The organism is uncultured Clostridium sp. (genome assembly GCF_963515715.1).
Classification (GTDB): domain Bacteria; phylum Bacillota; class Clostridia; order Clostridiales; family Clostridiaceae; genus Clostridium_AW.
In genome coordinates this window covers 1-46,144 of record NZ_CAUPZS010000033.1, presented here as the reverse complement: position 1 = coordinate 46,144, position 46,144 = coordinate 1, and the positions used below count along the sequence as shown (strand labels likewise).

General features: G+C 29.8%; 45 protein-coding genes and 1 pseudogene. 12 read left to right on the top strand and 34 right to left on the bottom strand.

Features of this window, described 5'->3' with window-relative positions; translation table 11 throughout:
- The 16 genes from RYO54_RS17655 to RYO54_RS17580 form a co-directional block, all read right to left on the bottom strand.
- A partial coding sequence (locus RYO54_RS17655) for a Na+/H+ antiporter NhaC family protein (protein ID WP_315121747.1) occupies positions 1-1,063 on the bottom strand: 1,063 nt, incomplete at its 3' end.
- Positions 1,064-1,485: 422 nt separating this feature from the next.
- A complete protein-coding gene (locus tag RYO54_RS17650) occupies positions 1,486-1,812 on the bottom strand; it encodes a DUF3870 domain-containing protein (protein ID WP_315121745.1) in 327 nt (108 codons plus the stop codon).
- Positions 1,813-1,849: 37 nt separating this feature from the next.
- Positions 1,850-3,259, bottom strand: a complete 1,410-nt coding sequence (locus RYO54_RS17645) for an SH3 domain-containing protein (RefSeq protein WP_315121744.1) — start codon at positions 3,257-3,259, stop codon at positions 1,850-1,852.
- 29 nt (positions 3,260-3,288) lie between these two features.
- On the bottom strand, positions 3,289-4,449 hold the full coding sequence (locus RYO54_RS17640; RefSeq protein WP_315121743.1) for a DUF819 family protein: 1,161 nt from the start codon (positions 4,447-4,449) through the stop codon (positions 3,289-3,291).
- 345 nt (positions 4,450-4,794) lie between these two features.
- Positions 4,795-4,989 carry a hypothetical protein gene (locus tag RYO54_RS17635; RefSeq protein ID WP_315121741.1) on the bottom strand — a complete coding sequence of 65 codons (195 nt, stop codon included), beginning with the start codon at positions 4,987-4,989 and terminating at the stop codon, positions 4,795-4,797.
- A gap of 365 nt (positions 4,990-5,354) precedes the next feature.
- The gene (locus tag RYO54_RS17630; RefSeq protein WP_315121739.1) at positions 5,355-6,152 is read right to left on the bottom strand and encodes an ABC transporter permease subunit; all 798 of its coding nucleotides are present in this window, start codon (positions 6,150-6,152) and stop codon (positions 5,355-5,357) included.
- A 43-nt stretch (positions 6,153-6,195) separates the two neighbouring features.
- Positions 6,196-6,993, bottom strand: coding sequence for an ABC transporter permease subunit (locus tag RYO54_RS17625; protein WP_315121737.1), 798 nt, complete (start codon positions 6,991-6,993; stop codon positions 6,196-6,198).
- A 5-nt stretch (positions 6,994-6,998) separates the two neighbouring features.
- Positions 6,999-7,886: an ABC transporter ATP-binding protein gene (locus RYO54_RS17620; protein WP_315121735.1), complete on the bottom strand. Its 888-nt coding sequence runs from the start codon at positions 7,884-7,886 to the stop codon at positions 6,999-7,001.
- 17 nt (positions 7,887-7,903) lie between these two features.
- Positions 7,904-8,524 (bottom strand): TetR/AcrR family transcriptional regulator, encoded by a 621-nt coding sequence (locus tag RYO54_RS17615; RefSeq protein ID WP_315121733.1) that lies wholly within the window; start codon positions 8,522-8,524, stop codon positions 7,904-7,906.
- Positions 8,525-8,630: 106 nt separating this feature from the next.
- Complete coding sequence (locus RYO54_RS17610) at positions 8,631-9,104, bottom strand: methylated-DNA--[protein]-cysteine S-methyltransferase (RefSeq protein WP_315121731.1); 474 nt, start codon at positions 9,102-9,104, stop codon at positions 8,631-8,633.
- A 99-nt stretch (positions 9,105-9,203) separates the two neighbouring features.
- Entirely contained in the window at positions 9,204-9,857 is a 654-nt protein-coding gene (locus RYO54_RS17605) for a (Fe-S)-binding protein (protein ID WP_315121729.1), read from the bottom strand.
- 25 nt (positions 9,858-9,882) lie between these two features.
- Positions 9,883-10,458: an Ada metal-binding domain-containing protein gene (locus tag RYO54_RS17600; protein WP_315121727.1), complete on the bottom strand. Its 576-nt coding sequence runs from the start codon at positions 10,456-10,458 to the stop codon at positions 9,883-9,885.
- Between the two features lie 144 nt (positions 10,459-10,602).
- On the bottom strand, positions 10,603-11,757 hold the full coding sequence (locus RYO54_RS17595; protein WP_315121725.1) for a hypothetical protein: 1,155 nt from the start codon (positions 11,755-11,757) through the stop codon (positions 10,603-10,605).
- A 248-nt stretch (positions 11,758-12,005) separates the two neighbouring features.
- Positions 12,006-16,805, bottom strand: a complete 4,800-nt coding sequence (locus RYO54_RS17590; RefSeq protein WP_315121723.1) for a SpaA isopeptide-forming pilin-related protein — start codon at positions 16,803-16,805, stop codon at positions 12,006-12,008.
- 327 nt (positions 16,806-17,132) lie between these two features.
- Positions 17,133-18,251 carry a response regulator gene (locus RYO54_RS17585; protein WP_315121722.1) on the bottom strand — a complete coding sequence of 373 codons (1,119 nt, stop codon included), beginning with the start codon at positions 18,249-18,251 and terminating at the stop codon, positions 17,133-17,135.
- A gap of 30 nt (positions 18,252-18,281) precedes the next feature.
- Positions 18,282-21,332: an ATP-binding protein gene (locus tag RYO54_RS17580; RefSeq protein ID WP_315121720.1), complete on the bottom strand. Its 3,051-nt coding sequence runs from the start codon at positions 21,330-21,332 to the stop codon at positions 18,282-18,284.
- Between the two features lie 328 nt (positions 21,333-21,660).
- Here RYO54_RS17580 and RYO54_RS17575 point away from each other — a divergent pair, with 328 nt between their 5' ends.
- Positions 21,661-22,293 carry a class D sortase gene (locus RYO54_RS17575; RefSeq protein WP_315121718.1) on the top strand — a complete coding sequence of 211 codons (633 nt, stop codon included), beginning with the start codon at positions 21,661-21,663 and terminating at the stop codon, positions 22,291-22,293.
- A 113-nt stretch (positions 22,294-22,406) separates the two neighbouring features.
- Here the strand turns inward: RYO54_RS17575 and hsp18 are convergent, their stop codons facing one another.
- Together hsp18 and htpG are read right to left on the bottom strand one after the other, a co-directional pair.
- A complete protein-coding gene (gene hsp18, locus RYO54_RS17570) occupies positions 22,407-22,847 on the bottom strand; it encodes a heat shock protein Hsp18 (RefSeq protein ID WP_315121716.1) in 441 nt (146 codons plus the stop codon).
- Between the two features lie 165 nt (positions 22,848-23,012).
- Positions 23,013-24,893, bottom strand: a complete 1,881-nt coding sequence (gene htpG / locus RYO54_RS17565; protein WP_315121714.1) for a molecular chaperone HtpG — start codon at positions 24,891-24,893, stop codon at positions 23,013-23,015.
- Positions 24,894-25,366: 473 nt separating this feature from the next.
- On the opposite strand from htpG, the gene RYO54_RS17560 reads away from it, so the two are divergent.
- From RYO54_RS17560 to RYO54_RS17515, 10 genes are all read left to right on the top strand, one after another.
- On the top strand, positions 25,367-25,510 hold the full coding sequence (locus RYO54_RS17560) for a hypothetical protein (RefSeq protein ID WP_315121712.1): 144 nt from the start codon (positions 25,367-25,369) through the stop codon (positions 25,508-25,510).
- Between the two features lie 347 nt (positions 25,511-25,857).
- Entirely contained in the window at positions 25,858-26,655 is a 798-nt protein-coding gene (locus RYO54_RS17555) for a TraX family protein (RefSeq protein WP_315121710.1), read from the top strand.
- Positions 26,656-26,712: 57 nt separating this feature from the next.
- On the top strand, positions 26,713-27,441 hold the full coding sequence (locus RYO54_RS17550) for a hypothetical protein (RefSeq protein WP_315121708.1): 729 nt from the start codon (positions 26,713-26,715) through the stop codon (positions 27,439-27,441).
- Between the two features lie 238 nt (positions 27,442-27,679).
- Positions 27,680-28,048, top strand: a complete 369-nt coding sequence (locus RYO54_RS17545) for a GntR family transcriptional regulator (RefSeq protein ID WP_315121706.1) — start codon at positions 27,680-27,682, stop codon at positions 28,046-28,048.
- 2 nt (positions 28,049-28,050) lie between these two features.
- Positions 28,051-28,635 (top strand): hypothetical protein, encoded by a 585-nt coding sequence (locus RYO54_RS17540; protein WP_315121704.1) that lies wholly within the window; start codon positions 28,051-28,053, stop codon positions 28,633-28,635.
- 17 nt (positions 28,636-28,652) lie between these two features.
- Positions 28,653-29,522, top strand: a complete 870-nt coding sequence (locus RYO54_RS17535; RefSeq protein WP_315121702.1) for an ABC transporter ATP-binding protein — start codon at positions 28,653-28,655, stop codon at positions 29,520-29,522.
- Between the two features lie 11 nt (positions 29,523-29,533).
- Positions 29,534-30,226 carry a hypothetical protein gene (locus tag RYO54_RS17530; protein ID WP_315121700.1) on the top strand — a complete coding sequence of 231 codons (693 nt, stop codon included), beginning with the start codon at positions 29,534-29,536 and terminating at the stop codon, positions 30,224-30,226.
- Between the two features lie 148 nt (positions 30,227-30,374).
- The gene (locus RYO54_RS17525; protein ID WP_315121698.1) at positions 30,375-30,746 is read left to right on the top strand and encodes a BlaI/MecI/CopY family transcriptional regulator; all 372 of its coding nucleotides are present in this window, start codon (positions 30,375-30,377) and stop codon (positions 30,744-30,746) included.
- A gap of 1 nt (position 30,747) precedes the next feature.
- Positions 30,748-32,232, top strand: a complete 1,485-nt coding sequence (locus RYO54_RS17520) for a M56 family metallopeptidase (protein ID WP_315121696.1) — start codon at positions 30,748-30,750, stop codon at positions 32,230-32,232.
- A 112-nt stretch (positions 32,233-32,344) separates the two neighbouring features.
- Complete coding sequence (locus tag RYO54_RS17515) at positions 32,345-33,622, top strand: S8/S53 family peptidase (RefSeq protein ID WP_315121694.1); 1,278 nt, start codon at positions 32,345-32,347, stop codon at positions 33,620-33,622.
- Between the two features lie 44 nt (positions 33,623-33,666).
- Here RYO54_RS17515 and RYO54_RS17510 read toward each other — a convergent pair whose 3' ends face one another.
- The 8 genes and pseudogenes from RYO54_RS17510 to RYO54_RS17475 form a co-directional block, all read right to left on the bottom strand.
- The gene (locus RYO54_RS17510) at positions 33,667-33,831 is read right to left on the bottom strand and encodes a hypothetical protein (RefSeq protein ID WP_315121692.1); all 165 of its coding nucleotides are present in this window, start codon (positions 33,829-33,831) and stop codon (positions 33,667-33,669) included.
- Positions 33,825-34,595 carry a GNAT family N-acetyltransferase gene (locus RYO54_RS17505; RefSeq protein WP_315121691.1) on the bottom strand — a complete coding sequence of 257 codons (771 nt, stop codon included), beginning with the start codon at positions 34,593-34,595 and terminating at the stop codon, positions 33,825-33,827. Before RYO54_RS17505 ends, RYO54_RS17510 begins: the two co-directional genes overlap by 7 nt.
- Positions 34,596-34,926: 331 nt before the next feature.
- On the bottom strand, positions 34,927-35,739 hold the full coding sequence (locus RYO54_RS17500) for an alpha/beta hydrolase (protein WP_315121689.1): 813 nt from the start codon (positions 35,737-35,739) through the stop codon (positions 34,927-34,929).
- Positions 35,740-35,796: 57 nt separating this feature from the next.
- A pseudogene (locus RYO54_RS20225) lies at positions 35,797-35,970 on the bottom strand (NAD(P)/FAD-dependent oxidoreductase); the annotation flags it as partial.
- Positions 35,971-36,511: 541 nt separating this feature from the next.
- A complete protein-coding gene (locus tag RYO54_RS17490) occupies positions 36,512-36,940 on the bottom strand; it encodes a hypothetical protein (RefSeq protein WP_315121688.1) in 429 nt (142 codons plus the stop codon).
- A gap of 113 nt (positions 36,941-37,053) precedes the next feature.
- Positions 37,054-37,989 carry a thioredoxin-disulfide reductase gene (gene trxB, locus RYO54_RS17485; RefSeq protein WP_315121686.1) on the bottom strand — a complete coding sequence of 312 codons (936 nt, stop codon included), beginning with the start codon at positions 37,987-37,989 and terminating at the stop codon, positions 37,054-37,056.
- A gap of 63 nt (positions 37,990-38,052) precedes the next feature.
- Positions 38,053-38,283, bottom strand: coding sequence for a glutaredoxin domain-containing protein (locus tag RYO54_RS17480; protein WP_315121684.1), 231 nt, complete (start codon positions 38,281-38,283; stop codon positions 38,053-38,055).
- 202 nt (positions 38,284-38,485) lie between these two features.
- Positions 38,486-38,914 (bottom strand): flavodoxin, encoded by a 429-nt coding sequence (locus tag RYO54_RS17475; protein ID WP_315121683.1) that lies wholly within the window; start codon positions 38,912-38,914, stop codon positions 38,486-38,488.
- A 282-nt stretch (positions 38,915-39,196) separates the two neighbouring features.
- Here RYO54_RS17475 and RYO54_RS17470 point away from each other — a divergent pair, with 282 nt between their 5' ends.
- The gene (locus RYO54_RS17470) at positions 39,197-39,568 is read left to right on the top strand and encodes a VOC family protein (protein ID WP_315121681.1); all 372 of its coding nucleotides are present in this window, start codon (positions 39,197-39,199) and stop codon (positions 39,566-39,568) included.
- Positions 39,569-39,689: 121 nt separating this feature from the next.
- Here RYO54_RS17470 and anmK read toward each other — a convergent pair whose 3' ends face one another.
- From anmK to RYO54_RS17430, 8 genes are all read right to left on the bottom strand, one after another.
- The gene (gene anmK, locus RYO54_RS17465; protein ID WP_315121679.1) at positions 39,690-40,853 is read right to left on the bottom strand and encodes an anhydro-N-acetylmuramic acid kinase AnmK; all 1,164 of its coding nucleotides are present in this window, start codon (positions 40,851-40,853) and stop codon (positions 39,690-39,692) included.
- Positions 40,854-41,609: a chitin disaccharide deacetylase gene (chbG, locus tag RYO54_RS17460; protein ID WP_315121677.1), complete on the bottom strand. Its 756-nt coding sequence runs from the start codon at positions 41,607-41,609 to the stop codon at positions 40,854-40,856.
- A 12-nt stretch (positions 41,610-41,621) separates the two neighbouring features.
- The gene (locus RYO54_RS17455) at positions 41,622-42,959 is read right to left on the bottom strand and encodes a 6-phospho-beta-glucosidase (protein WP_315121674.1); all 1,338 of its coding nucleotides are present in this window, start codon (positions 42,957-42,959) and stop codon (positions 41,622-41,624) included.
- Between the two features lie 2 nt (positions 42,960-42,961).
- Positions 42,962-43,291 (bottom strand): PTS lactose/cellobiose transporter subunit IIA, encoded by a 330-nt coding sequence (locus RYO54_RS17450; protein WP_315121672.1) that lies wholly within the window; start codon positions 43,289-43,291, stop codon positions 42,962-42,964.
- Positions 43,292-43,359: 68 nt separating this feature from the next.
- Entirely contained in the window at positions 43,360-44,643 is a 1,284-nt protein-coding gene (locus RYO54_RS17445; RefSeq protein WP_315121671.1) for a PTS sugar transporter subunit IIC, read from the bottom strand.
- Between the two features lie 14 nt (positions 44,644-44,657).
- Complete coding sequence (locus tag RYO54_RS17440) at positions 44,658-44,969, bottom strand: PTS sugar transporter subunit IIB (RefSeq protein ID WP_315121670.1); 312 nt, start codon at positions 44,967-44,969, stop codon at positions 44,658-44,660.
- A 1-nt stretch (position 44,970) separates the two neighbouring features.
- A complete protein-coding gene (gene murQ, locus RYO54_RS17435; protein ID WP_315121668.1) occupies positions 44,971-45,885 on the bottom strand; it encodes an N-acetylmuramic acid 6-phosphate etherase in 915 nt (304 codons plus the stop codon).
- 15 nt (positions 45,886-45,900) lie between these two features.
- Positions 45,901-46,144: MurR/RpiR family transcriptional regulator (locus tag RYO54_RS17430; protein WP_399549695.1), on the bottom strand; the 244-nt coding region annotated here is incomplete at its 5' end.

The window sequence follows — 46,144 nt, the reverse complement described above, 5'->3', positions numbered from 1 at the left end:
CTACAGATTGAGCTACTGCTGCTCCACCTATTCCAAATATTCCTGTTAATGTTGAGACTAAAGAAAATACTATTTTATTTCCTGAGGCCAATAAGGGTTCTAATAAATCAACTAAAGCTTTAAATGCCCCTGACTCTTCAATAAATGTTATAAATGGATTAAATAAAACAAACATTATAAACAACCACATCATACGCGATGCACCTTGAATTAATGTATCAAATATATCATTCAAACTTAATTTAGCTACAACTCCTGTAACGATGGCTGCTGTAAACATAACAACTACAGCATAAGAGGCTCCGCTCTTTACATAAATACCATAAATAATTAAAAGTACTAAAGTAATTAAAAATGCATAAGTAGCCCTTTTAGCTTCAACACTTGCTTCCTGATTAACATCAATATTTTCAACATTTTCATAGGCATAAATACCTTTTGTATCCTTTTGAATCTTATTAGCCATGATATAAGTTACTATTAAACAAACAGCTGTTACCGGTAATCCAGCAGATATTAAATATTGCCCATAGCTTAATCCTGTTAATCCCATAATGGTTACTACTTGCGGTGAAAAAGGTCCTATAAACAACCCAGTTAGACCCGCTCCCATAAAAACTGCTGCTAGTGAAGATGGCGTAATTCCTATAGCTGCTACTAATGGAATTATTATAGGAGCTATAATAGCATTTGCTCCAGCAAGAGTTCCAAGTAATGCTGTTAAAACCATGGAAGTCACCATTGAAGATAAAACAGCTTTCTTCTCCGTATTAATTCCTATTTTCTTCATAACTGTTCTAACTATATTTTCCGCAACTCCAGTTTTTTTAAGAATTGCACCTAATGCTGAGCCAATCATTATAATAAATCCTATTAATGATAAAAAGGATCCTAAAGAGTCTGCTATGACCGAACCCATGCCTAATAGAGGCTTGTTTGTTAAAATAGCCGTAATAATGACACACAAAAGTACATTTAGAATTGGATTAATATCCTTAAACGCAAGAACTATATATAGTATTAATGACAATAAAGCAAATAATGGTGAAATACCAAATAACATTTAAAATCCCTCCTTTTAATATTTTTATTTGATATATAAAAGTTATTTTGTATCACGCATTTAAGAAAAAATAAAGTTAATATACTTTATTTTAAATTTAAATATTTTATTCCATTAATTTTTCTAACTCCAAGTCCTGAATTATCATTTAAGGAGTTTTAAATTGAGCTGAAATTTACCATATTACAAAACAAAAAAACCAATAAAAGCATACTATTACTTGCTTTTACTGGTTTTTATTTATTCCGATATAAACAGATTTCTAAACTTCAGAGAGAGTTTTTACTCCATCTGAAGTTTAGAAATCGTTATCCAGGGACGTAACCGCTCTTTACTCCTACTTTTAAGAAGATGGGAGTATTAGAGCGGGTAGTCATCGGATAAATTTTTCATTTTATATCTCATTAAACAAAACAGTAAATCTAAAAATATTTTAATTTTATTTCATTATATTTTTTTACCGCATCTTTATACGCTACAATGATTGCTCGTTGAGAGGAACCATGGTACCTTCTTTTAATTTCTTCTTGACAATTCGAGTCAAATTCAATAAGTTTTTTTCCCATAAATAAACTTCTAACGAATTCATCCGTTGTTCTTATGGTTGCTGAACAACTTAAATCTATTATAGTATCATTTTCCACTTCCACTACAAAACCTATAAAAAATGAATTGAATATATTTGTAATTGCATTATCTGTATTAGTTTTAGAATTGCCCACCACATATACCGTATTCCCCTGATACATTAATACCACCTCATGGAATATTATACGGTAATGTAATTTATTTGTCTAATATGAACTCTTTACCTAAATATAAGTCTTCTAAATATGTCTTGCCATTATCCTCTGAACCTATGGTTACAGGAGTTACCATGACTTGACGGGCTTTATAGTATTTATAACTTCCATCCTTCTCCTTGTTATAGAAGCCTGAAAAATCATGTATCATATAATGCTCTCCATTGTATTCGCCAATGTATAACATAGCGTGTCCTGGCATATATAGTGCTGCTCCGGGATTTATACCGTCAAATAGTTTTTGCCTTTGTTCAAAAGTCATCTCTTTTGGCATATCGTAGGATTTCCCTGGATCTTTTCTTCCTTGTTCCCCTGTATTTCTAGGAAGATTTATCCCAATACTCCTATATATATCCATAACAAAAGAAGAACAATCTCTTCCATTAAACATTCCACCCCAACCATATCTTTCTCCTAAAAATTTAAAAGCTTGATTTAATACAGTTTCTCTAGTATAAGGAAGATAGCCAACATTTACATCCTCTGTTCTAGGTATTAAAGCATATTTTAAAACCATTTTTCCACTATCATCTCTTGTAGGAAGTTTAACTACATAATTTCCTGTAGTATTTTGTCCATAAACTTCATCGCCGATTTCTTTTTGGCTAGCAAGAGGTATTCTTACTCCCATATCAAATTTAATTTCAGAAAGATTGCTATCCAGTGGATTATAAGCTGTAAATGCTCTTTTACCTGTAGTTACTAGGAAATCCTTAGTATCTATATATTTAAACAACTCATCCTTTGACGCTATAGCAATATCCTCTGCAGGTATCCAAGCTAAATAGTTATACATTTGAGCAAAATACCACTTTTTATCTTTGCTTGTACTTAATATTACAATAGGTTCTAAAGGATATACAGCTGTTTCCATTAATCTATCAAACTCATAAGTATCTCCTTCTTTAAACAATAATTCATAAGTAGGATAGGTTTTCATCAATGTTCTTCTAACAGTAATGCCATATTTAACTCCATTTTCCTCTTTCAGACCCTCTAAGTTTAAGTTTTCATTTAATTTATTGTAGTAAAATTCCGTTATTAATTTACCATCTTTATCATATCTAGGACTGGATGAAGGTGAGCTCAAATCTTTTATAAGTTTTGTCAATTCTTCTTTCGTAAATACTTCTTTATAATTTTTAAGATCTACCACTTCAGGTGTCTTTTTTTCTAATTCTTTATTATATTTTTCTATAGAAGCTTTATCCATAATAATATTATCTTTATCTTTAATATTCTTTATCCAAAAGTCCGCCTTCATCATGTCTTCAGTTACTTTAGGTACATTGCTTTTAAACTGAACGTGATTTTCACCTGCTGCATAAACGTTTGTAGAAATAATAGTAGTAAAAAAAATAGCTAAAATACTTTTCAATTTAATTTTTTTCATATACCCTAACCCCCTACGAATTTATGAATTTATAATATAGAAAGTATTTTTCCTACTAACATTCCTCCACCTGTACCAACTATATATCCCATAAGAGCCATTAAAACTCCAATAGGCACTAAAGCTTCACTATAAGCACCAGCAAGTATAGGCGCAGAAGCTACTCCTCCTATGTTTGCTAAACTAGCAACTCCACATGTAAATAGATCCAGCTTAAATATTTTTGCAGATAGAACCATAAGCAGCGCGTGTATTCCAAGTATCACAAATCCTGAAATAATATATATAGGTGCTTTTGTTAATTCTGCAAAGTTTGCTCTGGATGCAATTAAAGCAACTATTGTATATAGCATTAAGTTTGAAAGCTGAGATGACCCTGGAATCTTCGCCACTGGTGTCATTGCAAATATTATTCCCAAACCAGTAGCTATAAGAACTGTCCATGTTGTTCCCTGAAAGAATTCAGATTTTGGCATTAATCCTCCAAGGTATATAGATATAGCAGAAACAAACAAACTTAAACCTAATAATATTATTAAATCTGAGAATTCTATCTCCTTTCTCATAGACGCCTTATCTGCAGTTAATTTTTCTCCTATTTCATCTATTAGTTTCGTATTAGACTTTGTCCATTTATTAAACTTTGGAGCAAAGGATACTAACCATAATAATAACATTACCCAAATTGAATAATTAATAGAGTCCATAAGAAGTGTGTATCCTAGTTTTGCGTCGGGTACATTCAATGCTCCTTGCACGGCAACCATATTACCAGTACCACCTATCCAACTTCCACAAAGAGCTGCAAAGGCCTTCCAAGTATCTGGTTCATAAAAGCCTTTAAATAAAACATAAGTAACTACAAATCCTATCATAATACTTATAGTTGCTGAGAAGAATCCAATTAACATCTTAGGTCCTAATTTTGCGATCTTTCTAATATCACATCTTAAAAGCATTAAAAATATCATAGCAGGTAGTAAATTATCCTTTAGTCCTTTATAAATTGCTGTTATTTCTTTGTTGTTTTCCCAAACTCCAAAGGTAGAAAGTAACATAGCCCCAAAGTATAAAAGAACAATTGCAGGAATATAGGTAAATATTTTTGATTTGGATTTTTTCTCCGCCAGCACCAACATGCTAGCAAAGAAGATTAGAAATGCAACATAGGTAAAACCCTTTGTAATCATAAAATTTCCCCCTTTATATTTATTTTATAGCCCTCCTTTATTGATCTTTAATTAAGTAAGGGCATATATTCAAAATTTGAACATTTTTAATTAAAGAATTTATCTATATATATTTATCAATGATTATTATTTAAAATACCAAAATTGATCAACTTAAATTTAAAAATAAAAAACCCAATAAATGATTATTATCACCTACTGGGCTTTGTTTACGTTAAAATGCTTTAGGCATCTAAATAAACAGAACAGTAAAACTAAATATTCTTAATTTTCTTTCTATTATCATTATATTATATATGGTAATAAAATTCAATATAAAGTTAATTATTCCCAATTTAAACTTTATTATCTTTCTGTATTATATTTAATACTTCCACATAAAATATAAAAAATAACTTTAGGGGTTGATATATTGCTATTTAATTTTATTATTGGATTTTTTATCCCTTGGCTATCAGGGATTGTACTATATTTTAAAGAAAAAAAATTGCTGCTTACCATAGCTCCATTTTCTAGCTCAATAGCATATACAATTAACATATGGAGTTTTCAGAATAACTATTGTTTTTTATATCCTTTTAATCTTGCTGGTGCATCAATTCCCTTTAATCTAGGATTCTATCCTATTATGGCTACTAGTCTTATTCATTTAATTAAGAAACTCAATATAAATCCTTACACATTAATATTGTTCTTTTCTATTTTAACTACTTTAATTGAAGGTTTAGGTATACTTGTAGACAAAGTGACTTATTATAATGGTTGGACTATCTTTCATACATTTTTATTATATTTATTTTCTTACCTACTGGTATACATTTATTATTTAAAACTTCGAAAAATAAGACTACTTGCTTAAAAATATAAAAATGTACTCTTGTTTAAGAACTCATAGAAGATCTATACTATACATTCAAATCTCTATTTTTATAAAATATATAGGTGACACTTAATAACATTCCAATAATCACTATTGATAATGCTACAAAAACATATTCAAACCCGCCGCCATACATTAGTTTTTTAGCCTCATAATATTTGAATGGGGTTATATATTTTAAGTTTTCAAATTTGCTATTTATGTCACTTAATATAGATAATATAAAAGTAGATAAAAGTATTCCTGTGGATATTGAAGTAGCGGTCTTTGGATTCTTACTTATAGCTGCTATAGCAGTACCTATAACCAAAAACATCAACTGTAAAATAAACATACCAATCATTAATATTATAATATCCTGATTTACAGCTTCCTCTTTTGCATAATATCCCACAGTTAAAATTGATGTAATTAAAGTAATAATATTAAAAATAGCTATATTAGAAAGTGCTGCTAATAGCTTTGATGTAATAACTTTATTTCTTGATATGGGCTTTACCATCAAGAATTCTGCTGTCTTATCTCCTTCTTCTTTTGAAATAATATTTGATCCTAGCATGGCAGCGTGAATAGTAGCCATTATAGCTAAGTATAGAAAAAGCACTCCATAATATCCACTAGCTTTTGATAGATCTAAAGTTCCTACACCAATTACAGCCTGTAAGGATTTAGGCATTTTTAATACTATATCATTTATAGATTGGCCTGATGCTCCCAGTGCAGAATATTTACTCATTCCAGCTACCACCATTAATATTGAGGCAATACACCATATTATAAGTGATTTTCTATAGGCTTTCATTTCTCTCATAAAAATATTCATAAATAAATCTCCTTTTACATAGAAATTTTAAAACTCATAATTATTAAATCCCATGGATGTCTTTTTTCGAATATATTAGGTAACTGGCAAAAATTGAAACAAAAATAAAAATTACTTCTATAATAATAAAAGAAGTCTCATAGGAAGAATTTTTAATGATATATGAGGCATCATAATATTTAAATGGAGCTATATATCGTAATGCCTCATCATTCATGGTAGAACTAAACATGTTTATTATAAAAAACCCAAATACCGTCCCCAGTGAAATTGGAAGTACAGATTTAATCTTAGTAGCTAATACAGAAACGAGGATACCTAATGACAGAAAGATAAGCTGAACAAAAAACATTGTAATTGAAATCATAAAAAATATTTTATAATCAAAGTCTTGATTTTTCACAGCTGATGCCATTAAACTTGCCGAAACTAAATAAACTATATTAGTTATTATCAAAGAGGTTAATGCTGCTAAAAGCTTGGAGGTAACAATTTGTGCACGTGTTACAGGTTTTGTTAAAAGAAAATCTGCTGTTTTTTCACGAACTTCTTTTGATAAAATTGAAGTTCCTAAGTTCATAGCTTGAATTGAACCACAGAGTAATATATACAAAAACACATAAGAATAAAATCCTAAAAACGTAGAAATGTTATCCAAAGAAATCCCAATAGCTTTTCTCACCACTTCCGGAAATCCTTCAAGTATGTTTTTAAATTCTGTAACATCCTTCGTAAAAGCTGGAAACACTGATAAAAATAAAATAATCAACGCGACTAAAGAACATGACCAAATGATTGTTGACTTTCTATAAGCTTTTAATTCATGTAAAAATACATTCATAAACTTTAGTCCTCCTCCTTTTCATAATAATGCATAAAAATTTCTTCAAGATTCGGTTCTTCTATCCAAAGATTAGATATCTCTATTGATGATATTTTTTTCATAATTAAATTTATATTTCCTCTAAATAAAAAACTCACACTATTATCTTCTATTTCTAAATTATTTACACCTTTAACATTAAAATAATCTTTCTTAACAATATCTTTAGTTTCAATCTTAAATTTCTTATAATTATCTTCTTTTAATGTAGTAATTTTTTCAACTTTAATTATTTTGCCCTCTTTAATAATGGCAACTTTATCGCATAATTTCTGAACTTCACTTAGAATATGGGAGGAAAATAGAATTGTAGCACCTTTTTTATTCTCCTCTTTTAATAAATCGAAGAATTTTTGTTGCATTAGGGGATCTAATCCACTGGTAGGTTCATCAAGTATGATTAATTTTGGTTCATGGAGTAATCCTTGAACTATTCCTACCTTCTTTTTATTACCAAAGGACAGGTCATTAATTTTTTTATTAAGATCAAGATCCATTATTTCAGCTAACTCTTTCATTCTTTTGCTGCAATCTTTTTTATAAAAACTAGCTGAATATTTTAAAAGATCAATAACCTTCATGTTATCATAATAAAATACTTCTGATGGTAAATAACCTATTTCTTTTTTAATCTCTGGGGCAAACTTTACAGAGTCTTTTCCAAAAATTTTAGCGCTTCCACTAGTGGGATATATCAGTGACAATAATGTTCTAATTGTTGTTGACTTTCCTGCACCGTTTGGTCCAATAAATCCAAAAATCTCCCCCTCTTCAACATTAAAACTTACATCCTCAATCCCTCTTGCTTTTCCATAATTTTTAGTTAAATTTTTAATCTCAATAACATTCATTCCATGACCTCCCCATATTATTTATAAAAATTATTTTTAAATATTTCTATATATTCATCTGCTTCTGCAAAAGCTTTGTCATAGTCAATTTCCTTTAAAGTTAACTTTGCCCTTTCCATTTCCTGCTCACTAAACTTCTGCAAGGACCAAACTATAATATTTATGGCCTTTTTTATATCAATATTATCTTTGAACTTAGAAACATCAATTCCTTCAAATATATTATTAAGTGCACTCTTAGTAAATTTACTATTTATATTATCCAATTCACTTTTAACATTAATTGAATCTTCCATGTATGCTATTTCAAGAAATTTAAACATCTCAGGATGTTTATTCATCAATTCAAATTTAATAGATAAAATTTGGCGTAATCTAACAAATAAATCTTTTTCATCCAAGCTAATTTTTCCATAAAATTCATTTATATTAAGTTCAATACAATAGTCATATAAAAATAAAAATAAATGTTTCTTATCTTTAAAGTAATGAAATAATATTCCCTTTGATATATCTGCTTCTTTAACAATCTCATTGGTAGATGCATTTTCAAACCCCTTCTGTGCAAACTCCTTCATTGCTGCATTTAAAATACGATCCTGTTTCTCCTTATTTAGATTTAAAAATTTTGAAAACATATTCCTATCCCTCTCTCTAGTAACTAATAACATAATAAAATTGACCACTACAGTCAATTCTATTATATCACATTTTTGACTGTAGTGGTCAATTAATTTTATATCTCTATTTTACATTTTCAAAGCTTTTTTCATGTACTAAAAGCCATTGCTTTATCCCTAATCCACCAGCATACCCTGTTAAGTTTCCATTAGTTCCAATCACTCTATGACAAGGCACTATAATCCATATTATATTTCTACCATTAGCATTTCCTACTGCTCTTACAGCTTTTTCATTTCCTATTTTTATAGCTAATTCCTTATAAGATAAAGTTTTGCCATAAGGAATTTTCAGCAGTTCATTCCACACCTGCTTTTGAAAATTAGTTCCTTCTAATGAAACTTTAAGATCGAATTCCTTTCTATTTCCATTAAAATATTCATCTAATTGAATGATAGTATTTTCTAAAATTAAATTAGTTTCACTTGTTGGCTTTTCTTTATCTATGACCATAACTGAAAGCAGTGCTTCTTCAGAACAAATTATTTCCAATATACCTATTGGTGAATGATAATATCCATAATATCTTTTAATCATATAATCACTTCCAAATATAATTTAAATCCTACATTTCATAATATTGCGATAATTTATTAGGCAAAATATCATCACATTATTAATCTCTTTATCTTATTTTTAATGCTCGCTTATAAATTTGTCAACTTGTGCATGCCACTGGTCCGGTTCAAGTGTCCCTGGAACAGTATCCTCTCCGAATAAAAGATCAACTATATATCGTGGTTTTTTCCCTCCTATATACATTGACTTGGAACAAGATACACAATAAACAACTACATCTTCAGCGGGCATTTCAGAAGCACGCTTTTTCATCTGTTCCTTAACTTGCTCCACAGGTAGAACTCCATAGTAGTTATCTCCACAACATTTCCCTTTTGTTCTTGTCCTTTCAGGCTCTATTACATTTATATTCATCTTTTTTAATAAATCCCTTATTGCATTATGTACTCTTTCTTCATTACGAGTAGGACAAGCATCGCTAATAGTCATTTCTTTTCCCTTGTAATCTGGGAAGGGGAATGTATTACTATTAGCTAATACCTCCCAAAGTGAAATAGTAGAAACTGAATCATACAACTCCCTATAACGCCTGTCGCAACCAGGACAGGTATTAATTACTTGTGTTCCATCTTCTAAATTAGGTTCATGTCTGCAGCAAGTTAGATGCTCATCTATATTTCCTAAATCCTCATTTAAATATTCGAGAATTTTCTTTCCAAGCTCCGGCTTGTAGATCATTAATGCGCATCCTGGTGCAAATGCTTTTTTCATTATAACATCCCCCTTACTAATTAATTTAATTTACACTATTGCTTTTTCTGTATTCCTTTGGCGTATAACCAGCCTGTTCTTTAAAGCATTTATAGAAATTAGACAAACTTTTAAATCCAGCTTCATAAGCAACTGCAACAATGTCTAAAGTAGTTTGTGATAATAATTCCTTAGATTTTTTTACTCGCAATTGCATTATATATTCACTTGGCGTTAATCCATAATAATGCCTAAACAATCTGGTTAAATGACTATCACTCATTCCAACTTCTTGTGAAATAGCTTTAAAGTTAATTTCTTTTCTGTAATCATGATTTAAAATTTCTCTTACCTTTCGAATTAGTATCTTATTAGGCTCATAAATATGTTCATTGATATCAGGTCTGCACATTTTGCATGGTCTAAAACCTGCATTCATAGCATCCTGTGAGTTATTGAAAAATAACGTATTTCTTTTTAGTGGTGGCTTAGCTCTACAGGATGGCCTACAGAAAATACCTGTTGTTTTAACAGCGTAATAAAATAAACCATCATAATGTTTATTACAATTTATAATAGCGCTCCATCTATCTTCATTAGAGATTTCATTGTTTTCTTTCATACTTAAGCCTCCACTGAACAATATCTTAATATCCTAATAACTATAATACATTTATAATTTTAAAATTTCTTCCTGGATTTTACTAACCTTTTTTGTATTATATTTAGTTTCCCCTTATTTCTAATGCTAACTTTAATGTTCATCCTATTCTACATATTCGGTTAATTCCTCAAAAATAAGCCTTACGCCCTTACCCCAGTTCTTGTCTTCAGCATATTTTCTTCCTATCCATAAAAAAGGATCTTTATCCTCTGGTCTATTTTCAGATAAATTAATCACAGTTCTAGAAGCTATCCTAGTTGCATCATCTATATCTGTATTATACTCTATCCAGCTATAAAATACATTAAATGGATTATTCGCTATTTTATAAGCATCTTTATCATTTTTAGGTACAAAATTTTGTTCCTGTCCTGTTATAGAAAAAAGTACAATAGGGTTTAAATTGAACTCTTCTGCTACAGAAAATATAGTGGAGAAATATGGTTCTTTAGCTAAAAGAGACTCTCGTTTATTTAAAAAATCTTTTAACTTTTCTTTATCTACATCTTCATACCTCATATATTTAGGAAGATGTAAGTTTGGATAATTAGTTGAAATATTTTCTTTTTTATCTGATTCAACAACATAATTTTCTATTTTCTCTTGTTCATTGGTCTTATTAAAATGAACACCTCTGCTTGCATTATACAAAGGTATAATAAAAATAGCCATAAGGGCTATACATCCAATTCTTTTTAATTTTTTTAAGTTAGATAAATAATTAGATAAAATTTTTCTTGGTTTCATATCCTTTGAACTGCTTAATTCTTCAATGCTGCCATTAATATCTCCAATGCTGTCATTGATATCTTCTTCACTTTCAAAATATAACTCTTCTTCTACAGGGACATCTTCACTTATATCTTTAAATCCTATTGACTCTAAATACTTATTTATATCTTTCGTTGTAATTTCGATTTTTGCATTTAAGTCAAACCAATTTATTAGTTCATCAGTAAAGTCTCCTATTATAGTTTCCTCTGCTATACAAGTTTCAAAAATATCACGTAAGGTAATGGCTATCTTATCCTTACATAAAGTATTTTTTACTACATTGTTTTTAACAGATAACTTTAAATGCTCTGGCAATCCTTCTAATTTATTATATATAATTTTATTAACAGTATCTGACAGTATTATTGCATTTTCTTTTTCAGCATTTTTAGGATATTTCTTGCATATATAACTCTTAATATTTACAATATCACTTTTATCTAAAACTTTTATTTTATCTAATTCACTTAAAACATTATTCATAAATTTCAATACCTACATTTTTTTATAATATTGATTATTTATCGTTTATACTAGAAAAATCTTTATAAAACCATAATTCCATAAATCTAATCTATTACACTCTATAACTGATACTTATTATAATTCTCTAAACTCTCAATCTTTTCCTTTAAAAATAGTATTTAAGTAATATTTTCATAGCAAAAAAGCCAGCATCGCTGACTTTTTTACATTATTCTTATTTAGTTTAATTGTTTTTAATTATTGTTTCATATTTCTTCTTTTTTAAATACTAATCCAATTCCTGCAAGGATTGCCATTAATCCTAATGCTATTAAAACTTTAGCATCTATGATACTTCCGGTTTTAGGAAGAATTTTATTGTTTTTATTAGAACTATTTTCAGTTGGATTTTTTTCATTCTGTGCAGTGGAACTTTTTCCTGGTTTATTGTCTTTGCTAGTGTCTTTTCCTTGCTTTTTATCTTCAATTGGTGCTTTTTCCAATTCATTTTGAACCGTGAATTTTTGTGTTTCTGAGGAACCTATAGAAACAATTATAACCTCGTTACTTAGCACATATCCTTTAGGTGCTTTTGTTTCTTTAATTGTGTAATTTCCATAGCCCAAGCCTTCAAATAGAACTATTCCATCTGATCTTGATATAGCAGTTTTAACTATTCTTCCATCTTCATGGCATAGTGTAAATTCTGCTCCACTAAGAGGTTTCTTATTTTTATCCACTTTATTAATCTCAATGGCCCCTCTAATTTTGGTATTTTTAATAGTTCCAATATCATAGGTCTTTCCATTTTGATTTACTTCAACAGAAATAGCCTCACTGGAAATAGTATATCCTTCAAGTGCCTTTGTTTCTTTAACAGTATATTTGCCATTTGACACATTCTTGAATTGCGCAAGTCCATTTTCATCTGTTACAGCAAGCTGAATTAAATTTTCCTTTTCATCAATTAATGCAAATTCTACACCTTTAAGAGGATTACCCTTTTCATCCACTTTCTTAATATTTACTATTCCTTTAATGGAACTTCCTGAGCCTCCAGATCCTCCTGGCCCTCCAGATCCTCCACTGATCTTTGTATTAACAAATTTATATGGATTTGCATGCACATTAACTCCATCTTCACTAATACTTGCAGTTAAAGTCTTATAAGAAAGATAGTATCCACTAAGAGCTTTTGTCTCCTTTATAATGTAGTCTCCATACTCCACATCTTTAAATTGCACAATTCCCTTTTCGTCACTGATTGCAGTATCTAAAGGATTTTGATAAGATTTATCCTCACTCTTATAAAGTTTAAATTCCACACCTTTAAGAGGATTTTCATTTTCTCCTACTTTGATAAATTCTATAACTCCCTTTATCTTTTTATTAGTAATCATATATGGATCAGCATTTACAGTTACTCCATTTTCATTAATAGTTGCAGTTAATATCTGTAATGATGGAGTATATCCAATAGGCGCTTTGGTTTCCTTTATAATATAGCTTCCATACTCCACATCTTTAAATTGTACAAGCCCTTTTTCATCGCTAATCGCAGTATTTATAGGGTTTTGATGCTCGGTATCAAAACTTTTATAAAGGGTGAATTCTGCTCCTTGAAGTCCATTTTCCTCTATATCTTCTTCTATTTTCTTGAACTCTATTGTTCCAGTGATTTTATCATTCACATACTCATATTTGATATCTTTTTGATCATTACTACTTTTTAACTGGAAAGTATAAACTTCATCACTTAGCTTATAACCTTCTGGTGCTGTTAATTCTTTAATAGAATAATCTATATCAAATTTTAACTTATCAAATAGAGCAGATCCCTCATCTCCTGTAGGTTGAGAAACTTTTATAATATTCTTATATCTATCTAAAAGTTGAAATACAGCCCCTTTAAGTTTTTTTAGAGAGTCATTCTTATCAACCTTTACAACATTAATGCTTCCAGTCTGCCCTGTTCCGCCACCGCCACCACTGGAATACCAAACTCCCACTGGAGTTGAAGTAGAATCCTCAATAACCCCAGTTCCACTAAAAAATACTGAATTTGTAAAGGTAGCTTTTTTAGTTGCATCTGTTCTAAAGGTTAGTTTAAAAGCTCCATCTATTGAATCTGGAAAACTAAATGTAAACTCTCTAGTTTCAATATCATATTTTACACTATCCTCATTGAGTGTCACTTCTTCTCCTTGTGTAAGGCTACCATCAGGATTTACAGTCATTTTATATAACTTTACAGTACCTGTATCTAGTACTAGTCCCTCCTGAAGCTGATCAGTTATAGTTGCTTCATCCAGTGGAACGCTGAAGTTACTGTTAATAATTACCTCCCAATCAATATAAGAATCTCCGCTTTTATATTTAGCTATCTTGCTCAACACTGAATTCTTAATAGTCTGAGTTCCCGTGCTTTTTACATCCGGCGGTATTTCATCTCCAATTAAAGAGGCGGTATTACTCACGGCTTTATCACCATTGGTATTAAAAATTGATAAATCTGTAATTTTTGTTTTGAAGGTAATTGTCTGTTCCGTGTTGATTTTATCTGGGAACTTATACCTAAAAATTCTTTTTTCAGAATCAAAACTGTAATTCTTTGAGTCGGCTTTTTTTCCTCCAATCATCACAGAGCCTTCTACAAATTCCTGGCCTTCATGAATAACATCCTCAACAACAGCATTAGTTATAGGCATTTGATTTCTATTCACTTTAATTTCCCAGGTAATTTCTCTTGTTACATAATCATAATTTATACCCCTCTTTTGAATTACCTGGCTGTTTACCTTCTGACTTCCCGTATATGAAGAAGTAGGTATATCTGGTTGGGTAAGTGTAGCCGTATTATAATAATCTTTACTTACATTCGCAGCATACACATTAGGATCCGTTACTTCTGTCTCAAAGGTTATAGTATGTGCTTTTTTATCAATTGAATCATTAAACCTATAGATTAACGTTCCTGTTTTTTCTTTATCTCCCTTTGCAGCTTCTGTATAAGTGAATCCATCTTGGCTTGCACCATTATCTATTTTTGCAGATCCAGCTACATATTTTTGCCCTATAGGAATATGGTCTGTAACCACCGCACCTTTATCAATAAATATTTTATTAGCGTTTACAGTAATCCTCCAAGTAATCCTATGGGTAGAAGCATTATATACATTTCCATTTTTGCTGATAATACTAGTTGGAACACCAACAGTTCCAGTACCCTTAGCATTTCCAGGTACACCTTCACCTATTAAGATAGCTTCATTTTTATAATATTTCGGATCATTTGAATTATAGGCATCTGGGTCAGTTACATCTGTTGAAAAAGTGATAGTATGTGATTCATTTATAGTTCCTTTAAAAATGTATTCAAATATATTGTCATTATAGCTATAGTCTGATTCTGACATAGATTTTCCATCTACTTTTACACTGCTTTTATCTAGAGTCAGACCCTGTGGAATATTATCTATAACCTTTGCATCTTTTATTGACTGTGCATTGTTGTTTATATTAATAATCCAGTCAATTTGCTTTCTTTCCCTGTTGTACTCTCCTCTTTTATTAATATAATCTATCACTACTCTAACAGATGCATCATTTGACTCTGTACTTGTGCCATCATGAGTTAAAATTGCTTTATTATGCTCATAAGTTATTTTTCCATGTGATTCAAAGGCTTTTGGATTTGTAACCTTAGTTTTAAATGCTATAGTATGTGTGGTTTTATTGATTACATCATCAAAAGTATAGGTCAATGTTCCTGTTTTATCAGAATCTCCATGTGCAGCCGTTGTATAGGTGAATCCATCTGAAGTTGGATTACCATCAAACTCTGTGGAGCCTTCTACATATTCTTGACCTACATGAATATGGTCTACAATCACAGCATCCTTGACTTCCACTTTTTCTTTATTTATTTCTATTATCCATTTAATTTCATTTGTATATGGATTATAGCTTCCGGATTTTATTATAGAAGTATTTACAGGTGCAGGTTGTTCAAAATCTACATCAATAGTAACAGGCTTTGCGTCCCCCTGAAGATTAAATGTAATTTTAACAGGATTTTCATTTCCTATTTCACTTTCCTTGAAATGACAACTGGCATAAAAGTATCCCTCTACATTTGAATGCTCACTTGCATATTTTGTAAATGTGATTTTTACACTTCTATCTGTGCCAATATGCATATCTGCTATTTTATTTCCATCATCATCATTAATTGGCTGGTTAATATCTTGTACGATATGAATCTGAGGTGGCAGCTGCATCCTATAAAAATCCCCTTCTTTTACATTCTCATCATTTGGAATGGACCAGTCATAATAAACATGAATCTCTGATTTCTTATCCACATTGTTTCCTAGTGGATTTCCATCTCCATCTGTCAATTTAACGCCTGTGATGAACTGAAATTTCTCTGTAATATCTGTAGGTTCATCTATAGGCTCATTTGTAAGCTCATTTGTAGATGGATCATGAGCTTCAGGTCCCTCCCCAGAAGTATCTACAGGTGCAGGTTCTCCAAAATCCACATTAATAGTAACAGGCTTTGCGCTTCCTTGAAGATTAAAGGTAAGAGATACAGAATTTTCATTTTCTATGTCACTTTCCCTAAAATTACAATTCGCATAAAAAGAGCCTGTTACATCAGATTCTTGACTTTCATATTCTGAAAATGTAATTTTCACATTCCCATCTGTACCTACGTGCACATCTGCTATTTTATTTCCACCATCAGTAATTTCTTCATTGATATCTTGTGTGATATGGATTTGACTCGGTAGCTGCATTGTGTAAAAGTCCCCTTCTTTTACATTTTCATCACTTTGCATAGACCAATCATAATAAACACGAATCCCTGATTTCTTATCCACATTATTTCCTAATGGATTTCCATCCCCATCTGTTAGTTTAACATCTGTGATAAACTGAAATTTATCTGTGATATCTGTAAGTTCATTTGCTTTTACACTAGTAAAAGGTATAATTACCGAGAAAATTTCCAGCAGAAACATAATTGCCGTGGTAATTGCTAAAAATCTTTTTTTCCTCATTTTCCCCCTCCTTTTCAAAATACTATATTTAATTTTGCGATAAATTTTATTTTATCAATTTTATACTAATCTACCCTCCTAACAAGCCTCTAACAAACTTCTCACAAACTTCTCACAAATTGAGATAAATGTAAATTCTTTCATATTAATTACAAAGCCCCATGCTTGAAAAAGCATGGGGCTTTATATTTAAAATTTATTTTATAGCATTAAAATCCAAATTATTTTCTATTTTACTTAAAAATTAAAAATCCTTTCTTTGAGTAAAAAGAAGAGCTTGGTACAAAATATCTTTGTCACCAAGCTGAGAGAAATTTAATTTTTCACTTATAATTTCACCAATAGATTTTCATAAAGCTTTTTAGTCGATTCTTTTGGAGGTATATGAAGTTCATCTTTAAACAATTTATTTAACTTTTTATAATGGCTAACTAATCCTACTCTATCTCCTATATTAAAGTACACCTTCATTATTAGCTCATGAGCTTCTTCGTCAAAAGGATTTTTTTTAATCACTTTTGCTAAATATTCTTCCGCTTTATTATAAAGATTTTTCTCCATATAATATTTAGCTATATTTTTTGCACTAGTTAAATAGTATCTATTTATTTTTTCATTTAATTCTATAGTCCAAATATAATCCTCATTTCCAAACAGTACTCCTTTATAGGAATTAATAATTTTCTCATAGTTCATTATGTTTTTTTCATTCACTACAGGATTATTTTCAATAAAAGCTTGAAAGTCCCATATATCGCAACGAAAATCTTTTAAATCTACTCTATATTTTCCACTTCTGTAATGCACTATATTATCTATTGCTGCATTTTTAAAGACAGATTTTAATCTATATATTGTACTGTGTAAATTATGCTCTGCTTTTTTAGGAGGTGAATCCGGCCAAAGTATATCACAAAGTTTCCATTTATCTATTTCTTCTCCGTTTTTATAAACAAAATATGCAAATAACTCCTGAACCTTTGCAGTAGACCATTTAATAATTTCATTACCTAATCTTCCATAAACTCTAAAACATCCTAAACAAAATATTTTATTTTGTTTATCTTCTAAGTTAATTTCCTTTATATTTTTATTTTTTAATAGTCTGTTTACAGTTACATTTAGATCTTCTTCTGTAATTGGCTTTAAAATATAATTTGCTGCATTAACTTTAAAAGCTTCTAAGGCATATTTCTCATGAGCAGTTACGAAAACTATCTGTATATTCTCATTAAAACTCATCACTTTTTTAGCAAATTCTATTCCACTCATATGCGACATCTCTACATCTATAAAAATAACCTCTGGTAAAAGTTTTGATACATTTTCTAGAGCTTCTTTAGGGTTCGTGAATTCTTCTATTATTTCTAAATGCTTATTTCTATTAATAAGCATTTTCATTAGTTCTAAAATTGGTTTTTCATCTTCTACGATTATAGTCCTCATTGACTTCCCCCTCCCCAACAACATATTAGACTATAAATTTTTAATAGATATAGTCACAGTTGTTCCTTCCCCTTCAATACTACAAATATTTATCTCTGCTTTATTCAATCTTCTAATTCTTTTGCTTATGTTTGAGAACCCTATTCCCTCATTTTTAATATCAATGTTTTCTAACTCCTCAATTTTTTCCATTGACATTCCAACTCCAGTGTCTCTAACTGTAATATAGATTGTACCTCTTTTCTTTTTAGCTGAAACATATACAGTTCCACCTTCACTTTTTTCACAAAGTCCATGTTTTATTGCATTTTCTACTAAAGGTTGTATGGATAGCGATGGAATTTCTTCACTCATAAGCTCTTGCTCAATATCATATTCAATTTTAATTTTTTCTCCAAATCGAGCTTTTTCTATTTCTACATAAGCATCTACCATCTCTAATTCTCGCCTTAGTGGTACAATCATTAGTTTATTATCTATATCAAAAGCTAATCTTAAATACTTACTAAAATTCATAAGAAGATTAGCCGCTTTTTGGCTATCAGTATAACAAAAGGAAATAATAGTGCTTAGTGCGTTATATAAAAAATGTGGTTTTATTTGAGCTTGCAAAAAAGCTAATTCACTTTTTAGGGCATGTTCCATAGATTTCTTCAATTCAATTAGCGTCCTTACTCTACCAATTATTTCCTTTTCTTCAAAGGGCTTAGTTATAAAATCATTTGCTCCCGCTTCGAAGCCTAAAAACAAATCGCAATTTGTATTTCTTAGAGTTGATATCAATATTGGCAATTCAATAATTGAGTATTTTTCTCTAATTTTTTTACATATATCTATTCCTGAAATTCCTGGCATCATTACATCTAAGAGTATTAAATCAACTTTATTATCTTTTATTTTATTTAAAGCCTCTTCTCCTGAGAAAGCAGTTAAAACATTATAGCCCTCTCTATGGAATATGTTTAAAGCTGTCTGAATATTCAATAGTTCATAATCTACTATTAAAATTGTGTTTTCACCTTTCTTTCTATCCTTTGTTTTAGGATAATCTATTGAAGATAATTTTTGGAAATACTTCATATCTTCTATATTTGATACTTCACATAAATTACTTGCTTCTTCTGAATAAAGCAGTGAAAATACAAAACAACTTCCTTTATTTATTTCTGACCACTCTAAATATATTTTTCCTTCCATTAATTCAACTAATTGACGGGTTATATATAACCCCAAACCAATTCCTTCCGAATTCAAAGATTCATAAGGTTCGAAAATTTTTTCTTGCTTGTCTATTGGAATTCCAATACCTGTATCTTCTACAGATACATAAACCATATCATTGATTTTATTACTGCTTATTTTTATTGTACCTTTCTCCATATTTTTAACAGCATTATTAATAAGATTAAACAGGATCTGTCTTACTCTATCTTTGTCCCCCTTAACCATCAATGATTCCTTTATATTATTAATAATATTTATATTTTTGTTTTGTATTATATATTTATAACTTTCAATCACTAAGTTAGTACAAATCTTAATATCTATTGTAGATATATTAATCTTTAATTGATTATTCTTTAATAAAGTTACATCTAATGTGTCATTTATAATATTGCATAATCTCAGAGCTATATTTTTCGTGATTATTATATCCTTAATATTTTTATCCTTTAAAGAATCGCTATTTTCTTTTATTATAGTTTCGGCTATGTTAATTATCCCGTACAGTGGGGCTTTTAATTCATAGGAAGTTTTAGTAATAAATTCATCCTTAACTTTATACATTTCTATAAGTTCACTTGACATCTTCTCCATATCTTTATAAGTTAGTGAAAATTTATAAGACATTATAATAGCCATCAATATCATAAAGCCACAAAGTGCAACTGAGCCTATTAGTTTTGTATGAACTAATTTAAATGAATACAGAAAGTTATTAGTTACACAAATAAATATACAAATTGTAGATTTTAAAAAAATAATATTTCCTTTTCTCCCTAAAGTTCCATAGGAGTTTTTTAAAGTCATAATTATTAATCTTAAAATTACTGTGATTAATAATATTGGAATAAAGATACTCATAATTAAATTTAAATACACATGTATTGAATATTTAGCTATCAAAACTATTAATATATATATAGTACTTACTATATTAGTTATTTTAATTGTAGGTTTTGGTAATATTCTTTTATCTACTTCTTTTATGATTCTTAATAAAGATATTACCATTAGAATAATTGCAATTTCTTGAACTTTACAAAACAACTCAAAGGATATTCCTGGAAATAATTGCAATAATGATTTTTGTCCATTTAAAGTTAAGGATATCATGGTTGCTAAAAGATTTATTCCTGAATATAGATAGACTTTTTCTCCATTGCTCATAGAATAAATATTTAAACAGTAAATTCCAAATAGAAATGCTAATATAGCTCCTGCCAGCTCAATAGAGAAATTTGTCATAGTCATAAAACTAATATCCTTTTGGAACCCAAAATATATTTTATATAGAGTTCCTCTAAATGGATAATCAAAATTTGCCATCTGCATAATTATTTCAACCTTATCCCCTTGAATGTTAAAATATGTGTCATAAGGTATATTTTTAGGATAATACCCCTTATTTTTTTCATCAGGATTACCACTTGAGCCTTTTAAACTTCCATTAACATATACCTTATTGCTCATTTTAATATTTTCTACTTTTAGCCCAAATACTTCATCTGAAGGATTTATTTTCATAACTAATCTATAGCTTCTAACCCCTTTAGGTTCTATAATATTATCATTTTTATCATCTGTTCTAGTTGATGTTAGTTTAGTGTAACCCGTTAATTTAGGTTTATTTAGACCCTCTTTATGAAAATCATCTGGAGTAAGTAATTGATTATCATAAAGTTCCCATTCCCCATCGAGCTTTACAGCTCTATTTTCATAAAAATCCCATTGGGAAAGATCCATTTTTCCTTTTTCCGCAAGTAAAGGATTTTTGTTGGGTATTAAATCATAAAAAGATATAAAAAATGAAACTAATAACATGCCTAAAACTATAATTGATCTTAATATATTTTTCATTAAATCTTATTAATCCCCCATAATCTTTAATATATATTTATTTTTAGATTTATATAGCTTTATTCAAACCTTGTGTCATAATTATTTTGTCACAAGCTTCTCACAAAGTCCTCACAAATGTCTCATAAATTTTACTTATATTTCTTGTTATATCCATAGTTTACTATATTATATAAATTATAACTATACAAAAACTAAAAATAATTCCTACTGGTAAATGGTATAATATAGAAAACGAAGAGCTTGACTAATCTAATATTAATCACTAAAATAGACATGCATAGTAGAATAATGGCGTTAAGTATTACTATACAAGGGGGAAGCCTCGTTGAAAAAAGTTAAATTTATGGGTATAGCCCTTATTTTTATAGGTATTATAATAATTTCATATACTTTTGGGACTAAGTATTGGGCAATGCGGAAACAAAATAACATAACTAAAAATTACGAAGAAAAAATTAAAAATCATCGACAAATGGCTGAATCCACATTTAAAAATTTAGATAAAAGTTTAACTGAAGATTTAAGAGATGAGAATAATTCTAATAAACAGTCTTTCTCTGAGGATTCAGAGGCAATAGGAATTCTTATTATTCCTAAGATAGATTTAAAAGTCTCGGTAAGTGAAGGTACGGATATGGAGACACTTAAATATGCAGTAGGACATTTTGAAGGTACAGCTATGCCTGGTGAGAAAGGAAATCTATGCATTGCAGGACATAGGAGCTATACTTCTGGAGAGTATTTTAATAGGTTAGACGAATTAGAAAAAGGTGATGAAATCCTCTTAGAAACAATTGATAGAAGTTATAAATATATAGTATATGATATTAAAGTTGTTCTTCCGGATCAGATTGAAGTATTAAATGCAACAGAGGATGCAACTATGACACTTGTCACATGTACACCTATAAGAATAGCTACACATAGACTTATAATTAATGCAAAACTAGAAAATTAAATTTATTATAAAAACTTCTATATACTACTCTAGACATCAAGTGATTCTAAGCTTCATATGTAGGTTGCAACTTTGAAATAAAAGGTGCAACCTAAAAAGTTGCACCTATAATGCTAATGAATTTCAATTTTTCTTCTGTTATTTTTACCCTTAGTTAACTTTGGAAGAGTAATCTTTAAAATACCATCATTATAGGAAGCACTTATCTTATCTTCATCTACATTATCTATGTGAAAGCTTCTCCTAAACTCTCCATAATGTCTTTCACGTCTAACATAATCTTCTTTTTTATCTTCTGAAGATTCATCTCTTTTTGCACTAACTACTAGATAATTGTTGTTAAAATCTATGTCTATATCTTCTCTCTTAGTTCCTGGTATATCCGCTTCCACTAAATAATTTTCATCTGTTTCTTTTAAATCCACCTTAAAACTTTCATTCATATAATTCATAGATGAAAAAAAATCATCATCTATAATCTTTCCAAAAAAAGGCGCGAAATAACCCTCTCCTTTGGTTAGATTATTTCTTCTAAAGGGAATCATCTTTAACATATTAAATCACCTCCTGAGAACTTATATACTATTTATATAAATTAGTTTTAGCAGGAGTTTTTCAAAATATACTAGCATATAGTAGCAATTAGAATGATCCATGCAATTTTACAGTAAAATTTTACAGCCACTTTCTAGAAATACATTTCTGAAAGTGGCTGTTTTTTAAATCATTAATTTACAAATATCATTAGTAAAATCTACTGGATCATTAATTGCTAGTCCTTCAATAAGAAGCGCTTGATTATAAAGCAAATTAGTATATAATGTTAGCTTTTCTTCATCTTTTTCATAAGCTTCTTTTAAAGCTTTAAATATATTATGATTTACATTTATCTCTAAAACTTTATCTGCCTTAATGTTTTCATTATTTGGCATTGAGTTAAGAATTTTCTCCATTTCGATTGAAATCTCGCCATCGTTAGTTAAGCACACTGGATGAGATTTTAATCTCTTTGAAGTTTTTACATCCCTAACCTTGTCTGATAATATGGTTTTCATTTTTTCAAATAGTTCTTTATTATCTGCATCTTCATTTTCTATGTTGCTTTCACTTTCTTTGTCTTCAATTCCTAAATCGCCACTAGATACAGATTTAAATTCCTTTTCTTTATATGACATTATCATTTTAATTGCAAATTCATCAATATCTTCAGTTAAATAAAGAATTTCATAACCTTTTTCTACTACCATTTCTGTTTGTGGTAACTTTGATATTCTTTCAACAGAATCACCTGTAGCATAATAAATATATTTTTGATCCTCAGTCATTCTTGAAATATATTCATCTAATGTAACAAGTTTTTTCTCTTTAGAGGAATAGAACATTAATAAGTCTTGTAGTATATCTTTGTTGCTTCCAAACTCGCTATATACTCCATATTTTAGTTGTCTACCAAAAGACTTATAAAACTCTTCATACTTATCTCTTTCACTTTTTAATAATGACACCAATTCACTTTTTATTTTGTTTTTGATATTTTTTGCAATTAATTTAAGTTGTCTATCATGTTGTAGAATCTCTCTAGATATATTAAGGGACAGATCCTCTGAATCCACTATACCTTTTACAAAACTAAAATAATCTGGAAGTAGGTCAGAACATTTATTCATAATAAGTACGCCATTTGAATATAATTCTAAACCTTTTTCATATTCTTTTGTATAATAATCAAAAGGTATTCTTTCTGGTATAAACAAGATTGCGTTATACATTACAGCACCGTCCGTGCTTATATGAATATGTTTTACAGGCTTATCAAAACCATAATGCTTTTCGGAGTAAAAATTATCATAGTCTTCTTTAGTTAATTCATTTTTATTTTTTCTCCAAATTGGTACCATACTGTTAATAGTCTGCTCTTCTACATGATCTTCATATTCATTCTCGCTACCTTCTTTGAGTTTTTTTTCTGTAATATCCATTTTTATTGGATATCTTATGAAGTCAGAATATTTTTTTATTAAATTCTCTAATCTATAGTCTTCTAAATACTCATCATAATTTTCATCTTCAGTATTTTCCTTTATCTTTAATATAAGCTCTGTTCCAACAGTATCCTTTTCACATGCATCTATTGTATATCCATCAACACCTTGTGATTCCCATTTATAAGCTTCATTACTTCCAAGTGATTTAGTGATAACAGTAACATTATCAGCTACCATGAAAGCAGAATAAAAGCCCACTCCAAACTGGCCGATTATATCATATCCATCTTTTATTTCATTTTCTTTTTTAAATGATAAGGATCCACTCTTTGCGATAGTTCCTAAATTATCCTCTAATTCTTCTTTTGTCATGCCTATACCAGTATCAATAATTCTTAATTCTCTATTTTCTTTATCTGGAACTATCCTAATATAATAATTATCCTTATCAAATTTTAAATTTTCGTCAGTCAATGTTTTATAATATATTTTATCAATAGCATCGCTGGCGTTAGATATAAGCTCCCTTAAAAATATTTCCTTGTGCGTATAGATTGAATTAACCATTAAGTCTAAAAGCCTCTTAGACTCTGCTTTAAATTCTTTCTTTTCCAAATGTATCTCTCCTTTCACATATAAAAACTATGTAATTAAATTTAATTTTATTTTTTTGTTTTTTTGGTTGTTAGCACTCTATGTCGTTGAGTGCTAACCCATAACTTTTATATACCACATTTTACTTTTCATGTCAACATGCTCTATAATTTTATTCTCCCTAATATACCATCAACTGTAAGCTTTTGTGCCTTTATAATTTTCTTTTTCATATAATAATTCCTCTACCCCTTTTTTACACAATGTCAATTAATAAAAGAAATGATAAAGCTGTAACACTTTAAAATATTTTATATATTATATTATTATATATATTAAAATTCAAATAACAATTGGTACTATATATACTTTTGATTATCATACTTTTCTATAAAACATGGATTACAATAGTATTGTTGATAGACTATCACCCATACAAATAAGATAAATTTAAATGTGAAACGTACTTAACTTTGTAAAGTGAGGTGAGCATGATGAATGAAATTAGAAAAGATATTATATCTGTAGATAGCTTTGAAGAAGATGACAAACGAGATAAAGATGAAAGATCCAGAAGATGTGCAGAAGTAAGAGTTAATGCTAATAATGTTACTATTAATATAAATTGTAGATCATAGTTATAAATATAGGAGAGATAGTCTTTAAAAAGGCTATCTCTCTCTTATATTTACTGAAATCATAACATACCTTTGCCCCTATCTAAGTGATTTTAATCTCTACTTGCTACTATATACTTTCCCTTATCCTATTCATTACTTATATACTCTTTTAAAAATCTAAGTGGCTATTTTTCTAAAATGTACAGGGTTACATTATTGACAAATATATGCATTAGTGATATAGTTAGTTGCATAAGTAACCAACCAATTAAGCAAGCAAAGAATTTTTACGAATTTATTACAAAAGTTAAAAATGAAGGGATTTAAATATATGCTGCTTATATTATTTCAAGGGAGTGATAATAGTGAATACGTCTATAAGTGAAAAAAAAGAATTATCAAGAAAAAGAGGATTATCAGGTAGCACATTAAAAATTATGGCAGTTATTTCTATGCTGATTGATCACATTGCAGCAGTATTAATTTTAATGGGAATATATTATAAATTTATACCCTATGCTGAGAATACAGCAATAGCTCATAGCTCCAATTTAAATACTATCTATCTGCTAATGAGGGCCATAGGTCGTATATCTTTTCCAATATTTTGTTTTCTACTTGTTGAAGGATATATTCATACAAGCAATAAAAAGAAATACGCATTGCGACTTTTTATCTTTGCACTAATTTCTGAAATACCTTTTAACTTGGCTTTTGGTAACAAAATGTTTATACCAGCTTCTCGATTAAACAATGTATTTTTTACATTATTTTTAGGAATATGTGTAATGTATATAATTGAATTTATTAAGAGCAAAGAAATAAATAAAGTAGTTACTGCAATTGGCATTATAGCAACTATAGTAGTATTTGGAGTAATAGCTAAGTTTATAAAATGTGATTTCAATTATTATGGTATACTCTGCATATCCCTTTTCTATATATTTAGAGAGAATAGGATATTGCAAATATTATCAGGAATTATTGTATTTTTATATCAGGCACCAGGAAGCTTTGGCATTGTGTATCTTTCACTACTTGCAATTTATTTTTATAATGGTGAAAGAGGATTAAATACAAAATACTTTTTCTACGTTTTCTATCCAGCACATTTATTAATTTTATATTTTATAAGGTTATACTTAGCAACAATGGGTGTCTAATGTTTTCTAAGTTTTAAAAGGGTCTAATCAAATAATTTATATAAGGAGGAAAGTTTTATGCATAAAGAAATTTGGAACAAGTATATAAAAGGATTCAAATTTTTACTGCCATTTATTTTAATACAGGTACTCTTCGAAAGTGTCAGTCTTAATTTAGGGTTTAGCGAATATGGTTTCTTTGATTTCTTTGGAGAAAATTTCTCAACCTTTAAGCAATCAGTAGTAAATAATTTAGCTCCAATTTTATTTTCTTTATTTATAGGTTCATTATTTCATGCATTTTTAATGGTAGTTATAAAAGCATTAATAAATGAAAAGGATATAAATTATAGGGAAAATCTTAAAGAAAGCCTAGGTATTTATTTAAGATATTTAGGATTAAATATAATTACTTCTGCTATCTTACTAGGGGTAATGCTGCTAGGATTCTCGAGTATATTGCTGCCATTCTCAATTATTTTCCTAATATATTTTAATGTGTTATTAACTCCATGTGAGTCATATTTAATATATTACGATACAAACCCAGCTGAAGCTTTGAAAAAAGGAATGTCACTTGGTAAAGAGTATTCTGGAGAAATATTGTTATTAGGTATTATGGCAGGTATTATGATAGCAATTATAGCAGGTATAATGTCAGTAATAGGCATTGGGCCAAAAACTAATCTAATAGGCTATGCATTTGTAAATTTTGTAAGAATAAGTATATGGGTTTATGTATGTATGTTTGCTATGACTATTTGTAAAAAAGGAGAACAAACAGAAAAGGCAATACTAAAATATTAATTGATTAAAACTATGGGATGGATAATGAGAATTTGTAATTTTTATTATGAATTTTCATTGCCCATCCCATTAAATGTATATCTATCAAATTATTTATATCGGTAGCTTGTTATTATATAATATAATAATAATGTTATTAGATGATTGCAGAAGCAATTATTCCCTAAGGTGTAAAATTTGATCAATTAAATATGATTTAAGATATCAGTCTAAGGATATACAAAGAGGTGAAAAGAATTTGAAATTAATATTGGATGACTCTAAGCCTATATATCTACAAATAGCTCAAGGTATTGAGGATGATATATTAAATGGGCTTTTAAAGGAAGAGGAACAGGTTATGTCTACTAACCAATTTTCAGAGGTTTATGGTATTAATCCTGCTACCTCAAGAAAAGGGATAAATATTTTAGCAGATGAAGATATACTGTATAAAAAAAGAGGAATAGGTATGTTTGTTAAATCAGGGGCTAAAGAATACATAAAGGAAAAGAGAAGGAAGAGTTTTTTTAAAGAATTTGTTTTAAAAACTATTAAAGAAGGAGAAAAAGTTGATATAAATAAAGAGGAAATTATAGATATGATTAAAAGCTATGGGGGGGAATGACAGTGAATAAAAACATTTTAAAAATGTATTTGAGGAGAGATAGATTTTTTCTATTGTACTTAGTGATTATATCAGTTATTTTATCAATGCTAAACGAATATAGTACTAAATTAATTATGTTCTTTTTTACTATAAAAACACTTGATAGATTTGGAAGTAAAAATTTTAAAATGTTCATTTCTCTTGGTTGTACAAGAAAAAAATATTATATAAATACAATAAAAACTTCTCTTATTAATTCGCTGTTTCTTTCCATAATATGCACTATACTGAATTTTTTGGGTGGGGAAATTAATAATAGTAAACATATTTTTATAATATTTTTGTTCTATTTCACTTTTTATATTTTATTTAGCAGTATACAAATATTCATTGAAGTTTTATCTATAAGTCAATATGTAGCTGTAGAACTTGGTGTGTTATTTTTGTATTTGGTACTATATCAACTTATTTTATTTGGGCCTATTCTTTTTGGGGATACAAAGTGGATTTTAAGGAATCTAGTTCCATATTTTGGGGGAAGCTTAGCTTCGATTTCCTTTAATATGTTTATGGCCACTGTTGCTTTAAAAACTACAGAAATATAATTATTGGAGGAAAATTTATGGATTTAGCAGTAAGTATTAAAGAGTTAAATAAAATATTTAATAATAAAAAGGTTTTAAATGATTTATCTTTGGATATAGAAGATAATAAAATTTATGGCTTAGCTGGAAGAAATGGAGCTGGAAAAACAACTTTACTAAAGATAATAGCTTGTCATTATATAAAGAATTCAGGAACTGTAGAAGTTTTTGGAGAAGATCCTTTTGAAAACGAAAAAATTCTTTCTAAAATTTGTTTTGTTAGCGATGGAAGTAATTTTATGCCTAATATGAATTCTAAGGAGATTTTTGATATAGCAAAAATTTTTTATCCTAATTGGGATGAAGATTTTAAAGAAGAACTGATAGAAAAATTTAATTTAGATGTGAATAAAAGCTACGGAGATCTTTCTAATGGAATGAAGTCCATGGTGAGTATAATAATGGGACTAGCTAGTCGTGCACCTTTAACAATGTTTGATGAACCATATTCAGGACTTGACCCCGTAGGAAGAGAGATATTTTACAGAGCACTTTTAGAAGATTATGATATATATCCTAGATGTATAATATTTTCTACCCATTATTTAGAGGAAGTAAGTAGGCTTTTTGAAAGTATAATTATTGTCCATAAAGGTAAATTACTTCTATGTGATGATGTGGATAGTTTGAAGGAAAAAGCTTTTTATATAAGAGGGAAAAAAGAAAGGTTAGAAGAGATATCAGAAAAATTCAATATTTTAAACAAGGAATTTCATGGAGAAATAGGAACTCTTGAAATATTCCAGCCCTTATCTGATGAGGATAAAGAAAATCTAGAGGAAATGGGTTTCCAAGTAGAAACTATGCCTCTTCAGAAATTTTTTGTAAGTTTAACTATAAAGAATTAGGTGGGATATAGATGAAATTAATAAATAAAAAAAGATTTAATGTTCAGTTTAATAGATATTCTTTAGAAGGTCCTTTAATATTGTTTTTTTTATTTAGTATTATATTTGGAATGACTGGGGTTTTTTTGTTATCTTATGATGTTAACAAACCATATAAAGGTATTAATGTTAGTGGCTTTATATGGTTTTTATGCATTATGGTTCCTAGATCCTATGATACAGAAAAATTAAAAAAAGACTTAAGTTATTTTATAAGTTTAAATTATAGTAGAAAGGAATATTTTAAAAATAAGATAATATTAATTAACTTAGCTATAAGTGCTTCCGTTCTATTCTCTAAAATTTTAGTATTTATGCTGTTTACTTCTACAGAGCGTTATAGTGTATTTGGATATTTAGGATTTGTTATGGAGAAAAATTTTATTTCTTTTTTAAAATTAAGCTTTATAAATATTGTTATTTATAATTTATTTTATAGCTTTATTATTATAGTACAAATTTTATTTATTAAGATTATACCTAAAAAGGCAGGAAATTTAATATCTAAAGTTGTATGGGCTATAGCATTCTTAATATTCTGGCGTGGGTTAAGTGATATTTATATACATATAACAGCACCTAGTATTACTTTGGTATCTTCCATATTATTTATCTTTATAGCATATTATATTTACTATAAATTTATTATGACTTTGGATGTTTAATGATTTGCAAAATTTAAACTAAAATCAGATAATCAGATAAGTAAGTGTGAAAAATTTTACTTATCTGATTTTTAATAATATTGACAAATGAATTTTAAAAGTATATTATTGATTTATAAATTACAATTGTAATCTAAGGAGTGTTACTATGACTACATTACCTAAAATATCTGAAGCAGAATGGGAAGTTATGAAAATAATATGGGATAACAATCCTTGTAGTGCTAATTATGTTATAGAAAATTTAGAAAGTAAAATGGATTGGAAGCCTAAAACCATAAAAACATTGATAAGCAGATTAGTAAAAAAAGAAGTATTAGCATTTAAAATAAACGGAAGATCTTACTATTATTATCCTTTAGTAAAAAAAGAGGATTGTATAAAAGAAGAAAGTCATTCTTTTTTGCACAGAGTATTTAATGGAGTAGCTAAAGATATGGTATTAAATTTTATAGAAGATCATAACCTTACAGATGAAGATATAGAGGATTTAAAAAAAGTTTTAGAGAAGAGAAAATGATATGGATAAGCTAGTATTTTATACATTTTTAGTTTTTAAACTAATTATAGAACTATCGATTTTCTCCATTATACCTATAATACTTATAATTACAATAAACAAACTTTTAAATAAGAAAATTCCTGTAAAATTTCAATATCTACTTTATATTTTCATATTAATAAGATTAATTTTGCCTGTAATGCCTAAAAGTTCTTTAAGCTTATACAACAGAGCAGAAATATTAGCTACATCAAATCATAAAAATAATATAGTAGATATGATAAAAAATGAAGATAAATCTAAAAGTTATGATAGTAGCTTAAATTATTATAAAGAAATAGATGGAAGCTTTAAACAACCTCAGTATATAAGCTTCTCTTATGCTATGAAAAAATCCTCCTTTTACACAAAATATTTATTTATATTATGGTATTTAGGAGTGTGCGCCTTAATCATATATAGTATAGTAAACCATATAAGGTTTTGTAAAAAAATAAAGTATATTAAAGAAGTAGATGACGAAAAAATAATACATACATTATTAGAATGTAGCAAGTTTCTTAAAATTAAATCAAACTTTAAATTACTAGAATTAAATTTTATAAGCAGCCCTGCTATATTTGGATTAAAAAACCCTATAATATTGATTCCAAAAGGATTGTTAGCAGAAATTAAAAAACAGGATTTAAAAAATATATTTCTACATGAATTATGTCACTATAAAAGAAAAGATATTTTTATTTTATATTTAGCTAAAATTATTTGTATATTCTACTGGTTTAACCCTCTAATTTGGTATACTGTTAATAAATTAAAGAAGACCTTAGAATTAAGTTGTGATGAAATGGTACTTTCCTATATGAATATAGAAGAAAAATTAAGTTATGGACATACTATAATAAATCTTCTTGCTTATTCAAAAAATAATTCGAAAGTATATATGCCTTTAAATATGATAGGAAATAAAAAAGAGGTCACTAAAAGAATATTATTTATACGTGATTTTAAAAAGAAGGGATTATACGCTACAGCCCTATCTTTAATTATAGTGATTTTAACTGGTGCCATTATGTTAACGGAACGCAATGGAACAGTTTCTGCAGCTATAGATAAAGATATATCTTCTAATTATGTAATAGATGAAGAAGGAAGAATTAGAAAAATAGATAATATAAATATTCCATTCATTAAAGATGACAATATCTTAGGGAAATGGATATCTGTAGATTTTATAGAAAACATTAAAGATTTTACCCCACATAAGAGAAGTTGCAAAGCCGACTTATATCTTAAGGGTTTAGAGTTTTTCCCAAATGGAAAAACAAGCATAAATTGCTGGAACTGGTCAAAAAATCTAATTATATGTCCTTGTGATAAGACAGTTAGTAAGTATTACATAAAAAATATAGATAATGAGGAATATATATTTTTGCAATGGAAAAGCGGAGATTATACATTTAGAAATATGCAACCATTTTATTATGTATTAAAAAAAGTTAAGTAATATTTTTCTTATTAGAGATATCACCTTTGGTAGCTCTAATAAGAAATTTTATACCCCCCCGAAGATTACACTTGTAATCTTGTTATGAAGTTAAATTTTAAGGAGGATTATTATGTGGAACCGTATTAAAAAATTTAGTGCTAAAAAGAAAGTGTGTGTTTCAATTATTATTATTTTAGCTTTATTTGTAGTATTTGCTTTTACTTTTCCAATAGGTAAATATCAGGATTGTAAAGTAAATGGTAATAGTGGAATAGCTAGAGTACCTAAAGCTATAGATTACAAAAGAGGAAAACTTAAAGAACTTCCAAAGTATGAAGAAAACTCTAATAAAATGTGGCAAGTTGATTTAAGAAGTTATGATTTATCTGAACTAGATATTAAAAATAATTTAAAAGATTTAATTTATGCAGACTTTGATAGTAAAACAAAGTGGCCCTCTACCCTTCCAAATGGATTTGATAAAAACACTATTATGGAATATGGAAAAAATCCAGGCTTGAATTTAAGAAAACTTCATGAAAAAGGCATTACAGGAAAAGGAGTTAGCATGGCTATTATCGATCAAACTCTTTTAATTGACCATGAAGAATATAAGGATAGATTAAAATTTTATGAAGAAATACATAACTTTGAGGATGGTGGCGGTGCCTCTATGCATGGAGCAGCTGTTAGTTCTATTGCAGTAGGAAAAACTGTAGGCGTTGCTCCAGAAGCAGATTTATACTACATTGCAGAAACTCATGGTAAATTTACTTTGAGTAGCTTTGTAACAGGATTCCCTTTTGATTTTACTTATTTAGCAAAATCTATAGATAGAATTATAGAAATAAATAAAACTTTACCTAAAGAAAAAAAGATAAGAGCTATTTCTATGTCTATAGGATGGGATGAAAGACAAAATGGCTTTAAAGAAGTAGACGCGGCAGTAAAAAGAGCTATGGATGAAGGCATATTAGTAGTCTCTACAAGCTTTGATAGATATTATGGAGTTAACTTTTGGGGCCTTGGAAGAGATAGTATGAAAGACCCAGAGGATTTTAAAAGCTACGAGCCAGGCATATTTTGGAGAGATGCATTTTTTAAAGATAATGAAAGATTTAGTTCAGGAAAGAACATTATGGTACCAATGGATAGCAGATGTACTGCCTCTCCTACAGGAGCGTCAGATTATGTGTTCTATAGACAAGGTGGATTAAGTTGGGCTGTTCCTTATATAGCAGCTTTATATACTCTATGCTGCCAAGTAAACCCTGATATAACTCCAGAGGAATTTTTACAAGCTGCAGTAGATACAGGCGACGTAATTCAAATAGAAAAAGATAATAAAAAATATAATTTAGGCAAAATAGTAAACTCAGAAAAGCTTATAGAAAAAGTACATAAATAGGGAGTGTTATGTGAGCACCCCCTATTTATCTATTCTATATCAAACTATGCTCTTCTTCTCAGAATAATTCTTTTACTGCTAAAATAAGTTGCTAGAAAATAAGAGCCATAAACAATGGTAATGAGAATTGCTGTTATGATTATATTACCTATGGCGTTAATATTCCCTGCATCTCTTATCACATCATTTGCCACTTTTATTCCTACCATTGAAATAAAATCGTTGTTTTTTCACCAACCTCACAGAAACCACATTTTCTATACATATCTTTAGCTGTATCTTCACTATCAGTTATAACATATGCTTTATCTACTCCTAGTTTCTCTGATATCATTAATAAATGCTTTAGAAACGCTGTACCAAACCCTTTACGTTGATATTTTTCTAAAATATCAAAATCCTCTATTTTTGCAATGTTATTGTTTATAAACAACTCACAATTGCCTACTGGAATACCTTTATCATAACAGACATAAAATTTAAAATTACTTATGGAGTTGTAAGCTTGTACCTTTCTATAGATTCTCTTCTTTGAAAATTCTTCTCCCATTGCAGGTGAATTAGCTTGAATATCAACTCTAATACCGTCTTCCAACACCTTTTGGGACACTGCCTCTTCTATGGTACATTCCTCTTTTTCTTTTAAAGAATTATATTTACATGTTGGAATAGACATATAATAATACTTTGTAATTTCGGGGAATATATTTAAATTTTTAAGTGCATTGGAGCTTAAGGAAAAATTAGCTTCTAACTGCAAAAAGCTTTTATTCTCTTTAACACTTCGTTCTAGTTCTTTTAATATAATGTGATTTATCTCATCATCAGATAAACCATTTTTCAGTAAAATAAAATTATGGGCATACATATCAGGGATACTATCATCTCTGAATCGAATTTTCTTTTCTTCTTCTATACATTGTGAAAAACACTTTACATATTCAATTTCAGTATTATGTAATAAGTTAAACATAACTTTCTCATCCTTCCTAATTCAAAATGTAGATTTCTCTTAAGTCATTTATCAAGTCATAATTCTAATGATAATGTTTGCCGACATACCATACCCCCTGTGCATAATTTTCCAATGTAAAGTATATACATATTATGAATTAATTATAGCATATTATTCCAGTCTCAAAATCAATAAAAAACTCTTTGGCGTTTTTCTTCTATTCTTAACCAAAGAGTTTCTCTTGAATTACGACGTGAAAATACCGTAAAATTCACTTTTGAATAATACGGTATTAAAATACATTATTGATTTCTAACATTCTATTGGTAAGTTCTATGTTGCAAAAACTTTATCCCTCAATAAACTTCATCAATTCTTCATTAAATTTGTCTTTCTGATCATAGAAGGATGCGTGACCGCTATATTTAAATGGTACAAGCTTGGAATTTTTAATGCCTCGTTTTTGTACTTCACCTAGTTCGAATGGAACAACTTTATCATGAATACCATGAATAATTAATGTTGGAACCTTTATTGTTCCTAAATCATAAAATAGTTCTTCACGTAACCAAGTATTTGCAATGGCAGCGGTTGACCACCCCGCCGCTTGTAATCCCAATTGTAAGAACCAATAGGAAAATGGCTCAGTTATATGCTGAAAGAAAAATATATCACCGAAATCACTTAACATTTTAGGACGATCACTGTATGTTCCTTCAATAATTTTGATTACAATTTCCCTATCTAAACCATAAGGAAAATTAGGGCGTTTGATAAGACTAGGAGCTGCTGCTGCAAAAAGAGCAAGTTTGGACACACCATATCCATTATGTCTAGCCATATATCTAATAGCAATTGCTCCACCTGTTGAGTGACCTGCCAGTATAAAATGTTTTAATTTGAGTGCTTCAACTACACATTTAACATCATCAGCTAATCGATTGTAGTCATATCCTTCCCATGGCTTATCCGATTCACCAAATCCTCTTTGATCTATTCCAATACATCTGTATCCTTTCTTAGGAAGCTCATTAAACTGATATTCAAATAGTTTGTGGCTTCCAGGCCAACCATGCAAAAACACAATTGTCTTATCACCTTGTGGATTAAGATCTTCTACGTAAATTTTTACATCGGGCTCTACTTTAACATAGTATCCCATGAAAATACCTCCAATATTAAATGGCTATATTCACATGTTATTCACTTAACCACGGGTTTATGAATGAAGAATATATTTTTCAGCCGCCAACGCTGCTATGGTCCCATCTGAAACCGCTGTTGTTATCTGCCTAAATTTCTTATCCCTTATATCCCCCGCTGCATATACTCCCTCTATGTTAGTCTGCATATTTTCATCTCTAATAATATATCCATTAGTTGTAAGACTTAAACACTATTTTCATACATCGCTCCGTCACATACGGCACAATAATGAATTCCCTTACTTAAAAATCTTTCTTCATTTGGAATTGGAAGTTTCTTTGCGTTGCCCTTATTGTGGACATATTTTAGTAGCTAAGAAGAACCGTAAGCATTTTAGATTACGCTAGTAGTCAAAGCTATTTTGATGTAATATCACAATATTATTTTAAATTCTTTGAACTATATTTTTTCATAACTCACTTTACACTATCAAAAATTTTGAGTAAACAAAAAACCGAAGTTGTCATTTTTGACAACTGCAGTTCCGTATTCATCTGCTAAATTTAATTTTACACAACTTCTTCTTGATGGTTTAGAAGTTTTCTCTATACTTTCTCCACATAGCCTGTAACACGCAGAACATTGCAGATTACTATTTAGGCAGGTATTCTGGCTCAAGTATCATAATTTTTTTAACCTTCCCGAATTACCAGTGGCATTTCTAAAAAAGCTCCTCAAATTTAAAATTAATTTTTGATTTGTGTTAATCTGTATTAAAAGGTATATTACTATAAAAATGCTTTTAATTTCTCAACATTTTCTTCCTCGAACTTTTGCAGCCCTTTCATTAAAGAAACAATATCATCTTCTGCTTCTTTATATTTCTTTACATTTTTTATTGCGTCTATAATTCCCATATTACTTCCTAAAATCATCATTTCAGAAACATGAGAAGAGGTTTTATCATTTAACGTTTGAAGATTAATCATAAGATAAGTTTTTATCTTATTAAAAGCACCTATACCCTTTTCATCATACCCATTTTTATTAAGTATTTCTTTAGCTGACTGGTGGATTTCTTCATAACCCTTTAACTGTTCATGCAAATGATTTTTCAATTTTTTATCTTCAACAATTTTAATTAACTGCTGAATTGTATTCACACCCATTTGGGAATTTTGGTATATAAAATTTAAAAGCTCCACATTTCCATTCATGTTTTAACGCTCCTTCCTTAAGTTAGTCTTAACTGAAATAATGAAAAAAATTCATTACATAAAAGAAGGCACCCATTTATAGATGCCTTCTTTTATCAATGTTGTAATTTATATTATCTTTCTTTTTCCACAATATATTTTTCAGCCGCCAACGCTGCTATGGTCCCATCTGAAACCGCTGTTGTTATCTGCCTAAATTTCTTATCTCTTACATCCCCTGCTGCATATACTCCCTCTATGTTAGTCTGCATATTTTCATCTGTAATAATATATCCATTAGGTGTAAGATTTAAATACTCTTTAAATAAGTCTGTTTTTGGTTCAGTACCGATATATCCAAAAATCGCATTTAACTCTATCTCTTTTTCTTCACTAGTTTTTGTATTTTTTATAAATGCTTTGCTTACAAAATTTTCACCATCAACATTAATTAAATCCCAATTATACATAACTTCAATTTTAGGATTGTTTAAGACCTCATCTAGAGTTGATTTTTCACCTTTAAAATAATCATATCTCCTAATCATTATAACCTTTGAAGCAAATTTGGTAAGAAATAATGCTTCTTCTAAAGCTGAATTTCCTCCACCCACAACTCCCACTATGCTATTTTCATACATGGCTCCGTCGCATACGGCACAATAATGAATTCCCTTACTTAAAAATCTTTCTTCATTTGGAATTGGAAGTTTCTTTGGTGTTGCCCCCGTAGAAATTATAATTGCCTTAGGTCTATATATGAACTTTTTTGTTTCAATTAATTTTTCATTATCATTTAAACTAGCATTAAGAATTTTGCTAAATTTCTCAATTTTAACTTCTATCTCATTAGCTTGCTCTGCCATTAAATCCGCTAAATCATTACCTGATACAGCTTTAAACCCAGGGTAGTTTTCTATAGTATAGCTGTTTCGGACTTGACCTCCTATTAATTGATTTTCAAGTAGAACCATATTCATCTTTGCCCTTACAGCGTATATACCAGCGGTAAGTCCCGCTGGCCCTCCACCTATTATTAATAAATCTAAATCTTTTACTTCTTTATTCATTTGTACTCTCACCCCGATAAATCTTTAAGGAAGGCAAATTCCTGCCTCCCTTTATATACTGCACTATAGTCCTAATACTCTGTCAATGCTTGCTTGATCAAAGCCAACAATTATGTCTCCGTCGATATCAATTACAGGTACGCCCCTCTGACCTGATTTATTAATCATTTCAGCGGCAGCTTTATCATCCTTAGTGACGTCATGTTCCACATAAGCTATATTATTTGATTTTAGGTAATCCTTTACCACTCTACACCATGAGCAGGTAGGTGTTGTATAAACTACTACATTCATGTACTTCTCCTCCTACATTTTTTATTTTACATTAATTATGTTTTACTAAAAACCTATGTTTATGCCCATTTTATGTTTTTACCTAATGGGTTTAAAAGACTTCTTATCTTTAAACTCTAAAAAACAAATTTCAAAAGCAATTCTAAGAAAACAGGCAGTTTAAGCCCCGAAGTAACTTAAAACTGCCTGTTAAAATTAATAATTAGTTTCTTGCTAATGATTCACCTAAGTTTCTGCATTGTTCAAGTCCTTCTTCATCAGGAGATTCATTGATTATCAGCCCATCCGCTACAAGTTCTGCTCCATATTCTATCATTCTAGCTTGCCAATCAATCATCCACTCACCATTTCCCCATCCATATGATCCAAATAAAGCCAGCTGCTTACCTTTTACGGCCTCTGAAATTGATTCAACAAATGGCTCCATCTCTCCTTCCTCTAATACCTCTGAACCCATAGACGGACAACCAAGTGCTACTGCATCAGCATTTGCCACATCTTCAACTTTTGCTTCACTTACATTTAACAGTGTAACCTTAGCTTCTTCTATCCTGGCACCCTCAACTAATGCATTTGCCATAGCCTCCGTATTACCTGTTCCACTCCAATAAACAACAACTATGTTTTTCATACTATTCCTCCTATTTAATATTAATTCTTTATTATAATTTATGTATTTTTGAATTATATTGATAATGATTATCATTTTCAATATAATTTTACTACTTTATTTCGTACTTGTAAATACCCCATTTACTTTTTTTATAATTGCATTTTATACTGATACTGCTCCTCTAGATCCATTTTGCACTTACTATATGGCATATGTGTAGCTTTATAAATACAAAAACTTGATATTAAGCTTATAATCATGTAACCTATGATTATAATTATTAATTAGGAGGTCTTAGCTATGAAGTTTACTTTTAATCATAATAACATTAATGTTCTTGACCTGGAAAAAAGTATAGCTTTTTATAAAGAAAATCTAGGATTAGTAGAGATGAGACGTAAATGTTCAGAAGATGGTAGCTTTATCTTAGTGTTTCTAGGAGATGGTGTTACTGGTCATAGTTTAGAATTGACTTGGTTAAGAGATTGGTCAACTCCTTATAACTTAGGAGATAATGAGTTCCATATTGCTTTTCATGTAGATGATTTTGAAGGAGCATATTCTCTACATAAGAATAATCAATGCATTTGTTATGAAAATAAAGCTATGGGCATTTATTTTATATCAGATCCTGATGGCTATTGGGTTGAAATCATTCCTGCAAACCGTTAAATTATAAATAATTAAAAATAAATGTTAACTTTAATAAAAAAGATTAGCAAATAATAACTTCCAGTTTTATTATGACACCAATAGTCTTAACAAAAACTGGAAGTTATGCTTTATAACAGGATTAAACTGTGATTTTACCCATAACCACTGGATGCTTTGCTCCTGTTACTGAAGGAACATTGTTAGAATTTCCATGGATAGCTTCATTAGCTAAAATAGCAAAGGCTATTGCTTCTTTAGCATCGCTGGAATACCCAAAGGCTTCTTGCGTATTTATTGAAACCATTGGTAACCTTTGTTCTAGCATAGAGATTAATGTATTATTATAGCTCCCTCCTCCACCTATAATTACTTCATCTACATCATATTTATTAGACACATATTTTTCGTAATGATATGCTATAGATTCTACAGTAAAGGCTGCTACTGTGGCAACAATATCTTCTTTACATAAATTCATACTAGAACATTTAGCGAGTAATTTTTTAGTATAATCTACACCAAATACTTCTCTTCCTGTAGTCTTAGGAGGTATGGTTTTTATATACGGATGATCCATCATCTCACCTAGAAGCTTCTTATGAACTTTGCCTTTCCCGGCAATAGTTCCATCTTTATCAAAATTTTTCTCCCCGTTAGTTAAATGAAAGACCACTCTATCTATAATCATGTTACCGGGGCCTGTATCAAAGGCTAAAACTTCCTCTAAAGTACAATTTTTAGGAAGTATTGTTGCATTGCCTATGCCTCCAATATTTTGTAGAATTCTAGTTTTGTCTTCACTTCTATAAAGTAAATATTCCGTATATGGAACTAAGGGTGCACCATGTCCCCCTGCAGCTATATCTCTCACACGAAAATCTCCAACAACTGGAATATTTGTCCTTTCAGCAATAACAGATAACTCTCCTATTTGTAATGTACTATTTTGAGGAATGTGATAGATTGTTTGCCCATGAGATCCTATAAGGTCAATATGGCTTAATTGAATTTTATTTTTATTACAAATAGAAATAACTGCATGGGCAAATAATTCACCTAGCTTAAAGTTTAATCTGCAAATTTTCTCTACATTTGAACTTCCAATAGAGCAGCATTCAAGTATTTCTCTCCTAATATCATCGGGCATCGGTAAGTTATCAAAATACATGGGCTTTATTTTAGTATTAATTCCATTGCCTTCTATCTGGACTAATGCACAGTCTATTCCATCTAATGATGTACCTGACATTAATCCTACCACTAGTTTTTTATCTTTATTATATAATTTAATAAGCTTTTCCACCTAATCACCTAAATCTTTAAATGTAATTAGCTCTATATTTTCCGCTACCAGCCACTCTTTTAATTCTTCACTTTTTAAAATCTTTAATTCTTCTGCTCTATTTTTATTATAGGAGCTAATTTTCTCCAATTCTTCATCACAAAAAGCAGGATGACACATAATTTCAGTAGTACCATGGTCTAAATCGTTTATTATGGATTTAAGATTATCAAGAGTAGCTTTTTCGCCATAAAAATCCCAAGTAAAATAGTCTGTAGTTTTAATACCTATTTCATCGTACAATTTTTTACACTCAATATTAGAGCTTCTTAAGGGTACATTATACTCCTTTGCTAAATTAGCCACGATTTCACGTACTCCATCATACATATGAATATGATGATGGCCATCCATGTGACTTAAATTTATTCCTATTTGAAAAAATTTATTTATTTGAGCTCTGAGTTCCCGTTCAGCTTCCTCTAAATTCATAGCTGGACATAAACTTGTAGTTCTTTTATAAAAGATCCCTCTTTCATCTACTAAAGATGGCACTTCTTTTCCACTTAAAATTGGCTTCCCGCAAGTTAATGTCAAATGAATTCCAAAAGAAATAATACCATTTTCCTTTGCTAATTTAACAGCTTCTTCTGCCTTTGGCATATTAACCATTAAAGTTGTACTGGTGACAACTCCATTTTTAATAGCTTCAACAATTCCTTTATTACATCCACTTGTTAACCCAAAATCATCTGCATTAAAAATTATTTTCTTCATTGTATTCCTCCGTTATCCCTGTATTAATTCTTCAATTTTATTTTTAAATTGTGAAAGATATTCACTATTCTCAATAAGTATATCCTTTAATAGTTTTTTAGCTACTGTAACTGAAGGTACAAGAGGATGGACAGTTAAAGCTTGTAATGCTAAGTTATAATCTCCTTTTACTCCAGCTTCAACTGCCAGTTCCTCATAAGCCTTTACACCATTGATCAAGCCATAAATTTTAGAGGACAATTCTCTAATTTGAATTGGATGAGCTCCTGTTTTATCTACTGAACAAGTAACTTCTATTACTGCATCTTCTGGCAAACCTTTTATTGTTCCATTGTTTTTTATATTCACCACATGTAGTTCCTTTTTATCATTATATATAGCACTAATTAAAGATACTGCCGCTTCTGAATAATAGGCTCCTCCACGTTTTTCAAGCTCCCTTGGTTTTTCTTGAAGATTCACATCTTTATATAATTCAAATAATTCCCTTTCAACTTTTTGTACCTGTTCTGCTCTTGTGCCTTCCCCGCCTTTTTCTATAGACTTTTTCTCCTCTTCTACCATTTGATCTGTCATGTAATAGTATCTGTGATATGGACAAGGTAACATCCCTAACGAATCTAAAAATTCTTTATCCCATTTTAAATCAGGAATGTTTTTCATAGTAAGGGCTGCACCATCGCTAAGCTTATTAAGTATTTCCCGGGTAACATCTTCTCCATCTAAATACACCTTTTCTCCCCATACCAAATGGTTTAATCCAACAAAATCGATTTTTATGCGGTTGCTATCTACTTCCAAAATATTTGCAACCATTTTAATCATTCCAATAGGTACATTGCATAAACCAATAACTTTTACATCAGTAAATTTCTCAACTACTTCTGTAATTAGCCCTGCAGGATTAGTAAAATTTATTAACCATGCATTTGGAGCTAATTTTTCAATATCTCTACAGATATCTAATATAACAGGAATTGTTCTCATAGCCTTTGCAAAACCACCAGGACCTGTGGTCTCTTGTCCTAGCACATCATATTTTAGAGGAATTCTCTCGTCTCTAGCTCTAGCTTGAAGACCTCCTACTCTAAATTGAGTGGTGACAAAGTCTGCATCTTTTATAGCTGCTCTTCTATCTGTAGTTAGGACAACTTTCATATCTAATCCAGCTTTCTTTACCATTCTTTGAGCTAGTGCTCCCACAATTTCTAACTTCCACATGCCTTCAGGAATATCTACCAAATAAATCTCCCCTACAGGAAGTTCATGATACCTCTTAATAAATCCTTCAATAATTTCAGGAGTGTAACTACTTCCACCACCGATAATAGCTATTTTTAATTTTTTCATTTCTACCCTCCTTGTTTATTTTCCAATTCATTAATACGTTTATATAAAGCTATCATATTCTCTATTAAGTTCTTTTCCGCTACCGCTGTCATTAAATGATCTTGGGCATGAACCATAAGCAAAGACATTTCTACTTTTTCACCGTTAATTTCGCTTTGTATCATAGCTGTCTGTGTTTTATGAGCGATTTTCATTTCCTCCTCTGCAGCCTCTAAATGTTCTTTTGCTTTTTGAAAATCACCATTTTGTGCAGCATTTAAAGCGTCGTATGCTTCCCCTCTTGCATTTCCTCCATGCAAAATTATTTCAAATATTAACTCTTCAGTTGTCATTTCCATACCCCCTCATCATACTATCAATGAAGCACCAGTGTTACTGGTGCTTCTTACTGGTGTTTTTATTAGTCTAAAGTTAAATTAGCTTGTTCACTTGCTATTCCATCTATTGTTTCTTCAAGAATCATCTTCTTTTCATATGCCTTAAAGAATGGATAGTAGATTGCCGCCATGATAATTATATTTATAATTACTAGCACAGCTGCTCTCCAGTCCCCACCTGTGGAAAGGTATGCACCTATTGGAGCTGGTAGTGTCCATGGTGGTTGAATATATGGTTTATTAACCAAATTTAACGCCATAGCATAGTAGCTAATAGTTCCTGTAATTAATGGTCCAATGATAAATGGAATGCCTAAAATTGGGTTTAACATAATTGGTGCACCAAAGATTATAGGTTCGTTAATATTACAAATACCTGGAATTAATGAAGCTCTGCCAACGCTTCTTAAATATTTAGATTTAGAGAATACCATCCAAATTAATAATCCTAAAGTAGCACCTGATCCACCTATCCAAATAAACCATTGGAAGAAAGGTTCTGGAGCAATATTAGGGATAGCTTGATTTGCTGCTGCCGCTGCGGTATTTTCATCTAATAATACTAACCAAATTGGCCTTGCCACTGAACCTACTACAGATACGCCGTGAATACCAGCAGACCATAAAAGAGTAATTAAAAGAATTGGAATTAGTATTCCTGGTAAAGTATTTCCCGCCGTTACAAGTGGCTTAAATAAATCCATGATAAATCCTTGAATATCAAATCCTATCATATGTCTTATTGCCCAAATAACAATAAGAATAATTGCTCCTGGGACTAACGCTTCAAAGGATCTTGATACTGCTTCTGGTACGCTTTCTGGCATTTTAATAACAAAGTTTATCCTCTGTAAAAATCTCATTACTTCAACTGCAAATATAGACATAATTATTGCAACGAACATACCTGCTCCACCAGCATTGCCCATTGGAAGCATCCAGCCATGTCCTTCAATGTTTTGTGGAATCATAGTTAGCAAAAAAGCCGCTAATGAAAGTACTCCTCCAGATATTCCATCCAGTTTATATGATCTAGCCAAACTATAACCTATACCATAACAAGCATATAAAGACATAAGTCCAACAGTTAATCTAAAAGGAATTAAAATATTGCCGGCATAGGGTTTTACTAATTCCGCCAATTTTGCTGATGGTGGAGATGCAAATATTAAGAAAAAGCTTCCTACAATAATTAACGGAATAGTAGAAATAATACCATCTCTAATAGCTTTTAGATGCCTTTGCTCTGCCAATTTTGTCATCGGTGGCATTAGAAATTTTTCAATAATTTCGAAAAACTTGCTCACTAAAATTCCTCCTATTATTTCATTAATTCTTTAATTTGTTGAATTACCTTAACCCCTCCTAATGGTCCGTATCCTTGAGGAGTGATTAAAGCTATTGGTATATTAACTTCTTTAGCAACGGCTTCAAATCCCGCATATCTATGCCTTACCTGTGGAGCTACTAAAGCAATGTTCCACTCACCACCCTTTAATTCATCTTCAAATTCCCCTGTTCCTACAGCCTTTATATTCATTGGTATACCTTGCTTATCCGCCTCATTTTTGATAGATTTAACAACTATAGAGCTAGACATTCCACCAGAACAAACTAAAAGCACATTAGTCATACTAATCCTCCCCTTCATAATCTTCTAGCGCCTTTTTTATAAATCCCTTAGCATCTTTTAATCTCTTTATTGCTTCTTCTTTATTGCAATGAGTTTTTATCATTACAATTGCTACCTTGGGTTGAAAATTACACTCTTTTAAAGCCTTCGCTGCAACCTCTTCATCTTTAGCAGTTGCCAACATAACAATTCTGTTGGCACGATGAACTAATTTTTTATTAGTTGTCTGTACATCCACCATTAAATTGTTATATACCTTTCCAATTCCAATCATGGAGGCTGTAGTCAACATATTAAGTATAAGCTTTTGTGCCGTACCTGATTTTAATCTTGTAGACCCTGTAATTACTTCTGGTCCAACTATGGGAGTTATAGCAATATCTACAATTTTTGTAATAGATGCTCCCTCGTTACAGCAAATTGATACTGTAGTTGCTCCTATTGACTTTGCATAGTTTAATCCACTTACAACATAAGGAGTTCCTCCGCTAGCTGCAATACCAACCACTACATCTTTATAAGTTAGAGCAATATTTTTCAAATCCTTAATTCCTTCTTCCTCACAATCTTCTGCACCTTCTACAGCTTCCACTAAAGCTATTTCTCCCCCTGCAATGAGTCCAACTACCATTTCTTTCGATGTGCCAAAAGTAGGGGGACATTCAGTTGCATCTAATATTCCCAATCGTCCACTAGTACCAGCACCCAAATAAATTAATCTACCATTGTTATTAAAGGCTTCAACAATTTTTTCTACCGCTTTGACAATATTGGGTAATTCCTTTTCTACTGCTAAGGGTACCTTTTTATCCTCTTCATTCATAATTTTTAAAATATCATAAGTAGACTTTTCATCAATATCTACAGTATTACAGTTGACCTTTTCTGTCGTTAAGTCTTCTAACTGACTATTCATTATGCACTCCCTCTCTTAGTACTTCTTATCCTTTACAACTTCTCTAGTTTTATATAGATAATCAATTACTTCATCGTATAGTTTACATGCTACACCAACGAATAAACTATCAACTACATTTAACTGAGCAATTCTAGATGCCATAGCTCCACTTCTAAAATTATTTTCTACAGCAGCAATGAATAACTTTATATCCGATGTACTAACAATTGGAGAATCTCCATATTGGGTTATGCAAATAGTTGTAGCTCCTTTATCC

Bases quoted from the DNA above. Each gene is read 5' to 3' on its own strand.
- RYO54_RS17595 (WP_315121725.1), bottom strand. From the start codon at position 11,757: ATGAATAATGTTTTAAGTGAATTAGATAAAATAAAAGTTTTAGATAAA.
- RYO54_RS17580 (WP_315121720.1), bottom strand. From the start codon at position 21,332: ATGAAAAATATATTAAGATCAATTATAGTTTTAGGCATGTTATTAGTT.
- RYO54_RS17560 (WP_315121712.1), top strand. From the start codon at position 25,367: ATGAATGAAATTAGAAAAGATATTATATCTGTAGATAGCTTTGAAGAA.
- RYO54_RS17520 (WP_315121696.1), top strand. From the start codon at position 30,748: ATGGATAAGCTAGTATTTTATACATTTTTAGTTTTTAAACTAATTATA.
- RYO54_RS17475 (WP_315121683.1), bottom strand. From the start codon at position 38,914: ATGAAAAACATAGTTGTTGTTTATTGGAGTGGAACAGGTAATACGGAG.
- RYO54_RS17585 (WP_315121722.1), bottom strand. From the start codon at position 18,251: ATGAGGACTATAATCGTAGAAGATGAAAAACCAATTTTAGAACTAATG.
- RYO54_RS17590 (WP_315121723.1), bottom strand. From the start codon at position 16,805: ATGAGGAAAAAAAGATTTTTAGCAATTACCACGGCAATTATGTTTCTG.
- RYO54_RS17610 (WP_315121731.1), bottom strand. From the start codon at position 9,104: ATGATTAAAAGATATTATGGATATTATCATTCACCAATAGGTATATTG.
- RYO54_RS17515 (WP_315121694.1), top strand. From the start codon at position 32,345: ATGTGGAACCGTATTAAAAAATTTAGTGCTAAAAAGAAAGTGTGTGTT.
- RYO54_RS17615 (WP_315121733.1), bottom strand. From the start codon at position 8,524: ATGTTTTCAAAATTTTTAAATCTAAATAAGGAGAAACAGGATCGTATT.
- RYO54_RS17625 (WP_315121737.1), bottom strand. From the start codon at position 6,993: ATGAATGTATTTTTACATGAATTAAAAGCTTATAGAAAGTCAACAATC.
- RYO54_RS17500 (WP_315121689.1), bottom strand. From the start codon at position 35,739: ATGGGATACTATGTTAAAGTAGAGCCCGATGTAAAAATTTACGTAGAA.
- RYO54_RS17510 (WP_315121692.1), bottom strand. From the start codon at position 33,831: ATGGTAGGAATAAAAGTGGCAAATGATGTGATAAGAGATGCAGGGAAT.
- RYO54_RS17505 (WP_315121691.1), bottom strand. From the start codon at position 34,595: ATGTTTAACTTATTACATAATACTGAAATTGAATATGTAAAGTGTTTT.
- RYO54_RS17455 (WP_315121674.1), bottom strand. From the start codon at position 42,959: ATGAAAAAATTAAAAATAGCTATTATCGGTGGTGGAAGTAGTTACACT.
- RYO54_RS17605 (WP_315121729.1), bottom strand. From the start codon at position 9,857: ATGAAAAAAGCATTTGCACCAGGATGCGCATTAATGATCTACAAGCCG.
- RYO54_RS17635 (WP_315121741.1), bottom strand. From the start codon at position 4,989: ATGTTAATTGTATATGCTATTGAGCTAGAAAATGGAGCTATGGTAAGC.
- hsp18 (WP_315121716.1), bottom strand. From the start codon at position 22,847: ATGTTAAAGATGATTCCCTTTAGAAGAAATAATCTAACCAAAGGAGAG.
- RYO54_RS17550 (WP_315121708.1), top strand. From the start codon at position 26,713: ATGCATAAAGAAATTTGGAACAAGTATATAAAAGGATTCAAATTTTTA.
- RYO54_RS17645 (WP_315121744.1), bottom strand. From the start codon at position 3,259: ATGAAAAAAATTAAATTGAAAAGTATTTTAGCTATTTTTTTTACTACT.
- chbG (WP_315121677.1), bottom strand. From the start codon at position 41,609: ATGAAGAAAATAATTTTTAATGCAGATGATTTTGGGTTAACAAGTGGA.
- RYO54_RS17470 (WP_315121681.1), top strand. From the start codon at position 39,197: ATGAAGTTTACTTTTAATCATAATAACATTAATGTTCTTGACCTGGAA.
- RYO54_RS17490 (WP_315121688.1), bottom strand. From the start codon at position 36,940: ATGAATGGAAATGTGGAGCTTTTAAATTTTATATACCAAAATTCCCAA.
- RYO54_RS17440 (WP_315121670.1), bottom strand. From the start codon at position 44,969: ATGACTAATGTGCTTTTAGTTTGTTCTGGTGGAATGTCTAGCTCTATA.
- RYO54_RS17530 (WP_315121700.1), top strand. From the start codon at position 29,534: ATGAAATTAATAAATAAAAAAAGATTTAATGTTCAGTTTAATAGATAT.
- RYO54_RS17600 (WP_315121727.1), bottom strand. From the start codon at position 10,458: ATGAAAGAAAACAATGAAATCTCTAATGAAGATAGATGGAGCGCTATT.
- trxB (WP_315121686.1), bottom strand. From the start codon at position 37,989: ATGAATAAAGAAGTAAAAGATTTAGATTTATTAATAATAGGTGGAGGG.
- RYO54_RS17650 (WP_315121745.1), bottom strand. From the start codon at position 1,812: ATGTATCAGGGGAATACGGTATATGTGGTGGGCAATTCTAAAACTAAT.
- RYO54_RS17630 (WP_315121739.1), bottom strand. From the start codon at position 6,152: ATGAATATTTTTATGAGAGAAATGAAAGCCTATAGAAAATCACTTATA.
- RYO54_RS17535 (WP_315121702.1), top strand. From the start codon at position 28,653: ATGGATTTAGCAGTAAGTATTAAAGAGTTAAATAAAATATTTAATAAT.
- RYO54_RS17450 (WP_315121672.1), bottom strand. From the start codon at position 43,291: ATGACAACTGAAGAGTTAATATTTGAAATAATTTTGCATGGAGGAAAT.
- murQ (WP_315121668.1), bottom strand. From the start codon at position 45,885: ATGAATAGTCAGTTAGAAGACTTAACGACAGAAAAGGTCAACTGTAAT.
- RYO54_RS17480 (WP_315121684.1), bottom strand. From the start codon at position 38,283: ATGAATGTAGTAGTTTATACAACACCTACCTGCTCATGGTGTAGAGTG.
- RYO54_RS17620 (WP_315121735.1), bottom strand. From the start codon at position 7,886: ATGAATGTTATTGAGATTAAAAATTTAACTAAAAATTATGGAAAAGCA.
- RYO54_RS17640 (WP_315121743.1), bottom strand. From the start codon at position 4,449: ATGATTACAAAGGGTTTTACCTATGTTGCATTTCTAATCTTCTTTGCT.
- RYO54_RS17525 (WP_315121698.1), top strand. From the start codon at position 30,375: ATGACTACATTACCTAAAATATCTGAAGCAGAATGGGAAGTTATGAAA.